The organism is Salinicoccus halitifaciens (assembly GCF_021026095.1).
Classification (GTDB): domain Bacteria; phylum Bacillota; class Bacilli; order Staphylococcales; family Salinicoccaceae; genus Lacicoccus; species Lacicoccus halitifaciens.
The window spans coordinates 240,168-297,838 of the sequence record NZ_JAJNCU010000008.1 but is presented as its reverse complement, the minus strand read 5'-3'; the positions used below and the strand labels follow the sequence as shown (position 1 = coordinate 297,838).

The 57,671-nt window shown below is 49.6% G+C and carries 57 protein-coding genes and 1 riboswitch (1 of these 58 only partly in view); of the genes, 43 read left to right on the top strand and 14 right to left on the bottom strand.

Annotated features, from left to right (window positions below; all coding sequences use genetic code 11):
• Positions 1-34: 34 nt before the first annotated feature.
• Positions 35-916 (bottom strand): SDR family oxidoreductase, encoded by an 882-nt coding sequence (locus LPW40_RS12985; RefSeq protein WP_230822670.1) that lies wholly within the window; start codon positions 914-916, stop codon positions 35-37.
• 109 nt (positions 917-1,025) lie between these two features.
• On the opposite strand from LPW40_RS12985, the gene LPW40_RS12980 reads away from it, so the two are divergent.
• Both LPW40_RS12980 and LPW40_RS12975 read left to right on the top strand, forming a co-directional pair.
• Entirely contained in the window at positions 1,026-1,889 is an 864-nt protein-coding gene (locus LPW40_RS12980) for a LysR family transcriptional regulator (protein WP_230822669.1), read from the top strand.
• 95 nt (positions 1,890-1,984) lie between these two features.
• Complete coding sequence (locus LPW40_RS12975) at positions 1,985-2,470, top strand: DUF456 domain-containing protein (RefSeq protein WP_230822668.1); 486 nt, start codon at positions 1,985-1,987, stop codon at positions 2,468-2,470.
• 43 nt (positions 2,471-2,513) lie between these two features.
• Here the strand turns inward: LPW40_RS12975 and LPW40_RS12970 are convergent, their stop codons facing one another.
• Genes LPW40_RS12970 through LPW40_RS12955 form a run of 4 tightly spaced genes read right to left on the bottom strand, consistent with a single transcriptional unit; the run spans position 2,514 to position 6,455 of the window.
• Positions 2,514-3,608 carry an ABC transporter ATP-binding protein gene (locus LPW40_RS12970; RefSeq protein WP_230822667.1) on the bottom strand — a complete coding sequence of 365 codons (1,095 nt, stop codon included), beginning with the start codon at positions 3,606-3,608 and terminating at the stop codon, positions 2,514-2,516.
• Positions 3,586-4,599 carry an ABC transporter ATP-binding protein gene (locus LPW40_RS12965; RefSeq protein WP_230822666.1) on the bottom strand — a complete coding sequence of 338 codons (1,014 nt, stop codon included), beginning with the start codon at positions 4,597-4,599 and terminating at the stop codon, positions 3,586-3,588. Before LPW40_RS12965 ends, LPW40_RS12970 begins: the two co-directional genes overlap by 23 nt.
• A 16-nt stretch (positions 4,600-4,615) precedes the next feature.
• Entirely contained in the window at positions 4,616-5,536 is a 921-nt protein-coding gene (locus LPW40_RS12960; RefSeq protein WP_230822665.1) for an ABC transporter permease, read from the bottom strand.
• A 10-nt stretch (positions 5,537-5,546) separates the two neighbouring features.
• The gene (locus LPW40_RS12955) at positions 5,547-6,455 is read right to left on the bottom strand and encodes an ABC transporter permease (protein ID WP_230822664.1); all 909 of its coding nucleotides are present in this window, start codon (positions 6,453-6,455) and stop codon (positions 5,547-5,549) included.
• Between the two features lie 269 nt (positions 6,456-6,724).
• Here LPW40_RS12955 and LPW40_RS12950 point away from each other — a divergent pair, with 269 nt between their 5' ends.
• Complete coding sequence (locus tag LPW40_RS12950; protein ID WP_230822663.1) at positions 6,725-8,404, top strand: glutathione ABC transporter substrate-binding protein; 1,680 nt, start codon at positions 6,725-6,727, stop codon at positions 8,402-8,404.
• 52 nt (positions 8,405-8,456) lie between these two features.
• Here the strand turns inward: LPW40_RS12950 and LPW40_RS12945 are convergent, their stop codons facing one another.
• On the bottom strand, positions 8,457-9,587 hold the full coding sequence (locus tag LPW40_RS12945; RefSeq protein ID WP_230822662.1) for an alcohol dehydrogenase catalytic domain-containing protein: 1,131 nt from the start codon (positions 9,585-9,587) through the stop codon (positions 8,457-8,459).
• 178 nt (positions 9,588-9,765) lie between these two features.
• Here LPW40_RS12945 and LPW40_RS12940 point away from each other — a divergent pair, with 178 nt between their 5' ends.
• The 6 genes from LPW40_RS12940 to LPW40_RS12915 all read left to right on the top strand — a co-directional run bounded on the left by LPW40_RS12940 (position 9,766) and on the right by LPW40_RS12915 (position 16,492).
• On the top strand, positions 9,766-11,445 hold the full coding sequence (locus tag LPW40_RS12940) for a glutathione ABC transporter substrate-binding protein (RefSeq protein WP_230822661.1): 1,680 nt from the start codon (positions 9,766-9,768) through the stop codon (positions 11,443-11,445).
• Positions 11,446-11,566: 121 nt separating this feature from the next.
• The gene (locus LPW40_RS12935) at positions 11,567-13,258 is read left to right on the top strand and encodes a glutathione ABC transporter substrate-binding protein (RefSeq protein WP_230822660.1); all 1,692 of its coding nucleotides are present in this window, start codon (positions 11,567-11,569) and stop codon (positions 13,256-13,258) included.
• 155 nt (positions 13,259-13,413) lie between these two features.
• Complete coding sequence (locus LPW40_RS12930; protein ID WP_230822659.1) at positions 13,414-15,144, top strand: glutathione ABC transporter substrate-binding protein; 1,731 nt, start codon at positions 13,414-13,416, stop codon at positions 15,142-15,144.
• A 139-nt stretch (positions 15,145-15,283) separates the two neighbouring features.
• Positions 15,284-15,523 carry a hypothetical protein gene (locus LPW40_RS12925; protein WP_230822658.1) on the top strand — a complete coding sequence of 80 codons (240 nt, stop codon included), beginning with the start codon at positions 15,284-15,286 and terminating at the stop codon, positions 15,521-15,523.
• A gap of 28 nt (positions 15,524-15,551) precedes the next feature.
• Positions 15,552-15,893, top strand: coding sequence for a hypothetical protein (locus tag LPW40_RS12920; protein ID WP_230822657.1), 342 nt, complete (start codon positions 15,552-15,554; stop codon positions 15,891-15,893).
• A gap of 35 nt (positions 15,894-15,928) precedes the next feature.
• Complete coding sequence (locus tag LPW40_RS12915) at positions 15,929-16,492, top strand: GNAT family N-acetyltransferase (protein ID WP_230822656.1); 564 nt, start codon at positions 15,929-15,931, stop codon at positions 16,490-16,492.
• On the opposite strand, the gene LPW40_RS12910 is transcribed toward LPW40_RS12915, so the two are convergent.
• Positions 16,487-17,077: an LOG family protein gene (locus LPW40_RS12910; RefSeq protein ID WP_230822720.1), complete on the bottom strand. Its 591-nt coding sequence runs from the start codon at positions 17,075-17,077 to the stop codon at positions 16,487-16,489. The genes LPW40_RS12915 and LPW40_RS12910 overlap by 6 nt on opposite strands.
• 36 nt (positions 17,078-17,113) lie before the next feature.
• Complete coding sequence (locus LPW40_RS12905) at positions 17,114-18,127, bottom strand: hypothetical protein (RefSeq protein WP_230822655.1); 1,014 nt, start codon at positions 18,125-18,127, stop codon at positions 17,114-17,116.
• A 133-nt stretch (positions 18,128-18,260) separates the two neighbouring features.
• Here LPW40_RS12905 and LPW40_RS12900 point away from each other — a divergent pair, with 133 nt between their 5' ends.
• Positions 18,261-18,965 carry a DUF542 domain-containing protein gene (locus tag LPW40_RS12900; RefSeq protein WP_230822654.1) on the top strand — a complete coding sequence of 235 codons (705 nt, stop codon included), beginning with the start codon at positions 18,261-18,263 and terminating at the stop codon, positions 18,963-18,965.
• 52 nt (positions 18,966-19,017) lie between these two features.
• On the opposite strand, the gene pnpS is transcribed toward LPW40_RS12900, so the two are convergent.
• On the bottom strand, positions 19,018-20,793 hold the full coding sequence (gene pnpS / locus LPW40_RS12895; RefSeq protein WP_230822653.1) for a two-component system histidine kinase PnpS: 1,776 nt from the start codon (positions 20,791-20,793) through the stop codon (positions 19,018-19,020).
• On the bottom strand, positions 20,790-21,485 hold the full coding sequence (locus LPW40_RS12890) for a response regulator transcription factor (protein ID WP_230822652.1): 696 nt from the start codon (positions 21,483-21,485) through the stop codon (positions 20,790-20,792). The genes pnpS and LPW40_RS12890 overlap by 4 nt, the downstream gene beginning before the upstream one ends.
• Positions 21,486-21,680: 195 nt before the next feature.
• On the opposite strand from LPW40_RS12890, the gene LPW40_RS12885 reads away from it, so the two are divergent.
• The 11 genes from LPW40_RS12885 (at position 21,681) to LPW40_RS12835 (ending at position 33,646) form a co-directional block, all read left to right on the top strand.
• Positions 21,681-25,352: a nitrate reductase subunit alpha gene (locus tag LPW40_RS12885; RefSeq protein WP_230822651.1), complete on the top strand. Its 3,672-nt coding sequence runs from the start codon at positions 21,681-21,683 to the stop codon at positions 25,350-25,352.
• Complete coding sequence (gene narH, locus LPW40_RS12880; RefSeq protein WP_230822650.1) at positions 25,342-26,895, top strand: nitrate reductase subunit beta; 1,554 nt, start codon at positions 25,342-25,344, stop codon at positions 26,893-26,895. Before LPW40_RS12885 ends, narH begins: the two co-directional genes overlap by 11 nt.
• Positions 26,888-27,466, top strand: coding sequence for a nitrate reductase molybdenum cofactor assembly chaperone (gene narJ / locus LPW40_RS12875; RefSeq protein WP_230822649.1), 579 nt, complete (start codon positions 26,888-26,890; stop codon positions 27,464-27,466). Before narH ends, narJ begins: the two co-directional genes overlap by 8 nt.
• Positions 27,459-28,136: a respiratory nitrate reductase subunit gamma gene (gene narI, locus LPW40_RS12870; RefSeq protein ID WP_230822648.1), complete on the top strand. Its 678-nt coding sequence runs from the start codon at positions 27,459-27,461 to the stop codon at positions 28,134-28,136. The genes narJ and narI overlap by 8 nt, the downstream gene beginning before the upstream one ends.
• Positions 28,137-28,161: 25 nt before the next feature.
• Complete coding sequence (locus LPW40_RS12865) at positions 28,162-28,626, top strand: GAF domain-containing protein (protein ID WP_230822647.1); 465 nt, start codon at positions 28,162-28,164, stop codon at positions 28,624-28,626.
• Positions 28,613-29,656, top strand: coding sequence for a sensor histidine kinase (locus tag LPW40_RS12860; RefSeq protein ID WP_230822646.1), 1,044 nt, complete (start codon positions 28,613-28,615; stop codon positions 29,654-29,656). The genes LPW40_RS12865 and LPW40_RS12860 overlap by 14 nt, the downstream gene beginning before the upstream one ends.
• Complete coding sequence (locus LPW40_RS12855) at positions 29,653-30,303, top strand: response regulator (protein ID WP_230822645.1); 651 nt, start codon at positions 29,653-29,655, stop codon at positions 30,301-30,303. The genes LPW40_RS12860 and LPW40_RS12855 overlap by 4 nt, the downstream gene beginning before the upstream one ends.
• Positions 30,304-30,320: 17 nt before the next feature.
• Positions 30,321-30,851: a hemerythrin domain-containing protein gene (locus tag LPW40_RS12850; RefSeq protein ID WP_230822644.1), complete on the top strand. Its 531-nt coding sequence runs from the start codon at positions 30,321-30,323 to the stop codon at positions 30,849-30,851.
• 91 nt (positions 30,852-30,942) lie between these two features.
• Positions 30,943-32,112: a nitrate/nitrite transporter gene (locus LPW40_RS12845; RefSeq protein ID WP_230822643.1), complete on the top strand. Its 1,170-nt coding sequence runs from the start codon at positions 30,943-30,945 to the stop codon at positions 32,110-32,112.
• A gap of 12 nt (positions 32,113-32,124) precedes the next feature.
• Complete coding sequence (locus tag LPW40_RS12840; RefSeq protein WP_230822642.1) at positions 32,125-33,129, top strand: ThiF family adenylyltransferase; 1,005 nt, start codon at positions 32,125-32,127, stop codon at positions 33,127-33,129.
• Positions 33,130-33,139: 10 nt separating this feature from the next.
• The gene (locus LPW40_RS12835; protein WP_230822641.1) at positions 33,140-33,646 is read left to right on the top strand and encodes a MogA/MoaB family molybdenum cofactor biosynthesis protein; all 507 of its coding nucleotides are present in this window, start codon (positions 33,140-33,142) and stop codon (positions 33,644-33,646) included.
• Between the two features lie 219 nt (positions 33,647-33,865).
• On the opposite strand, the gene moaC is transcribed toward LPW40_RS12835, so the two are convergent.
• Positions 33,866-34,345 carry a cyclic pyranopterin monophosphate synthase MoaC gene (gene moaC / locus LPW40_RS12830; protein ID WP_230822640.1) on the bottom strand — a complete coding sequence of 160 codons (480 nt, stop codon included), beginning with the start codon at positions 34,343-34,345 and terminating at the stop codon, positions 33,866-33,868.
• Between the two features lie 64 nt (positions 34,346-34,409).
• Here moaC and LPW40_RS12825 point away from each other — a divergent pair, with 64 nt between their 5' ends.
• The 9 genes from LPW40_RS12825 (at position 34,410) to LPW40_RS12785 (ending at position 42,499) form a co-directional block, all read left to right on the top strand.
• Complete coding sequence (locus LPW40_RS12825; RefSeq protein ID WP_230822639.1) at positions 34,410-35,669, top strand: molybdopterin molybdotransferase MoeA; 1,260 nt, start codon at positions 34,410-34,412, stop codon at positions 35,667-35,669.
• Positions 35,670-36,125, top strand: coding sequence for a molybdopterin-guanine dinucleotide biosynthesis protein B (mobB, locus tag LPW40_RS12820; protein ID WP_230822638.1), 456 nt, complete (start codon positions 35,670-35,672; stop codon positions 36,123-36,125).
• The gene (locus LPW40_RS12815; RefSeq protein ID WP_230822637.1) at positions 36,122-36,571 is read left to right on the top strand and encodes a molybdenum cofactor biosynthesis protein MoaE; all 450 of its coding nucleotides are present in this window, start codon (positions 36,122-36,124) and stop codon (positions 36,569-36,571) included. The genes mobB and LPW40_RS12815 overlap by 4 nt, the downstream gene beginning before the upstream one ends.
• Positions 36,568-36,801 carry a MoaD/ThiS family protein gene (locus tag LPW40_RS12810; RefSeq protein WP_230822636.1) on the top strand — a complete coding sequence of 78 codons (234 nt, stop codon included), beginning with the start codon at positions 36,568-36,570 and terminating at the stop codon, positions 36,799-36,801. Before LPW40_RS12815 ends, LPW40_RS12810 begins: the two co-directional genes overlap by 4 nt.
• A complete protein-coding gene (gene mobA / locus LPW40_RS12805; protein ID WP_230822635.1) occupies positions 36,801-37,373 on the top strand; it encodes a molybdenum cofactor guanylyltransferase in 573 nt (190 codons plus the stop codon). The genes LPW40_RS12810 and mobA overlap by 1 nt, the downstream gene beginning before the upstream one ends.
• An 11-nt stretch (positions 37,374-37,384) precedes the next feature.
• Positions 37,385-38,416, top strand: a complete 1,032-nt coding sequence (gene moaA, locus LPW40_RS12800; RefSeq protein WP_230822634.1) for a GTP 3',8-cyclase MoaA — start codon at positions 37,385-37,387, stop codon at positions 38,414-38,416.
• A 61-nt stretch (positions 38,417-38,477) separates the two neighbouring features.
• A complete protein-coding gene (locus LPW40_RS12795; protein WP_230822633.1) occupies positions 38,478-40,043 on the top strand; it encodes an ATP-binding cassette domain-containing protein in 1,566 nt (521 codons plus the stop codon).
• On the top strand, positions 40,043-41,599 hold the full coding sequence (locus tag LPW40_RS12790) for an amino acid ABC transporter ATP-binding/permease protein (protein ID WP_230822632.1): 1,557 nt from the start codon (positions 40,043-40,045) through the stop codon (positions 41,597-41,599). Before LPW40_RS12795 ends, LPW40_RS12790 begins: the two co-directional genes overlap by 1 nt.
• Before the next feature lie 48 nt (positions 41,600-41,647).
• Positions 41,648-42,499 carry a DegV family protein gene (locus LPW40_RS12785; protein ID WP_230822631.1) on the top strand — a complete coding sequence of 284 codons (852 nt, stop codon included), beginning with the start codon at positions 41,648-41,650 and terminating at the stop codon, positions 42,497-42,499.
• A 19-nt stretch (positions 42,500-42,518) separates the two neighbouring features.
• Here the strand turns inward: LPW40_RS12785 and LPW40_RS12780 are convergent, their stop codons facing one another.
• Positions 42,519-42,965, bottom strand: a complete 447-nt coding sequence (locus LPW40_RS12780) for a MarR family winged helix-turn-helix transcriptional regulator (protein WP_230822630.1) — start codon at positions 42,963-42,965, stop codon at positions 42,519-42,521.
• 320 nt (positions 42,966-43,285) lie between these two features.
• Here LPW40_RS12780 and LPW40_RS12775 point away from each other — a divergent pair, with 320 nt between their 5' ends.
• From LPW40_RS12775 to LPW40_RS12765, 3 genes are all read left to right on the top strand, one after another.
• Positions 43,286-44,626, top strand: coding sequence for a hemolysin family protein (locus tag LPW40_RS12775; protein ID WP_230822629.1), 1,341 nt, complete (start codon positions 43,286-43,288; stop codon positions 44,624-44,626).
• 140 nt (positions 44,627-44,766) lie between these two features.
• Positions 44,767-45,054, top strand: coding sequence for a hypothetical protein (locus LPW40_RS12770; RefSeq protein WP_230822628.1), 288 nt, complete (start codon positions 44,767-44,769; stop codon positions 45,052-45,054).
• A gap of 11 nt (positions 45,055-45,065) precedes the next feature.
• Positions 45,066-45,368, top strand: a complete 303-nt coding sequence (locus LPW40_RS12765) for a hypothetical protein (protein WP_230822627.1) — start codon at positions 45,066-45,068, stop codon at positions 45,366-45,368.
• A gap of 41 nt (positions 45,369-45,409) precedes the next feature.
• On the opposite strand, the gene LPW40_RS12760 is transcribed toward LPW40_RS12765, so the two are convergent.
• Positions 45,410-45,691 (bottom strand): GlsB/YeaQ/YmgE family stress response membrane protein, encoded by a 282-nt coding sequence (locus LPW40_RS12760; RefSeq protein WP_097042313.1) that lies wholly within the window; start codon positions 45,689-45,691, stop codon positions 45,410-45,412.
• A gap of 208 nt (positions 45,692-45,899) precedes the next feature.
• On the opposite strand from LPW40_RS12760, the gene LPW40_RS12755 reads away from it, so the two are divergent.
• The 6 genes from LPW40_RS12755 (at position 45,900) to recQ (ending at position 51,553) form a co-directional block, all read left to right on the top strand.
• Entirely contained in the window at positions 45,900-46,466 is a 567-nt protein-coding gene (locus LPW40_RS12755; protein ID WP_230822626.1) for an anthranilate synthase component II, read from the top strand.
• A 2-nt stretch (positions 46,467-46,468) separates the two neighbouring features.
• On the top strand, positions 46,469-48,169 hold the full coding sequence (gene pabB / locus LPW40_RS12750) for an aminodeoxychorismate synthase component I (protein WP_230822625.1): 1,701 nt from the start codon (positions 46,469-46,471) through the stop codon (positions 48,167-48,169).
• 4 nt (positions 48,170-48,173) lie between these two features.
• Positions 48,174-48,383 (top strand): hypothetical protein, encoded by a 210-nt coding sequence (locus tag LPW40_RS12745; RefSeq protein WP_230822624.1) that lies wholly within the window; start codon positions 48,174-48,176, stop codon positions 48,381-48,383.
• Between the two features lie 17 nt (positions 48,384-48,400).
• Complete coding sequence (locus tag LPW40_RS12740) at positions 48,401-48,658, top strand: hypothetical protein (protein ID WP_230822623.1); 258 nt, start codon at positions 48,401-48,403, stop codon at positions 48,656-48,658.
• Complete coding sequence (locus LPW40_RS12735) at positions 48,655-49,596, top strand: 5-oxoprolinase subunit C family protein (protein WP_230822622.1); 942 nt, start codon at positions 48,655-48,657, stop codon at positions 49,594-49,596. Before LPW40_RS12740 ends, LPW40_RS12735 begins: the two co-directional genes overlap by 4 nt.
• A gap of 136 nt (positions 49,597-49,732) precedes the next feature.
• Positions 49,733-51,553 carry a DNA helicase RecQ gene (recQ, locus tag LPW40_RS12730; RefSeq protein ID WP_230822621.1) on the top strand — a complete coding sequence of 607 codons (1,821 nt, stop codon included), beginning with the start codon at positions 49,733-49,735 and terminating at the stop codon, positions 51,551-51,553.
• Positions 51,554-51,617: 64 nt separating this feature from the next.
• On the opposite strand, the gene LPW40_RS12725 is transcribed toward recQ, so the two are convergent.
• Positions 51,618-52,475 (bottom strand): DMT family transporter, encoded by an 858-nt coding sequence (locus LPW40_RS12725; protein WP_230822620.1) that lies wholly within the window; start codon positions 52,473-52,475, stop codon positions 51,618-51,620.
• A 382-nt stretch (positions 52,476-52,857) separates the two neighbouring features.
• Between LPW40_RS12725 and nrdI the strand changes: the two genes are divergently transcribed.
• The 4 genes from nrdI to ribD all read left to right on the top strand — a co-directional run.
• Entirely contained in the window at positions 52,858-53,265 is a 408-nt protein-coding gene (gene nrdI, locus LPW40_RS12720; RefSeq protein WP_230822719.1) for a class Ib ribonucleoside-diphosphate reductase assembly flavoprotein NrdI, read from the top strand.
• Positions 53,228-55,333, top strand: a complete 2,106-nt coding sequence (gene nrdE / locus LPW40_RS12715) for a class 1b ribonucleoside-diphosphate reductase subunit alpha (RefSeq protein WP_230822619.1) — start codon at positions 53,228-53,230, stop codon at positions 55,331-55,333. Before nrdI ends, nrdE begins: the two co-directional genes overlap by 38 nt.
• Positions 55,334-55,353: 20 nt before the next feature.
• Positions 55,354-56,322 carry a class 1b ribonucleoside-diphosphate reductase subunit beta gene (nrdF, locus tag LPW40_RS12710; protein WP_230822618.1) on the top strand — a complete coding sequence of 323 codons (969 nt, stop codon included), beginning with the start codon at positions 55,354-55,356 and terminating at the stop codon, positions 56,320-56,322.
• A gap of 312 nt (positions 56,323-56,634) precedes the next feature.
• Positions 56,635-56,767: riboswitch (FMN riboswitch) on the top strand.
• Between the two features lie 127 nt (positions 56,768-56,894).
• On the top strand, positions 56,895-57,671 hold the 5' portion of the coding sequence (gene ribD / locus LPW40_RS12705; RefSeq protein ID WP_230822617.1) for a bifunctional diaminohydroxyphosphoribosylaminopyrimidine deaminase/5-amino-6-(5-phosphoribosylamino)uracil reductase RibD. 261 nt of this gene lie beyond the right edge of the window; the window shows 777 of its 1,038 coding nt (coding positions 1-777); it begins with the start codon at positions 56,895-56,897; the stop codon falls past the right edge of the window.

Here is a 57,671-nt window from a genome sequence, read left to right as displayed (position 1 = left end):
AGGGCAGCCCGCGGGCTGCCCCTGGAGGTTATATTTAACTTGCCGTGAAGTCGCCGCCGTTCACATGGAGCACTTCACCTGTCATATAGCTTGAATCCTGCGCTGCAAGGAAGACGTATGACGGTCCGAGCTCAGCCGGCTGGCCACGCCTTTCCATCGGTGTATCCTCACCGTGCTGATCCACATGTTCAGCGTCGAATGTGGCAGGAATGAGCGGGGTATAGATCGGCCCCGGTGCCACTGCGTTCACGCGTATCTTCTGCGGTGCGAGGTTTTGGGCGAGCGACCTTGTGAATGAAGTGATTGCGCCTTTCGTCGATGAGTAGTCGATGAAGATCGGGGAGCCTTTATATGCCGTGACGCTCGTGGAGTTGATGATCGAATCCCCTTCCTCCAGGTGAGGGAAGACTTCCTGCGTGAGCAGGATCATGCTGATGATGTTGGTTTCAAAAGTTTCCCGCAGATTATCTTCGGTGATATCGAGGAAATCTTTTTTCGGATATTGCACACCGGCATTATTCACAAGGATGTTGATGGTACCAAGAGTGGAGACGACATCATTTACCGTCTCTTTCCTGAAATCTGCATCATTGATATTCCCGCTGTACAGCAGGCACTTGACGTTCTCCTTTTCAGCGAGCATCTTTACATACTGCGCATCTTCTTCTTCCTCTTCAAGATATAACAGTGCGATGTCCGCCCCTTCTTTTGCGAAGTGGACGGCGACCGAGCGGCCGATCCCAGAATCCCCGCCAGTGATCAATGCCACTTTGCCTTCCAGCTTTCCACTGCCTTTATAATCATCGGCGATGATGACGGGTTTCGGGTCCATGTCCTTTTCTATGCCGGGCTGCCCGTCCTGTGTATAACCTTCGACCTGCTCATTGACTGCTTCGTATTTCTTTTCATTATTCATAAAATACCTCCTCAATCAAATGTAGATTACATATACCCGATTCCTTAAGAGTTACTCGAAGAGGCAAACTATGATAAGATTTTCTTATATAGGAAGAAAAGGTGATTAAATGAAAGTGGATGATTATAAATTACTCGTCACTCTGTATGAAGCTAAAACGTTGAGGCAGGCCGCCGAAAGGCTGTTCATCTCCCAGCCGGCGGTCAGCCAGAGGCTGAAATCGATCGAAGAGGAGTGGGGCGTGGAGATCTTCATCCGGACGAAGCGGGAATTGTTCGTCACAGGACCGGGGGAGCGGATCATCCGCCATGCCCAGAAGGTCGTGGAAAATGAAAACATGCTGAAGGAGTACCTCGTGGCCCATGAAGGGGCGGTGGAAGGCAATTTGAACCTCGGCGTCTCATCATTGATCGGCAGCACGATCCTTGCAGGTGTCCTGAGGGAATATACACGGCTGTACGCCGGGGTGAACATCAACATCCAGGTCGGCTCATCCCCGCAGATCATCAATGATGCAAAAGATTACCATATATCGATCACCCGGGGCAGGCAGGTGCTCAACAAGGAAAATAAACTGCTCTTTACAGACAGGCATTACCTCGTCACACCGAAAAGCCTCGTCGGCCAGGACAACCCGCCGGTAATCGAGTTCTTTTCGGAGCCGGTCTATATCAGGATGATCGAGAAGTATTTTGAAACGCGGTTCAACCGGAGGTATGAACCCCAGTTCAGTGTCGACCAGATCGCGACATGCCGGGCTTTATTGTTCGAAGGTGTGGGTGTCACGGTGCTGCCTGAAATCGTCGTCAAAGACTTTGATAAGGAACAGTTCAAAATCGAGGAAGTGATCGTCGATGAAGAACCGATCACACGGGATACGTACATTTCATTCGATAAGAATGTGATGGAACTGCCGCAGGTGGAAGCATTCATAAAAGTCGTGAAGAGCTATATCAAAAATTTTGAAATGTAGCACCGGGGAGTTCCGCTTGCAAAGCTTTCCCGGATATTGTTAGGATGAAGTGATGCTGATGGTACGCAAACTCATATTCAAGAAGGAGTCGTTTGATGGAGATTTTATGGTGGATACTGGTCATAGTCAGTTTTATCCTCGGATTCGTCGGTGTCATTGCACCGGTCATCCCTTCAGTGGTGGTGTTCTGGGTCGGGTTTTTGATTTATCACTTCCTGATAAACAGTGAGACACTGACCTGGATGTTCTGGCTGGTCGCGGCAGTTTTGACCGCGCTTGTGTTTGTCAGTGATTTGGTCGCGAACAGCTATTTCGTCAAGAAGTACGGAGGTTCGAAGAAGAGCGAGGCCGCAGCGATCATCGGGGTCATCGTCGGTATGTTCATCTACCCGCCGTTCGGCGTCATATTCGTCCCGTTCGTATTTGTCCTGGCGCTTGAATTCATATCAACAAAGGACATCAATGCAGCCTTCAGGGCGGCAGTCGGTTCGCTGCTTGCTTTTTTTGCGAGTTCGGCATTCAACTTCGTGATCTATGTACTTCTGATCATCTGGTTCCTGCTGGATGCATTCGTATTCTAAATGAAAAATCGCACTTGGCTCATGGGAGCCAAGTGCGATTTTTTTAACGTTGATTCAATTCTTCTTTAGTTTCAGCGATATCCTGGCCTTCTTCGTCGAGCACTTTGCGTACATTCTTCATCTCATGGGTCGGCTTGTGTCTGCCTTCCTGGATATCGATTGCATAATGGCATGCAACGTCATGCTGTCCTGCATATGTTTCATCCTTGTGTTCAAGGACCGGTATTTCCGTTCTGCACTTATCTGTTGCGAACGGGCACCTTGTATGGAATCGGCAGCCTGACGGCGGATCGATCGGTGACGGTACGTCCCCGCGGAGGAAGATGCGTTCGCTCTTATTCTTCGGATCCGGTACAGGGATTGCCGAAAGCAGCGCCTTTGTATAAGGGTGCTGCGGGTTGTCGAAGATGCTCTTCGTATCCCCCATCTCGACGATTTTACCGAGATACATGACGATGATCCTGTCCGAGATGTGCCTTACGACACCGAGGTCGTGAGCGATGAACAGGTACGTGAGCCCCATTTCACGCTGCAGCCTCTGCAGCAGGTTCAATACCTGCGCCTGGATTGATACGTCCAGGGCACTGACCGCCTCGTCTGCGATGATCAGCTTCGGATTCACTGCAAGCGCACGGGCGATGCCGATACGCTGGCGCTGGCCGCCTGAGAATTCATGCGGGAACCGGTCGATCTGGTGCTTTTGAAGGCCGACGGTTTCCATGATTTCGAGTGCACGCTGCTCCCTTTCCTTGGGTTCTCCGATGTTTTGTATCGTCATCGCTTCTATCAAAGTCATTTTCACGGTTTTCCTCGGGTTGAGTGATGCATACGGATCCTGGAAGATGATCTGCATATCACTGCGCATCTTGCGCATTTCCGATTTGCTCAAGGCAAGGACATCCGTGCCCTGGAAGGTGACTTTGCCTTCAGTCGGCTCATCAAGGCGGAGTATCGCCCGGCCGGTAGTCGATTTCCCGCAGCCGGATTCGCCGACGACGGAGACCGTCTCGCCTTCATTGATATGGAAGCTGATGTCATCCACCGCCTTGACATGGTTGACCGTGCGTCCGAGGAAACCGCCCTTTATCGGGAAGTACTGCTTCAGACCTTCAACTTCAAGAAGAGTGTTCTTTGTCATATACGTTTACCTCCTCTCCATCCCATTCATCAGTGTAGATCCAGCATCTGACATCGTTGCCGTCCTCCTGTGTTTCGAGGTCCGGCAGTGTTGCGCAGATGTCGCTGGCAAACGGGCATCTTGGTGCAAAGCGGCAGCCTGACGGCATTTCATCGGGCGCCGGAACGTTGCCTTTGATCGGGATCAGTTCATCCTGATCGATATCATGGCGCGGCAGTGAGTTCAGCAGGCCGACAGTATAAGGGTGGCGCGGATTTTCGAATAGAGACTCGACATCCGCGAATTCAACGACCTTTCCGCAGTACATGACCGCAACGTAGTCACATGTCTCAGCAACGACGCCGAGGTCATGGGTGATCATTACGACACTCATGCCGATTTCCTCCTGAAGCTCTTTGATCAGTTCAAGGATCTGTGCCTGTATGGTCACATCAAGTGCCGTCGTCGGCTCATCGGCGATGAGCAGTTCAGGCTTACAGGCGAGGGCTATGGCAATCATCACACGCTGCCTCATCCCGCCGGAAAGTTCGTAAGGATATTGGTCTACACGTTTATCCGGGGAAGGGATGCCGACAAGTTCAAGCATCTCGATAGAACGTTTCGTGCCTTCCTTCTTGCCGAGGCCCTGATGTATTTTGAATGACTCCCGAAGCTGCTGCCCGACTGTATATACCGGATTCAGGGAAGTCATCGGTTCCTGGAAGATCATGGAGATTTCATTACCCCTGATCTGCCTCATTCGCGATTCTTTGGCTGTGGTGAGTTCCTCACCTTTAAAGCTGATGCTGCCACCCACAATCTTACCCGGATCTTCTATCAACTTCAAAATCGACAGTGCGGTGATACTTTTACCTGAACCGGACTCTCCGACAATGCCGAGCGTTTTTCCCTTCGGCACGTTAAAGGTGACACCGTCAACTGCTTTTATCTCATTTCCTTCAACGAAGAAGGAAGTTTTTAAATCATTTACATCAAGTATGTTATCTGACATTTTTGTCACTCCCTACCTAGTTTAGGTCCACACGCTTGTTCAGCATTCTGTAAGAAATATCAACCAGCAGGTTGACGAAGACGAAAGTGACGGCAATCACAAGAACAGCACCCTGCACTACAGGGAAGTCCCTCTGCAGGATTGAATCGATGATCAGTCTGCCGAGGCCGTTGATTGCGAATACACTCTCTGTCAGCACTGAACCGGCAAGCAAGTAGCCGAATTGCAGACCGACAACGGTCACGACCGGAATTAAAGCATTCTTAAGTGCGTGACGGAAAATTACCACACGTTCCTTCACACCTTTGGCACGTGCAGTACGTATATAATCCTGATTGATGACATCCAGCATCGAACTCCGTGTCATACGTGCAATGATTGCTGCACCGGCTGTACCGAGTGCAATGACAGGTAGGACGATCTGATCAAGATTTCCCCAGCCGGTCGGTGCAAACCAGCCGAGTTCGATTGAAAACCACTGGATCAGCATGAGGCCGAGCCAGAAGTTCGGCATTGAAAGGCCGAACAGAGTGACGATCATAAGTGCAACATCAGAAAAAGAATAACGTCTGACGGCTGAGACGATACCGGCAAGCAGACCTAAGACAAGGCTGAAGATTGTCGAGTAGATTGATAATTCCAAAGTGATGAAGAACCTTGCCTGGATATGGTTCATCACCGGGATGTTATCTCTGATTGATGTACCAAAATCAAGCTGCAAAGCATTCGTCAGGAAGTTCCAATATTGTACATACAGTGGATCATTCAATCCTAAACGCTGTTCAATCGCCCTTACGGTTGCTTCAGGCGCACTTTCACCTGCCATGATGACTGCCGGGTTACCTGGAGTGAGGTGCATCAGACTGAACACAAGTATCGAAACCCCAAGCAGAACAGGGATAAGCTGCAAAATACGTCTAATAATAAATGTTGTCATGATTTACCTCCTAATTTTTCTGTTTAGGATCAATTGCATCTCTCAATCCATCTCCAAATAAGTTGAAGGCCAGTACTACAATCACAATCATCATACCCGGGAAGAAAGTGATATGGCCTGCCTGATACATGTAGTTACGTCCATCGTTCAACATTGCACCCCATTCAGGTGTCGGTGGCTGTACACCAAGCCCAAGGAATGAAAGTCCTGCTGCAGAAAGAATTGCAGAAGCGATGAACAGTGTCGTGTTGACGATGATCGGCGACATGATGTTCGGCAGGATGTGCTGGAATATGATTTTGCCGTCCCTTGCACCGAGTGCACGTATTGCATCGACATACTCAAGTTTTTTCGTGGTCAGGGTGGAACCACGGACGATACGGGCGAACTGCGGCAATGAACCGATTGCGATGGCAATGGTGACGTTGATCGTGCTGCCACCGAGGACAGAAACGATTGCAAGCGCAAGCAGTATGCCCGGGAATGCAAGCAGTACATCCATTACACGCATGATGATGGTATCCAACCATCCACCGTAGTAACCTGCGATGATCCCGAGAGGTACACCGACAATTGCCCCCATGAACGTAGCTGCAAAGCCCACACCGAGTGTTATGTACATACCATGAAGTATACGGAAGAAGATATCCCTGCCGAGATGATCCGTCCCAAACCAGTGTGCAGCTGAAGGACCCTCCAGTTTTTCCGTCAGACTCGTGGCATTCGAATTGACACCGAGTAAATTGTAGTTGGCATCTATTGCACCGAAAATCGATACAAGTAATAAAAACGCCAGTACATAAAAACCGATCAGGGCTGACTTATTCTTTCTAAGCCGTTTGAAAAACTCTTTAAAACTTTTGATACGCGGGTTTACGGGCTTAGTATCCCGAACCCTCTCTTTAGAAGCGACCGCCATTCAAGAGACCCCCTTATCATAGAAATTTAGGAATAGTGTGAAAACTATACTTATAATATAGCTATTAAATAATAATACATTTTCGAATGCATAATAGCAACGTTAAATAAGGAGAATTAAATCACAAAGTGCCTTGGAATAACTTAAAATGTAACTAATAATGTACTAATAAAACAAGAAAAGGCGTTTACAATTTCTAATTCATAGTGTTACAATAGGAAATAATTCCTGGTAAAGGGATAGGAATTAAAAATTGAGGAGGTTTTTAGATGAAATACATAATGAAATTCACATTGCTTATGGGACTTGTCATGGTCCTTTCAGCATGCAGCGATGACAGTGAGGTCGCGAAGGAAGGTGCAGGCAAAGCAGAAGCGGGTGAGGCTGAAGCAGGCGGGGACCTGGTCATATCCACAGGCAATGACATCGTGTCCCTCGATCCGCATGCCAGCAATGAATTGTATTCGGACCAGGTGAGGAACACGATTTACGAAGGTCTTGTCACTCAGGACGAAAACTTTGAGATTGAACCGCTGCTCGCTGAAGATTGGGAGCAGGTGGACGATCTGACATGGCAATTCGAACTGCGGGAAGGTGTGCCTTTCCATGACGGCAGCGAATTCAATGCCGAAGTCGTCAAAGCGAACCTCGACAGGCTGACCGATCCCGCTGTGGCTTCTCCAAGGCTGAGCCTTTTCGAAATGATCTCGGAAGTTGAGGTTCTCGATGAATACACGGTGGAAATCACAACGGAGTATCCGTTTGCGCCGCTGCTCAATCATCTGACGCATGACGGCGGCGGTATGATCAGTAAAGAGGTCATAGATGAAGACTACAGACAGGCGATTGAAAATTCAGGCGCCGGATATTCAGTTGAGGAATATTACGCACTGCGCGAAGACGGCGGGGAAGGGTTTGAAGAAGCGGCTGATGAGATCTCCGAAGAACTCGGTTCCGTGGTGGACCAAAACCCTGTCGGCACGAACTATGCGAAGTTCGAGTCGAGGACACCGGGGGAAAGCATTGTACTTGCGAAAAACGAAGACTACTGGCAGGGGCCGATGCACCTGGATACCATCACTTTCAAGATTGTTGCTGAAACAGGTGCAAGGATGGCCGAACTTGAAACGGGCACGTCACATGTGATATTCGGCTATGATTCAAGCAATGTCGAAAGGATAGAAAACCACCCGGAAACGGAAGCTTACAATAATTCGAGTGTGGCTATCAATTTCATCGGGTTCAACACCCAAAAGGAACCGCTCGACGATGTGCGGGTCAGGCAGGCCATCTCGCACGCGGTGGACAGGGATGAAATCATGGCGGGTATATACAATGATATGGGCAGAGTGCCTGACGGCCCGCTGATTGAAGGCATGGCCGGACACACGGCAGACAACGCGGAATTCGAATACGATCTGGAGGAAGCACAAAGGCTGATGGAAGAGGCGGGCCATGAAGATGGCTTCGAACTCAGCATCATCACCAACGATGCACCGGAAAGGGTGGACACGGCGATCTACCTGCAGGAAGCACTCGCTCACCTCAATATCAATGCGACTGTGGAGCAGATTGAATGGGGGACTTATCTCGAAGAGGCCTCCTCCGGAGAGCACGACATATTCCTTCTGGGATGGCCGAACTTCACAGGGGATCCCGACCAGGCACTCTGGCCGCTGTTCCATTCGAGCATGCACGGTGCCGGAGGCAACCGTACATTTTATGACAACCCGGAACTTGATGCGCTGCTTGAAGCGGGACGTGCGGAAAGTGATGAAGAAGCGCGTGCCGAAATATACGAAGAAGCACAGGCAATACTTGTGGAAGACGCACCGGCGATCTACTTCAACGAGAGCATCAGCATGAATGCATACAGAAGTGAAGTGGAAGGCCTGTATATAGACGATTTCATCAAACCTGATTTCCGCAATGTGACATTGACGGAATGATGATAAAACCCGTGCCGGGAGTCCCGGCACGGGTTTTATCTTTCTGTTTAAATTATGGTTTCATGACGACTTTGATGCAGCCGTCGTCATGATTGTTGAAGATGTTATACATTTTTTCCGCTTTCTTGAGCGGCACGTTATGGGTGATGATGTCAGTCGGGTCGATCTTCCCTTCCTTCACCATTTCATAGAGCTCCGGCATATAATGGATGACCGGTGCCTGCCCGGCTTTGACAGTTATATTACGTGAGAAGATGCGGTGCAGCGGATAACCTGTTCCCGGTGCGCCGTATATTCCCGTCAGCTGGATGGTGCCGAACTTCTTCACCATCCTTGCCGCCAGAATGATTGGATCGATGGTGCCGATCTGGCCGCCAAGTGTTTTGATGCGGTCTTTAGTGGTGATCTCGCCGTCCATGCCGACACAGTCGATGACCACTTCGGCGCCGCCTTTTGTAATTTCATGGACATAGTCGCCGATATTGCTGATTTCCTTATAGTTGTATGCTTCAACGTTGTTCGTGCGTCTCGCATGATCGAGCCTCACCTGGTTATGGTCGATGGCAATCACGCGGCTCGCACCTTTCATCCATGCAAACTTCTGGGTCATCAGGCCGATTGGGCCGGATCCGAGGACAACGACCGTGTCGCCCTCTTTAACGCCGCTGTGGTCCACGCTCCAGTAAGCTGTCGGCATGACGTCCGACAGGAACAGGAGGCTCTCATCTTCAAGCTCGCTGTCTTCCGGAACGAGGAATGAAGTGAAGTCCGCATAAGGGACGCGCAAATACTCCGCCTGTCCGCCGGGATAGTCGCCGAACACTTCCCCAAATCCGAAGTATGCTCCTGTGTCGAGATGCGGATTGGAATTGTCGCACTGGCTCTCCATTTGGTTATTACAGAAATGGCAATCCCCGCATCCGATGTTGAAAGGGATGACAACGCGGTCCCCGACTTTCCTGTTCTTAACGCCCGGTCCCACTTCTTCTACGATACCCATGGGCTCGTGGCCGATGATGTAATCGTTAGTAATCGGCATGCTTTTACGGAACAGGTGCAGATCCGAACCGCATATTGCGGTGGAGGTGACCCGTATGATCATATCGGTGCCTTCCTGAATCTCAGGGGCCTTCATCTTCTTGACTTTGACTTTGTTTTTCCCTTGTACAGTTACAGCTTGCAATATAGACACATCCTTTACATGAGATTTTCATATTAAATTCCCTGAAAGGAGAAATATAAACATTACAGGGAGAGGGGAGTTCATTAGTTTTCAGACTTTTCTAGGATTTTTGGTGACTTTTGGATAGATTTTACATAATATAGAACTTAAAGGTTGATACTTGCAAAGGGGGATGAAAATGAAAGTTTTTAACCAGTCGCTTTTAATCATATCTTTAGTGGCTTTTCTCGCTGCCTGTACGGATGATGCCGGAGTGGAAGAGGCAGCAGATTCCGGCGGGGAGGCAGCAGAATCTGAAGGGGGGGACCTGACAGTCGCGGTGCCGAGTGATATTGTGTCGCTCGATCCGCACGGCAGTAACGATGATCCTTCCGAACAGCTGAGAGATGTAGTGTACGAAGGCCTGCTGACTCAGGATGAGAATCTGGAAATAACCGAAGCGCTCGCCGAAGAATGGGACCAGATTGATGATGTAACATGGGAATTCAAGTTGAGGGATGGCGTAAAGTTCCATGACGGCAGTGAGTTCAATGCTGAAGTCGTGGAAGCGAATATCGACCGGATCCAGGATCCTGCAGTCGCATCGCCGCGTGCATTTTTGCTCGAAATGATTGAAGAGGTTGAAATCATTGATGATTACACCATACGCCTGGTGACGGAAGAGCCGTTTGCACCGCTGCTCAGCAATCTGACGCATGGTGCCGGCAAAATGATCAGTAAAGATTTGATTGATGAGGATTATGAAAATGCATTGAGCGAAGTGGAATCAGATGTAACGCTTGAAGAATATTATGAGTTGCGTGAAGCGGGTGGGGATGAATTCACGGAAGTCGCCGATGCAATCAGCAGTGAGACAGGCGCAATGGTGGAAGCACATCCAATTGGCACCCACTATATGCAGTTTGAATCGAGGAACCCGGGTGAAAACACCGTGTTTACAAAGTATGAGGAATACTGGAACGAGCCTGCGAACCTGGACTCCGTAACATTCAAAGTCGTCACCGAAGTCGGATCCAGAATTGCTGAAATTGAAACCGGCGATTCGGATTTTGTGGTGAATGTCCAGTCGAACAATATCGACAGGATTGAAAACAATGACGAAGTCACACTTGAAAGACGGGACGCCCTGTCAGTCGATTACATCGGCTTCAACAACCAGGCTGAACCTTTCGATGACGTCCGCGTCCGCTGGGCATTGACCATGGCTTTCGACAGCGAGGCCGTCCTGTCCGGTGTTTATAATGGCTCCGGGCAGCCGGCGGTCGGTCCGATTCCGCCGGGTGTCCTTGGATACTCCGACAATATCGAGCGGCCGGATTATGATATGGAAGGCGCCCGTGAACTGCTTGCGGAAGCTGGATACGAAGATGGTTTCGAAACTACAATCATGGTCAATGAGGACAATCCTGAACGCATGGATGCCGCGGTCTTCTTCCAGGAATCCTTGGCAGACCTGAATATAGATCTCACAATCGAGCAGGTCGAGTGGGGCACTTTCCTTGATACGACCTCGGATGGTGAGCACGAAATGTTCATGCTTGGATGGGGCAATACAACGGGTGACCCGGATGACGGCATCATGCCGATGTTCCATTCCGACAATGTCGGTGCCTCAGGTAACCGTTCATTCTTCCAGGATGAGGAGATGGATGCACTGCTTGAGGAAGGCTCCCGGGAGACCGATGAGGCTGCCCGGCAGGAGATTTACGAAGAAGCGACAGAAAAGATAGTCCAGCACGCACCGGTTATCTTCGTCCGCCACGGGGAGTACCTGAACGCAGTCAGCAATGATGTGGAAGGTCTTGTCATAGATAATTACAACATCTTCGATTTCAGTGAGGCATCTTTAGACAATTAGAAACTTTGGAATTAAATGAGTTTACATTCGACGTAAGCTCATTTTATCTGAAAATTCATATTGATTGAATTCACAGAATGAAGTATCATGTTAATAACTTAGGGAAAAGAGGGGGATGGGAATGAAGAATTTTTGGAAATTATTTTTAGTCAGTATGATGGTGCTTGTACTTGCGGCATGTACTGATGACGACAGCGTCGATGAGGAAGCGGCGGAAGGGGATGCTTCTGATGACCAGACAGAAACAGCCGCCGGCGGCGATCTGACGATTGCGATTCCGAGTGATGCGGTCTCAATGGACCCGCACGGCAGCAACGATGTGCCGTCTGAACAGGTACGGGATGAAATATATGAAGGCCTGGTCACACAGGATGAAAACTTTGAAATCGTACCGCTGCTTGCTGAAGAGTGGGAAGAAGTAGATGAAACGACGATGGAGTTCACCTTGAAGGAAGGCGTGGTCTTCCATGACGGCAGCGAATTCAATGCGGAAGTCGTCAAGGCGAACTTCGACCGGCTGCTCGACCCTGCCGTGGCATCGCCGAGGGCTTTTCTTCTGGAAATGGTTGAAAACGTGAATGTAGTCGATGATTACACGGTCCAGCTGGAACTCGAGTATCCATATTCACCGCTTTTGAATAACTTATCACACGGTGCAGGCAAGCTGATCAGTAAAGATCTGATTGATGCAGACTATGAAAATGCGTTGTCCGAAGCGGGCGAGGATATGTCCGTTGAGGAATATTATGAACTCCGTGAAGAAGGCGGAGATGCGCATGAAGAAGTGGCAAACGCCATTGCAGGGGACGTCAGCACCCTGATAGAACAGGAGCCAGTCGGTACGAACTATATGCAGTTCGAATCCAGGAACCCGGGTGAAAATACTGTACTGACTAAATATGAAGACTACCGGGACGGTCCGGCGACGATAGACTCCGTCACTTATAAAGTGGTATCCGAGACAGGATCGCGCATTGCCGAACTTGAAACGGGATCGTCGGACTTCATTCTTGCAGTCCAGTCGAGCAATATCGACCGGGTGGAGAATAATGACGATGTGACGCTCGACCGCAATGAATCCGTATCAATCGACTATATCGGCTTCAATGTGGAGAGCGAGCCGCTTGATGATCCGCTCGTCCGTCAGGCAATTACACATGCATTCGACAAGGAAGCTGTGTTGTCCGGAGTGTACAATGATTCCGGCCAACCTGCCGTAGCACCGCTTGCGCCCGGCATATTGGGTCATTCCGAAGACCTGGAAGGACTGGAATATAATCCGGACAGGGCACAGGAACTGCTTGAAGAAGCAGGGCACGGGGACGGATTCGACATCAATCTGATGGTGAATGATGATAATCCTGAGCGTGTGGATATGGCTGTATTCCTTCAGGAATCGCTTGCCGACCTCAATATCAATGTCAATGTCGAGCAGGTTGAGTGGGGTGCATACCTCGATGCCACGGCAAACGGGGAACATGATATGTTCATACTCGGCTGGTCGAACTCGACAGGTGACCCGGACAACGGCATTTCACCGTTATTCCATTCAGATAATATGGGCGATACAGGAAACCGGTCCTTCTTCGCCAACGATGAGCTGGATGCACTGCTTGATGAAGGTGCACGAGTCACGGATGATGATGAACGCCAGCAGATCTATGAAGAGGCACAGCAGATACTGGTCGATGAAGCGCCGGCAATTTTCGTCCGCCATGGTGAAAACCTGAATGCCTACCATAACAGTGTAGAAGGTATTTATATTGACAGTTACAACATCTTTGACTTCAGAGAAGTTACACTTAATGAATAATACTATTTCAAAGGAGGAATTTTCCTCCTTTTTTTGTTTGCGCTTTATCATAATTGTAAGATATTTCAAAAGCTTCGTTGAAATTAAAAAAGAGTTAAGGTATATTAAAAAAAGGTCAGGAATTTCATTTAATTTTAATAATAGGAGGTAAATGTATGAAGAATTTCAGATTATTGCTGATGATGGCAATGGTTGCAGTCCTTTCCGTAGTACTGGTCGCCTGTGCGGATGACAGTGATGTCGATCCTGCAGCGGAGAACGGAGATGACGCGGCAACCGAGAACGGGGAAAACACTGAAGACGCTTCAGGTGAAGCATCCGGCGGTGGAGACCTTGTCATTTCGGAAGCATCGGATATCGTAAGTCTCGATCCACACGGAAACAACGATGTTCCTTCAAGTAACGTGCGTAACAACATCTATGAGTCACTTACATACTTGGATGAGAACATGGAAGTCCAGCCGCGACTGGCAACAGAATGGACAGAAGTGGATGATACGACATGGGAGTTCACTTTGAAAGAAGGCGTGACTTTCCATGACGGAACAGAGTTTAATGCAGAAGTGGTGGAAGCGAACCTGGAACGCTTACTCGACCCGGCGGTCGCATCCCCGCGTATGTTCTTATATGAAATGGTGACCGGGGTGGACGTAGTCGATGACTACACGGTCCATATCAACCTGGAATACCCGTTTGCACCGATCCTTGCACACCTTGCACATGATGCAGGCGGCATGATCAGCAAAGAAGTAATTGATGCTGACTACGAAGCTGCGCTGTCTGAAGCGGGTGAAGAGATGTCGGTTGAAGAGTATTACGAACTCCGTGAAGAAGGCGGAGAGTCACATGAGGAAGTTGCAGATGCAATCACTGACGAAGTCGGCAACCATATTGCCGACAACCCTGTAGGCACAGGTCCATTTGAATTTGAATCACGTGCTGCAGGTGAGAATGTTGTGCTTGCGAACTATGGAGATTACCACGACGATGAAAATGCGGCACAGCTTGATACAGTGACGTTCAAAGTCGTACCGGAAACAGGTGCACGTCTTGCTGAAATCGAGACAGGTGCAAGCCATGTTGCGGGCGGCGCAGAACCGACGAATATCGACCGCATCGAATCCCATGATTCGACTGAAGTCGATTTGACACCGTCACTCGGGTTGTCATATGTCGGCTTCAACGTTGAACAGGAGCCATTGGATGATCCACTGGTGCGTCAGGCGATCTCATATGCCATCGACCGTGAAGCAATCATCGAAGGTATCTATGAAGGTGTCGGAACACCTGCAGAAGGACCGCTTGCCCCGGGCGTTTTCGGGTACGATGACAGTGTCGAAGGTATCACTTACGACCTTGAACGTGCACAGGAACTGATGGCGGAAGCAGGTCATGAAGATGGATTTGATATTGAAATCCTCACGAATGATCAGCCGCAGCGTGTAGATACTGCTGTCTATATGCAGGAAGCTCTTGCAGAACTCAATATCAATGTCTCTGTACAGCAGCTTGAGTGGGGTGCGTATCTGGAAACTACAGCGAACGGTGACCATGATATGTTCGTGCTCGGCTGGTCGACGGTGACTGGTGATGCAGATTACGGCATGTATCCACTGTTGCATTCAACAATGCACGGTGACCCGGGCAACCGTTCATTCCTGTCAAACGACAATGTGGATGAACTGCTTGAAGCGGGACGTTCAGAGACTGACCCTGAAGCCCGTCAGGAAATATACAGCGAACTTCAGGAAGAGCTCGTGGATATTGCACCGATGATCTACATCCACCATCAGGACTTTGTCACAGGAATCAACTCGAACGTTGAGAACTTTGAGATCGATGCGCTTGGCATCTATCAGCTCAGGGATACAACTGTTTCAGAATAATGAAAAAGAGGTATAGGTGATGTCGAAGGCATCACCTATATTTTTGTTTGCATAAAGAATAATTCCGTCAAAAATGCTATAATGACAGCATTGGTAAAAAGGGGAGTCTGTATTGAAGAGAACAGCTTTGGCAATCGTTATGACGGTATTTTTAGCAGCATGCAGCAATGAGCCGACACAGGCGGAAAAAGATCTGGAAAAAGTGAATGAGGATATCGGTGAACTTCAGAGCGAGATACAACAGGTGCGGAGTGAAAATGAAGCGGTTGAAAGTGATATCACGAACAAGGAAAGAGAACTTGAAGAGGTGCTCTCGGGTGATTCGGATGACAGCGATGAGGATGAAGAAGAATCCGACACAGCACCGGAAGATGAATAGACTGTTAATCTGAAAGGAGAATGACGATATGCATGAGAAAAAATTTTCATTGATAGAAGGCGAAACTTTCACGATTGATCAGCTTGGCAAAGAGATAGAAGAGATCACCGGATCGAAAGTGACTGATCTTACAGGCATCAAAAGCAGGGTTGTGGCCCAGAAACCGAGTCCCGAACAGGATTTCGAGACATTCACCATAAAATTCAATTTGGAAGATCTGCCTGATTTTGTTGATGTCGTCGCCACGACGGAGAAAAAAGAAAATGTTGAGGATTACGATTTCGATAAAGAGGAATTGAAAGTCCGCCTCGTCAGCTATATCAGGCAGGAAGCGCCCAAGGGCAATGAAAGCGAGCATGTCAGCGGGTGACCTTAAGATAAGAATGGACATAATAGAGGGTTGATATGAAATATATTAAAACGAAGCGGCTGATTTTAAGGGATTGGAAAGAGAGTGATATACCGGGGTTCATTGCGTTGAATATGGACGAGGATGTCCGCCGTTATTTTCCGAATACCGCCACTCCGGAAGAGTCCAGGGAATTCATACTGAACGCTCAGCGCGACATCGATGCGAGGGGTTTCGGTTTGTTTGCTGTGGAGCGCAGGGACACAAAAGAGTTCATCGGATTTACCGGCATTCAGGTGTGGGAAGAAGACGGCCCTTTGCGGCTGCATTTTCTGCCCTCTATTGAGATTGGCTGGCGCCTGGCGAAACGGCACTGGAACCAGGGGTTTGCGACGGAAGCAGCGAGGGCGGTAGTGAAGTTTGCAGAGCGCAATACGGATATCAAGGAAATTTATGCGTATACTGCGGGCATCAATTACCCATCAATCAACATCATGCTGAAACTGGGAATGAAAAAAGTATACACTTTTGAGCATCCATCAATCATCGACGGCCATTCGCTCAAGACCCATGTCGTTTATAAGATGGACATAAAAAAGAGGCATCGCTTCAAATTATGAGCGATGCCCTTTTTGCAGGTCTTTATATGTTCTTACGGGCAGGGGCCTGAAGTTCTCGAATTGGGCGACGAGGGACTCCAGATCTTCACCGATGAACAGCTGATTCATGTATCTTTCCTCCAGGAATTCTTCGGAAATCATCTTATTGAACATGGCCATCAGATCATCAAAATAATTGTTCGTGTTGATGAGGCCGAGAGGTTTTTGATGGAGGCCGATCTGTCCCCATGTATACATCTCAAAAAACTCTTCCAATGTACCTGCACCACCCGGAAGTGTGATGGTGGCATCGCCGAGTTCGTCCATCCTGGCTTTCCTCTCATGCATCGACTGCACCACTTCCAATGTCTGGACCTTCTCGTGAGCGAGCTCACGCTCCACCAGAAAGCGGGGTATGACCCCGATCACTTTGCCGCCGGCATCAACCGTACCATTTGCAACAGCCCCCATCATTCCTGCAGAACCTCCGCCGTAAACCAGTTCATAGCCGGCTTCGGCGATATCTTTTCCGAGCTTGTACGCGGCTTCTTCGAACTCAGGCAGCCTGCCTGATGTCGCGCCGCAAAATACAGTTATTCTTTTTATCTCCACTGTGCTTCACCCGCAATCCAATCTGTTAGTTTAAAATCTGTTCTTCTTTTTATTGAGCTTTTTTTCAAGCTTTCGCTGTTTCCTGCTTTTGCCCGCACTGTTTCTTATGCCTGTTTTACGGCCGCCGGCGGTATAATGATCTTCGGCTGCTGCACGATGCTGGCCGAACAGTGAATCTTCACTGATGGTTGATCCGGTCTTTCCTTTGGAGTCTTTTCCGTCATAGCTGACCGTCGGATCCAGTTTTTCATGGTGTCTCTTGAACAGTTCGCCGGGATTGAAATCATTGATGTTTTCTTCGTGATCTTTCACTTTGTCGAAATATAACTGCTGTACATCGGTCGTCATGTCATTCTCCTCATGTATTGATTGGCCAGTTGCCTTACTGTCCATTCTATCATCTTTTTCGTCAGCCGTGTCCTGAATATCGATTTGCAGACGTTTTTCATCTTCTTCCGTCAAAGAGACCCGGCTCATTGATGCATCTCCATCATATGCCTTGGCGATGTCCTGCTTCTCCCGGTGCGTTTCCGCTGCCGTCTCTTCCTGCGTATCCATGTCCGACTTCCCGGCAATCAGTCCGGAGCTCACAGTCATGCCGGCGATTTTATCATCATTCGACATCTCATTACCGGACTGCATGATTTTAGGTACGATGGTATCCTTTGTGAAATTTCCCTGCAGCCTTTTCTTTCGGTGTTTCTCCTTGTCTTTTTCAAATTGTACAAGAAGTTTGTCCTCTTTTTTGACGCTCTGCTGATAGGATTTTATGTCTTTTTGATAGGCACGTTCCTGCTTCTTGTCGCTGATTTTGCTTCCGACGGTGTCCGCAGCGGATTTGCCCGTATGGTAAATGGTCGTGCTCGTGTCTTTGACCGACTGATACACACCTTCACCCTTGTCTTTGACATTATGGTAGGCAGTGCTTGAAAAGCGTCCGAGTTTCTCCATTTCAGGATGTTCCTTTATACGGTTCCTTTCGGTGAACAGCGGCACTAATATGATTGGAAGAACATTGAGCAGTGTTTTAATATTCTTATTCATGAGTGGACCTCCATGGCTTTTTATTAATAATTATATAATACCCTCAGTCAACTTTCACTAAACTGTATATAATAGGTTTCAAATTTATATATATGGCAATAATACTAGTAACCAGACAAGGAGGCGCCTTTTTATGAAGACAATCACACCCGATATGACTTTAAAGGAAATTGTGAAGGAAGTACCGCGCTCCGGAGATATATTCCGGGAATTAAGGGTGGACTTCGTTAATTACGGTGATAAGACATTGGCGGATACTGCAGTGGAAAAAGGATTGGATGAAGAAAATCTGCTGTATGAGATCAATGAAATGGAACCGCTCAATGAAGACGGCATAGACATCAAGTATATGGACGAGCAAAGCATTTTAAAATATATACAGAGAAAATACCATGAAGATTTGAAGGATGAGCTGCCGGTACTTGAAGAATATATGGAAAAAGCGGTCAAACAGCATAAAAAAGAGCGGCCTGAACTCACAGAAGCCGAGGCGCTCTTTAAAAGGATGAAAAACGATATCCTTGAGCATGTCGAAAAGGAGGAGCGGACGGCCTTCAAGATGCTGGAGAATTATCTGGAGAATCCAAATCCCCACCTTCTTGAGGCACTCAAGCCTTATTTGACCAGCCTGAAGGGGGAACATGAATCCCTGGCCCAGTATTTCTACGAAATGCGGGCACTGACGAATGACTACACGCCCGATGCCGGTGCGACCGGTGAACTGAGACTGGTCCTCCAACGGCTGGAAAAGCTGGAAAAGGACACATTCAACCATCTGTTCCTTGAAGGCGATCTTCTGTTCGATGCTGTATCGGAGCAGCGGAGTTCAGCGCTTTAAAATCATAAGACCCCTGCACGTGACATTTTCACGTGCAGGGGTCTTTTTCTTTTCATTGCAGTATCGGGAAGATCACGGTGAATGTCGTGCCCTCGCCTTCCACACTGTCGAGCTCTATCTTTCCTTTGTGCGATTCGACAAGGTGCTTCACTATCGCAAGTCCGAGACCGGTGCCGCCGGAGTTTCTGGAGCGTGCCTTGTCCACCCTGTAGAACCGTTCGAACACCCTTGGAATGTATTCTTCGGGTATGCCGATTCCCGTATCACTGACTGAAACCCTGACATTGGAAGAAGTGATTTCAATCGAAACCCGGATGCTGCCGCCTTCCCCCGTGTAAGTGATCGCGTTCGCAATCAGATTCAGCAGGATCTGGTTCAGGCGGTCCGGGTCCCCTTCGATGATCACAGACTCCGTCGAAGGCGGAAGAGTGACTTCAAGGTTCTTTTCCGAAATGGCCTTCGTCATCGTATTGGTGATCGTATGGATCAGCCTCACGAGGTCGACATCCTGGATATTCAGTGGCGAGACTTTGTTCTCGATGCGCGACAGATGGAGCAGGTCGCGGATGAGCCGGTCAATGCGTTCACTTTCATCATAGATGATCTGAAGGAAGGATCGTCTTGTCTCTTCATCTGTGACTTCGCCGCTGAGCAGTGTCTCCGAAAACCCTTTGACGGAAGTGATCGGCGTCTTGAGTTCGTGTGATACGTTCGCAACGAAGTCACTCCTCATATTTTCGAGACGCTTGATGTCTGTGATGTCATGGAGCACGATGATGACGCCCCTCTGCTTCCAGCCATTGCCGTAGTACGGCCCGAAATGTGCATCGAAGACTTTCTTGGTCATTTCACCTGCGGTGATTTCTTTTTGAATCTTTTCATTTTCCTCAAAAACGGTGGCGATGCCTTCACGCAGCCCGAGGTTGTCTTCCACATCCCTGTAGTCGCGCCCGACGATGTACTGGTTGTGCTGGCCGAGGAATTTTTCCATGGCAGAGTTGATCATCAATATTCTGCCTTCCTGGTTGATGAGCATGACCCCGCTCACCATGTTGGAAAGTATGGTGGATAATTGCTGCTCATTTTCATGGAGGGCGCGCATCTGATTCTGCAGATTCGTCGCGAGGTCATTGACCGAAGCCGCGAGTTCGCCGATCTCCCCGGACACTTTGGTATGGACGCGGCTGCTGTAATCCTTGCCGCTCAGCCGCTTCGTGACACCGATGATATCACTGACGGGCCTGGTGATGCTCCGTGCAAGTATGCTTGCCGCAACCGCTGCAATCACCAGGATGATGCTGAGGAATACAGCAAGTCCGCGCCAGAATACGACCATCGTATCCTCAATGTTGTGGAGCGGGTATGACGTTCTGATGATGCCGTTGATTACACCTTCAGCGTTATAGATCGGGCTTGCGACATACATCATCTCGGTCCCTTCGGTTTCACTGAACCGTATGGACTCCCCGAACTCCGCATCATCTTCCAGAACTTCCTGCACTTCCGGCCGGTCACCGTGGTTTTCCATCGTCCCAGGCGCATTCTCTGAATCCGCAAGCACTTCACCATCGGTGCCTATGACCGTAAAACGCATGCTGACGGGCTCCCTGAACAGGGCTATTCTTTCCTGCAGGTCTTCCGAGCCGCCTTCAAGGTCACTCGTCTCGATGAGCTGGGCCACCAGCTGCGCATTTTCATAAAGGTGTTCACCCGTCATCTGCTTAAAAGCATTTTCACTGACGCTGGCGACGAAGAACCATAAAAAGACCAGCAGGGTGAACGTCAGTAAAGAGAAGGATACCGTGATCCGGAACCACAACCGATTCATTCAGCAGGTCCTTCCAGCTTGTAGCCGAACCCGCGGATCGTTCTGATGTAGACCGGTTTTTTCGTGTCCTCCTCGATTTTTTCCCTGAGGTGGCTGATATGTACATCGACGATCCGTGTATCACCGTCATACTGGAAATCCCATACGCCATTCAGCAGCTGATCCCTGCTGAGTACTTTGCCCCTGTGGTTTGCGAGGTAGAGGAGCAGTTCAAATTCTTTCGGCGTCAGGACGAGCTGACGGTCCTTGAAATAAACATCATAACGGTCGAGGTGGATCTCCAGATCGCCGATTTTCAGGATCTGCTCCGACTGTTCCGCATCTTCGCTCTGCGAGCGCCTGAGGATGGCCTTCACCCTGGCCACGACTTCACGCGGACTGAAAGGCTTAGTGAGGTAGTCATCCGCACCGAGCTCAAGCCCGAGTATCTTATCGAATTCATCATCCTTTGCCGTCAGCATGAGGATGGGCAGGTTCACCTTCTCCTGGCGCAGCGTCTTGCATACATCCATGCCGTCCATGCCGGGGAGCATCAGATCCAGCACCATGAGGTCCGGTTTTTCATTCAGGGCCATGTCAAGCCCGGTCCGGCCGTCCTCTGCAGTTAAGACGTTGTAACCCGCCTGTTCCAGATTAAATTTAAGTAAAGTCACGATGGATGGTTCATCATCGACAACAAGAATTGTGCGCATATCAGCGGCTCCTTTCAAATTTGTGCATCCATATAACGCTTATATTTTACCACATCGGGACCTCCGTTCGGCATTCTTTACATTTCCTTAACAATCTAAGCCGTAAATGATTAGGACTTTCCCTAATGTTATTTCAGGCAATAAAAACAGATAATGTAAGTATCTTGAGAGAATTGTATTTGGAGGAGAGCGCTAATGGACAAACTCTTTGGTCTTCATTTCTTTAAACCGACTGAAAAGTTTAACGGCAACTGGTCGATATTGGAAGAGAAAAGCCGGGAATGGGAAAAAATGTACCGTCAGAGATGGAGTCACGACAAAGTGGTCAGGACGACCCACGGCGTGAACTGCACAGGCTCATGTTCGTGGAAAGTATTTGTGAAGAATGGAATCATCACATGGGAAAATCAGCAGACGGACTATCCATCATGCGGGCCCGACATGCCCGAATACGAGCCGAGAGGGTGTCCGCGCGGTGCCTCATTCTCATGGTACGAATACAGCCCGATGCGCATCAAGTTCCCTTATATGCGGGGGAAGCTGTGGCGGCTGTGGCAGGATGCACTGAAGGAGCTGGAAGACCCGGTGGCAGCCTGGGGAAGCATCGTCGAGGATCCTGAAAAAGCGAAGTCATACAAGCAGGCACGCGGCATGGGCGGTCATGTCCGGGTGAACTGGCGTGATGTGACACAGTTGATCGCAGCCCAGCTGATCTACACGATCAAAAAATACGGGCCGGACAGGATTGCCGGATTCACGCCCATTCCTGCGATGAGCATGCTGAGTTACGCAGCAGGCTCAAGGTTCATCACCCTGCTTGGCGGCGAGATGCTCAGTTTTTACGACTGGTATGCGGATCTGCCGAACGCCTCCCCGCAAATATGGGGGGATCAGACGGATGTACCCGAATCGGCGGACTGGTACAACTCGAACTACCTGATGATGTGGGGTTCGAACGTTCCGCTGACTCGTACGCCGGATGCCCACTTCATGACTGAAGTGAGATACAAGGGTACAAAAATCGTCTCCGTCGCTCCGGACTATGCTGAAAACGTCAAGTTCGCCGATAACTGGCTTGCCCCGAATCCGGGGACGGACGCAGCACTCGCACAGGCGATGACACATGTCATACTGGATGAATTTTATTATCAGAGGCAGGAACCGATGTTCATCGATTATGCGAAGCGGTTCACCGATCTGCCGTTCATGATTTTGCTGGATGATTTCAAGGATACGCTGAAAGCCGGACGTTTCCTGAGGGAGAGCGACCTCGGCATGGACAGTTCAAATGCCGATTGGAAGCCCGTCATACTCGATGAGAACACCGGAGACCTCGCGGCACCAAACGGCACGGTGGGTCAGAGATGGGAAGAAGGCAAGAAATGGAACCTGGAATTGAGGCGCGAAGACGGCACCGAAATCGACCCGGCAATGTCGGTCGAGAAATTCGGCGGCGAGGAGATCAACATTGAATTCCCGTACTTTGACAATGCAGGGAACAGTACATTCACCCGTCCGATCATGGCGAAGAAAGTGACACTTGCCGACGGCACGGAAAGGTATGCCGCGACGATCTATGACCTGATGCTTTCACAGTACGGAGTGAAACGTTTCGGTTCGGAACATGAAGCGAAAGGGTATGACGATGCTGATTCCGTCTACACACCTGCATGGCAGGAAAAAGTGACATCCGTGAAACAGTCCGTAGTCGTGCAGATCGCCCGGGAGTTTGCACAGAATGCGGTGGATACCGACGGCCGCTCGATGATCATCATGGGCGCAGGCATCAACCACTGGTTCAACTCCGACACGATTTACAGGTCGATACTGAACCTCGTGATGCTGTGCGGCTGTGTCGGCAAAAACGGCGGAGGCTGGGCACATTATGTGGGTCAGGAGAAAGTCCGTCCGTACGAAGGCTGGGGGCATGTCGCCTTCGCCAAGGACTGGCAGGCACCGCCGCGCCAGCAGAATGCGACGAGCTGGTTCTATTTTGCAACGGAGCAGTGGAAGTACGAGGAAGCAGGTGCAGATACGCTTCAGTCACCGACTGCCGACGAGATAGACTACAAACATCCGGCCGACTACAATGTCCTTGCAGCAAGGCTCGGCTGGCTGCCGTCATACCCGCAGTTCAACAAGAGCAGCCTGGCATTTTATGAAGAGGCGAAAGAAAAGGGCGATGACTCTGACGAAGCGGTGATCGATCTTGCGGTGGAACAGCTCAAAAATAAGGAGACGAAATTTGCAGTTGAAGATCCTTCAGCAAAGGAAAACCATCCCAAAACCCTTTTCGTCTGGCGTTCGAACCTTATATCGTCATCTGCAAAAGGGCAGGAATATTTCATGAAGCATCTGCTCGGCACAAAGAGCGGGCTGCTCGCTTCACCAAATGAAGATTTCAAGCCCGAGGAGATTGAATGGGGCGAGGAAGCGGAAGGGAAGCTGGACCTGATGGTCGCCATTGATTTCCGGATGACGGCGACGCCGATTTATGCGGATATCGTATTGCCCGCAGCGACATGGTATGAAAAGCACGACATATCAAGTACAGACATGCATCCGTTCATCCACCCGTTCAACCCGGCTGTCGATCCGCTGTGGGAATCGAAATCGGACTGGAACATATTCCGGGACCTGGCGAAAGGCTTTACTGAAATGGCCAAAACGCAGCTGCCGGAAACTTATAAGGACCTGGTCACATCCCCGCTCGCACATGATACGAACCAGGAGATGGCGCAGCCCCTCGGGCTGGTCAAGGATTGGTCGAAAGGTGAAATAGAGGCGATTCCGGGCAAGACGATGCCGGCATTCAAGATCGTCGAAAGGGATTATACGCAGGTGTATGACAAGTTCATCACTGCAGGTCCCGGCTTCAGGAACAAGATCGGCGCCCACGGCGTGTCATTCGATGTGACGGAGCAGCATGAGGAACTCAAGTCGATGAACGGCGTCTATACCGACGGCACGATCAAGGATGGGCTGCCGAGGATGGATACGGCAAGACGGGCTGCGGATGTCGTGCTGCACGTGTCATCATGCGCCAACGGTGAAGTGTCGCAGAAATCCTATGAGGACCTTGAAAATCAGACCGGGCAGGTGCTCCGGGACATCTCAAGTGCCCGGGAAAATGAAAAGATCACGTTCAACAATATCACGGCACAGCCGAGGGAAGTCATCCCGACAGCCGTATTCCCGGGTTCGAACAAGCAGGGCCGGCGTTACAATCCATTTACGACGAACGTTGAAAGGAATGTACCGTTCAGGACTTTGACAGGCCGCCAGTCCTTCTATATCGACCACGATATGTTCCTGCAGTTCGGTGAAGGCCTGCCGGTCTACAAGCCGACACTGCCGCCGATGGTGTTCGGCTCGAAGGACAAGAAGATCAAGGGCGGCGTGGACTCGCTGGTCCTCAGATATCTGACCCCGCACGGCAAATGGAATATCCATTCGACATACCAGGATAACCTGCATATGCTCACACTCTTCAGGGGCGGGCCGACGGTATGGCTGTCCAACGAGGATGCAGAAGAGCATGATATCGCCGATAACGAATGGCTGGAAGTATACAACAGAAATGGTGTTGTGGCAGCGAGGGCTGTCGTTTCACATAGAATGCCGAAAGGCACGATGTTCATGTATCACGCACAGGATAAGCATATCGAAGTGCCCGGCTCTGAAATTACGGATACGCGCGGCGGAAGCCACAACGCTCCGACACGGATTCATATGAAGCCGACCCAGATGGTCGGGGGTTACGCCCAGATCAGTTACGGTTTCAACTATTATGGTCCGATCGGCAACCAGAGGGATGTTTACGTCGCGGTAAGAAAAATGAAGGAGGTCAATTGGCTTGAAGATTAAAGCGCAGATTGCAATGGTGATGAACTTGGACAAATGTATCGGTTGCCATACGTGCAGTGTGACATGTAAAAGCACTTGGACGAATAGACCGGGTGCAGAGTACATGTGGTTCAACAACGTGGAAACGAAGCCCGGCATCGGCTACCCGAAACGCTGGGAGGACCAGGAGCACTATAAGGGCGGCTGGAAGCTGAGAAACGGCCGTCTGGAATTGAAGAGTGGAACAAAGTTATCCAAAATCGCACTGGGTAAGATCTTCTACAACCCGGATATGCCGGAAATGAAGGAATACTACGAACCGTGGACGTACAACTACCAGGATCTGATCACAAAAGAAGAGAGCGAACACAGCCCTGTGGCGACGGCACATTCCGTCATCTCAGGCGAGAAGATGGACCTTGAATGGGGACCGAACTGGGAAGACGACCTGGCAGGCGGCCATATCACAGGCCCGCAGGATCCGAACATCCAGCAGATCGAAGAAGAGATCAAATTCAACTTTGAAAAGACCTTCATGATGTATCTGCCGAGGCTCTGCGAACACTGCCTGAATCCGAGCTGTGTGGCGAGCTGCCCGTCGGGTGCAATGTACAAACGGGATGAGGACGGCATCGTGCTGGTAGACCAGGAGGCATGCCGCGGCTGGAGATACTGCATGACAGGCTGTCCTTACAAGAAAGTCTACTTCAACTGGAAAACGAATAAGGCGGAAAAATGCACATTCTGCTTCCCGCGCGTGGAGGCGGGCCTGCCGACCGTGTGTTCAGAAACGTGCACCGGCAGAATGCGTTACCTCGGTGTGCTGCTGTATGACGCCGACCGTGTCCTTGAAGCGGCTGCCACTGAAAATGAAAAAGATCTCTACGAAGCACAGCTTGACCTGTTCCTTGACCCGAACGATCCTGAAGTGATCGCCCAGGCGGAACGGGACGGCATTTCCAGCGACTGGATCGAAGCGGCGCAGGACTCGCCGGTCTATAAACTGGCAGTTGAATACAAGCTTGCATTCCCGCTCCATCCTGAATACCGGACGATGCCGATGGTGTGGTACTGCCCGCCGCTCAGTCCTATCATGAACTACTTCGAAGGAAAGGATTCCATCAAGAATCCGGATGCGATTTTCCCGGCAATCGAGGAGATGAGGATCCCGCTGCAGTATCTTGCGAATATGCTGACTGCCGGCGATGTCGAGCCGGTCAAGGGGGCACTGCAGAAGATGGCGATGATGCGCCAGTATATGAGGGCCATCTCAAGCGGCAAGGATTTCGACGAGTCGAGGCTCGAGCGCGTCGGCATGAGCGCAAATGAAACGAAGATGATGTACCGGCTGCTCGCAATCGCCAAATATGAAGACCGCTTCGTCATCCCGACTTCCCACAGGGAGCAGTATACAGATCCTTACAGGGCGCAGGGCTCGACGGGCTACGGCTTTGGCGGGGATGATTGTGACGGTTGCGGCCCGGTGATGGCTGCAACGACCAGCAATCAGACGGGCAAAGAGATTTACGAACAGAACTTCTATGGGGGAATCTGGCGTGATTAATCTGGATGAATTACACAAATATAAGAAGTCATTCGGGTTCTTCTCGAACCAGCTGACTTTCCCGACCAAAATTGATTTTCACCCAAGGGAGTTTGATGGGGCGTTTGATGCGTCCCATCCGGCTTACCCCTACATCAGACAGTACTGGGATGACATGCATGACATCAGCCTCGATGACATCCAGCAGGTCTACACCCAGACATTCGATTTTGACAGGGACACCAATCTGTATATGACTTATTTCAAATTTGAAGACCAGAAAGAACGCGGCCAGATGCTGGCCAAACTGAAGGTATTATATGAAATGTTCGGTCTGAAGATGCCCGACAACGAGCTGAGCGACTACCTGCCTCTCATGCTCGAATTCCTTTATGCCGCAGAATGGCGTGGGGATGAGCGCGCGGAGGAAAGTCTGACTTTGTTGATCATGGTCCTGGAAGACGGTACATATCATATGATCCAGGCTCTGGAACGTAATAAAAGCCCATACTTCAACCTGATCAAAGGGCTGCGGGAGACGTTCAAGGCATGTGTAGATGAGTCGATGAAAGAGGGCGAACAAAATGCTTGATCAATTTCTGTGGGTGATATTCCCTTACTTGTGTGTGGCGATTTTTATCGTCGGACATATTTGGCGTTACAGGATAGACCAATTCGGCTGGACGGCGAAATCGAGTGAATTCATTGAAAAGAAACAGTTGATGGTGGGGAGCATACTGTTCCATTTTGCAGTGATACCGGTGTTTATTGGCCATATCGTGGGGCTGTTCATCCCGGCCCATTGGATGAGTGCAATCGGGGTGAATGAGCACATCTACCATCTCGGGGCGGTGTATGTCGGTGGATTTTTCGGAGTGGTGATGTTTATCGGCATGTTCCTGCTGACGTTCCGGAGAATCAATAACAAATCAGTGCGGAAATTGAGTTCAGTTTCAGATATGGTGGTCAACTTCCTGCTGCTGTTCATAACTTTCATAGGTATTTATGCTACACTGGTCACAAATAATATCGTGACCGATTTCGATTACCGTCAGTCGATTTCAGTATGGGTCAGGGGGCTTGTGACATTCTCCCCGGATGCCTCGCTGATGACGGACGTCCCGCTTACTTTCCAGATACATGTACTTTCCGCCTTCCTGATCTTTGCGCTGTGGCCGGCAACACGGCTTGTGCATGCGTGGAGCCTGCCGTTCAACTATGTCGGAAGGAGTTATATAGTATACCGGAGACATAAGCAGTAAAGAGATCGGGATTGGTGGGGGTTCTATGAATCAATCAGTCAAAGGGGCATTACAAAGATTACAGAAGAAACATGGTTTCGCAATCGTCGCATTGACCGGCATAATCAATAACCGGGGGAATTCCACATTCAAGTGGAAGTATGTACTCGGAAGTGACAGCCAGCGGTGGAAAAGGATGGAACTCAGAAAAGGTACGGGACTGCCGGGGGTCGTACTGAAAACCGGCAAGTCGCTCGTCGTCCAGGATGTTTCCAAAATTTATAATCCGGAGGAGCTTTTCCGCTTCCCGATCCTTTATTTTGAAAATATCCAGGGCTTCGTTGCGATACCGATCTGGAATAATGACGAAGTCGTCATGGGGCTTGTAGTCCTGGGGGACAGGGCGCCTAGGCACATCAGTGAAGAAGACTATGAGGCCATCAAGGCGGATGTTGAAAAAGATTTGCGAATAGAACTTTTAAAAGAGTTGATGCTGTATGAAAACACATGATCTGACGTCGCTCCTCGAGGCGATGTTCCACCATTCGAAAGAGATGATCCTTTTCGTCGACCGGCACGGTGAAATCGTCCATATGAACGCAGAAGCTGAAAAAACATTGGACTTAAGTGACTATGACCGCAATCAGTTCGTCAACATTTGCGGCCATTGCGTGGGTATGGCGGCCGGCGGCGATCCAGACTGCACGACCTGTTTTTTGATGAGCAAAGAAAAATTGACCTTCCAGGTGTATATGCGCACGCGTTACGGAAAGAAAGTCACATATATCGCCAATTTCCAGCAGATCGATCCGAAAAACAATATCAGCGTCTTCACTTTGAATCCGCTTTCAGAACTGATGAGGCAGCAGGAGTTCGAGCATCAGAAATTGCTGACACAGCGGATCATCCAGGCACAGGAAAATGAGCGCAAGCGGATTTCGAGGGACCTCCATGACGGGGTCACACAGGAACTTCTGAATGTGCTGCTCGAGATGAGGCTGTTCAAGTATACCCAGGACCGGGAGGCACTGGATGAAAAGATCAAGGACTCCGAGGAGATGCTCAGTCATCTGCTGGACTACGTCAGGAACATCTCCGTTGAGCTGCGGCCTGCAAGCCTGGATGATCTGGGGGTGGAAGCTGCTTTGAAGACCCACTTCAAATGGCTTCAGAAGCAGTACGGTATACTGGTCGATTTCAGCACCAACCTGAACAAGAAAAGGTACCGTCCGGAGATTGAAACAGTCATCTACCGCATCGTCCAGGAAGCGGCATTCAATGCCGTCAAATATTCCGGAAGTGATGAAATCACGGTGAGCCTGAAGGAAGTCCGCTCCCGTGACGGCATTGAAATACATTTTGAAATCGAGGATGAAGGTGCTGGTTTCCTGATGGGGGCCGAACCCAAAGGTTCCGGGCTCGGCCTCTTCGGCATGCATGAGCGGATCAGCAGCGTGGACGGTGAACTGGACATAGACAGTGAGCCGGGCAGGGGCACCAGAGTCGAAGGATACATTCCTGTTGAGGAGAGGATCGTATGAAACTTGTAATAGCAGATGATCATGCCGTGGTGAGGACGGGGTTCACCATGCTCCTGAATTATCAGGAAGACATGGAAGTGATCGGGACGGCAGCTGACGGCAGACAGGCATTCGAAAAAGTCAAAGAACTTTCCCCGGATGTCCTCCTGCTGGATTTAAGCATGCCGCCGGGTGAATCCGGATTGTTTGCAGCAAGCAAGATACATGATGTATTCCCGGAAGTGAAAATACTGATCCTCACGATGTATGACGACGAGGAGTATATCACGCATACATTCAAAAGCGGTGCGCTCGGATATATTTTGAAGAACTCGCCGGACGATGAACTGATCAGAGCCATCAGGGCCGTCGCAAAAGGTGAGCGTTACATCGACCCGGTCCTCATGAACGAATCATTCGAGAAATTCCTCGCCACTGATGAAATACCGGAGCATGACAGGGAACCGTTCAACATATTGACGCAGCGGGAGCTCGAGATACTTCCACTCGTCGCCAAAGGGTACGGCAATAAAGATATCGCTGAAATGCTGTTCATTTCGGTCAAAACCGTCGAAGCGCACAAATCGAGGATCATGGATAAGCTGGACCTGGGTTCCAGGCCGGAACTCGTGGAATATGCGGTGAAGAAAAAACTGTTCGATATTTGATGTTAGGTGATGAGATTATGCAGGCAAATGAATTCAAATACAAAATAAAGGCACTCCGTATATTGGAAAATGAACACCATTACATCCGCCATCTGATGAATGAATGGTTCCAGTTCGTATTGAAATTCGAAAATGGAGATGTGTACAGCCGCCTGGAAGGCATGATGGCCATAAAAGAAATCCGGGAGAAATTGAAGGCATTCCGCGCACCTTTGAAAAAGCATCAGGTAAAAGAGGAGAAATATTTCTTCCCGATGCTCGGAGTCTACATCGGCTATGAACAGGGGCCGATCCTGTCGATCGAGGAGGAGCATGCAGAAATCGATGCTTACATCGACCACTTCCTGCACCATTCCGAACAGGTGTCGACAGAGATGGATATCGGCACGATGCATGACATGGTGAAGGATGCGATGGAGGCATACGAAGTTTTAATGGTACATATGGTCAAGGAAGAAGCGGTGCTGTTTGATATGGCTGAAAAGATGCTTAAGAAAATAGATGAAGAAGTGCTGCTCGAGCAGGTCAATACTCTGATAGTGGACTGAACGACATTTAGGGATTTCCCTCTTACAACGTTGCATGGGACGATTTATAATGAATATGTAAATAAAATCACAAACTAGTGAGGTTGATTGCATGTCAGAAACCATGGGGAAAAAACAGTTATTACTTCAGACATTCAGCTTGTTGGTCGGGTTCATGGTATGGACGCTGCTTGCACCGTTATTTCCGGAAATCGTGAAGGACATACCGGAAGCTGCCGCGCATCAGGCATTGATCGTCGCCCTGCCGACCATCCTCGGTTCAATACTCAGGATTCCTTTCAGCATCATGACGAACAAGATCGGGGCGAGAATTGTATTTTTGGCGAGTTTCATATTCCTGATCATCCCGGTGTTTTATTTGAGCCTGGCCACAACGACCACCGACCTGATCATCGCCGCCGTATTTTTAGGGATCGGGGGTGCGACATTCAGCATCGGGGTCACCGCACTGCCGAAGTATTACGATAAGAACAAGCACGGCTTCGTCAACGGCGTCTACGGCATGGGGAACATCGGGACCGCAGTGACGAGTTTCGGTGCCCCTGTGCTCGCGGGCATGCTCGGCGGCTGGCAGGCGGCTGTACAGACTTACCTCATCGTGCTCGCATTGTTTGCGCTTCTGCAGTTCTTCCTCGGGGACAGGAGTGAAAAGAAAGTCAACCTGCCCCTCGGCAGGCAGTTCAAGGAAGCGATGTCGGACTACCGTTTCTATTTCCTGAACTATTGGTACTTCATCACTTTCGGCGTATTCGTTGCATTCGGCATCTTCCTGCCGAACTTCCTTGTCACCTTTTTCGACTTATCCACAGCGGATGCAGGTTTCAGGACGGCAGGATTCATCGTGATCGCAACACTCCTCAGACCTGTCGGCGGACTGCTCGGGGATAAATTCAACCCGATCACGATGGTCATAGTGACCTTCATCGGCCTGACATTCTCAGGGCTGCTCCTGTCATTCACTTACGAAAGCCTGATCATGTTCACGGTCGGCTGTTTATTGACCTCGGTGTTCGCAGGTATCGGCAACGGCCTCGTTTTCAAGTTCGTCCCGATGTACTTCTCGGGCCAGGCGGGCATCGCAAATGGATTCGTCGCGATGATGGGCGGACTCGGCGGATTCTTCCCGCCGCTCGTCATGCAGTCGACATTCGAAGCGACGGGCACATATATGCTCGCATTCCACCTTTTGACGGGGGCCTGTGTGCTTGCTTTGTTTACAATGTTGTATTTGCGTAGTAAAGTTAAGGCAAATGTTATTTAGAGAGTGAAGATGATGAATCGATATTCAAGACAGACTTTATTCAATAAAATAGGCAGTGAAGGTCAGCGCCTCATCCAGTCCCGTACGGTACTCATCGTCGGGACGGGGGCGCTTGGTTCGCTTTCAAGCGAAATGCTCGCACGGGCCGGCGTGAAGAAACTCATACTGGTGGACCGGGACTATGTGGAACTGTCGAACCTGCAGAGGCAGACGCTCTTCACCGAAGATGATGCCAACAGTAAGATCCCGAAAGTGATCGCGGGGGCGGAACGGCTGAAGGATATCCGCAGCGATATCGAAATCGACACACATATCGCCCATGCGGATGCACTGCTGCTGGAATCCCTTGCGGGGGAAGCGGACCTGATACTGGACGGCACGGATAACTTCGATACGCGCATGCTCATCAATGATGTGGCCTTCAAGACCGGCACGCCGTGGGTGTATGCCGCGTGTGTCGAAGCCTCATACTCGAGCTGCGGCTTTGTGCCGGGTGTGACGCCGTGCTACAGATGTCTGGTTCCGGTGCTGCCGACGACCACCCTGACATGCGATACCGTGGGTGTCATTTCCCCGGCGGTCCATATGGCGGTGGCAGAGCAGGTGACGACGGCGTTCAAGATCATGACTGACCAGTTCAGCGCCCCGTTCTATATGCGCATGGGCAACGTGTGGGATATGGACCATATGAAATTCAGGATCGACGGCATGAAGGAAGAAGCGTGTGCAACGTGCGGAACGCATGAATATCCGGAACTTGCAGTCAGTGATGTGTCAAACATGTCGATGCGCCTGTGCGGCCGGGATACGGTCCAGTACATCGATGAACGCCTGACGCAGGATATCGTCGTCGGGGCATTGAATGACCGGAACATACCGATGCATGAAACACCTTATTTCGTGGAATTCAGATATGATGACTACCGTATCGTCAGTTTCAACAACGGGCGTTTATTGATCCATGGTGCAGACCAGACCAATAAAGCCCGGACGATCGTGAATCAATTATTCGGATAGGAGAGTTGACATGAGCATAGTGGAGAGGATTGACCGTGATATCAATGTCGCAGTGATCACCGTGAGTGATACAAGGACGGTGGAGACCGACAAAGGCGGCAGGCTTGTACAGGAGTACCTGGCGGAGATCAATACAGTGGTGAAGGAAGAACATTATACAATCGTCAAGGACGACGAAGCTTCAATCAAAGAGGCGGTGTCCGGCATGCTCGAAGCCGGCGTGGACGCCGTCATCACGACGGGCGGCACCGGCATTGCGGCCAGGGACGTGACGATCGAGGCGGTGCGGACATTCTTCGATAAGGAAATCGAAGGGTTCGGGGAGATTTTCCGGATGCTGAGCTATACGGAAGACATCGGCTCGAGAAGCATTTTATCGAGGGCCGTCGCCGGCACGCACGGCAGCCAGGTCATCATCTCGATGCCCGGTTCGAGCGGTGCGGTGAAGCTCGCGATGGAAAAACTCGTCGTGCCTGAGCTTAACCACCTCGTGTTTGAAGTGACGAAGGAAAACTGATTGGAGAATTCCGTCTGCATCCGTGTGGGCGGATTTTTTTATGGGTTGGTGTGGGTGAGGGGCTGCTTACTCAGCATCGAAATTCCTCGTGAGTGAGCAGCGGGACTAAAAGTCTGCTCATTCAGCATTGAAATCTGTCGTGCCTGAGCAGCCGGCACAAAAAACTGCTCACTCATCATATTTTTCAATGACGAATGAGCAGCCTATCATACAATACCTTTATTCCGCCACATAGTCCCCGGATTTGCCGCCGGACTTCGAGACGAGCTTCGTCTCATGGATGATCATACCCTTATCGAGTGCCTTGCACATGTCATAGACTGTGAGGGCGGCGGCGCTTGCCGCCGTCAGGGCTTCCATTTCGACGCCGGTCTGGCCTTTGGTCTTCACTTCCGTGACTATGTTCAGGAAGTACCCTTCCTCAGTGTCCCAGCTGAATGAAATATCCACTCCGGATAATGACAAAGGGTGGCACATCGGGATGATCTGGTGTGTATTTTTTGCGGCCATGATGCCCGCGACCTGGGCGACGGAAAGCACATCGCCCTTTTTGATCTGGCCTTCCGTGATCGCTGTGTAGATCTCTTCGGTCACTTCGACCGAACACTCTGCTTTTGCGATCCTGACCGACACTTCCTTATTTGAGACGTCGACCATTTTGGCGCGTCCTTCTTCGTTAAAATGAGTAAATTCTGCCATTCCAACCATCCTTTCTAGTACAATAGAGTATAACAGAAAAAGTTTTTGGAAAGTAGGAGAGCCAATGTCTTTAAATAGAAAACCAATACCCGTAAACGATGCAGTGGCATTAGTTTTGGAGAATATAACGCTGATGGATACAGAAACTGTTTCATACCTTGATGCGCATGACCGGATCCTTGCCAATGACCTGGTCGCGACACATGACGTACCCCTGTTCACAAAATCCGCGATGGACGGTTTTGCCATCCGGGCGCGTGATTCCGAAGGGGCGAGCGGGAACAACCGCATCCCTTTCAAAGTGGTCGAAGAGGTGCCGGCAGGGTCCACAAGTGATTATGAGCTGCAGCCGAACGAGGCGTTCCGCATCATGACCGGTGCCGAAATTCCGGAGAGTGCGGATACGGTGATCATGTTCGAGCAGGCGAAGGAGACGGAGGACGGCTTCACAGTACGTAAAACTTTCACGCCGGGCGACAACATCGCGATGCAGGGCGAGGAGTCGAAAAAAGATGACGTCATCCTTGAAAAAGGTGCCCTGATCAACCCGGGGACGGTCGCTGTCCTTGCCACATTCGGCTACAGCGAGGTCGAAGTGTTCAAAAAGCCAGAAGTCGGCGTGTTATCAACCGGCAGTGAGCTTCTTGATGTCAATGAACCCCTCGTTCGTGGTAAAATAAGGAACTCGAACTCACCGATGATCCTCGCCCAGCTGAAGCGTGCAGGCATCGAAGGGAAGAGATATCATCTGCAGAGTGACGATCTGGATACGCTCTATGCAAACATCAAGGATATGCTAGAGGAAGTGGACATCATCATCACGACGGGCGGCGTTTCCGTCGGCGATTACGACCTGCTCCCTAAAATCTACGACAAGCTCGGCGCCGAAGTGCTCTTCAACAAAGTCGCCATGCGGCCGGGCAGCGTGACCACGGTGAGCAGGCTGGGTGACAAGATGCTGTTCGGCCTGAGCGGCAACCCTTCGGCCTGCTATTCCGGGTTTGAATTGTTCGTCCGCCCGGCAATCCAGGCGATGATGTCTTCAGAGAAAGTCTATGCGCCGTTCATCGATGCGGAACTGGATGAGGATTTCACAAAACCGAACCCGTTCACCCGCTTCATACGGGCGGAGATCCACTATGTGGACGGCAAGGTCTATGCGAAGCCATCCGGCTTCAACAAGTCGAATGCCGTGACATCGATTGCGAAAAGCAACGGCGTCATCGTCCTTCCGGGCGGCACGCGCGGCTTTGAAAAGGGCGACGCCGTCAAGGTCATGATGACGGATGTGACGTCAGGTTCGGATAATTTCGGGGTGAAGTAGATGAAGATACTGCAGGTCACCGGCTTTAAAAACAGCGGCAAGACGACTACGGTCAACCGCATGGTCGAATATTTGAAGTCACAGGGCCGCACCGTTGCGGTGATCAAGCACCATCACCGCGACGAAGTGCATGACGCGGACACCGATACGGGGAAGTTCATCAGAAGCGGAGCGGACGTCACGGTGCTCAACACACCGGGCACCGTGATGACGGTTGAGAATAAAGCCCCGGACCTCCACGCACAGATTGAACGCTTATCGGGCCGGGTGGAGTTTATTTTGATAGAGGGTTATAAAAACGAGGATTATCCAAAGGTATTCATGAAATATTCCTTTAAGGATGGTCACACAAAGTTAACTAATATCGGTCTTCGGAATGTGTTAAAAACGTTTGATATACGTTATGATGAGGAGTATATCATGACTTGGTTCAAAGAATGGAGTAAGGATGAATGAAACAGTTTGAAGTAGTGGAGACACCACTCGAACCCACGGCTTACCACAAGTTCGTCTTAAACGAAAAGCAAGGTGCAATATGTACATTCACCGGACACGTCAGGGAATGGACGAAAGGCACCCAAACCATATATCTGGAATATGAAGCATATGTTCCTATGGCTGAAAAGATGCTCGCCCAGATCGGGGATGAGATCTCCGAGCGCTGGCCGGGTGTACTCACTTCCATCGGTCACCGCATCGGCAGGCTCGACATCTCCGATATCGCGGTGGTCATCGCAACAAGTTCGCCGCACAGGGCGGACAGTTACAGGGCAAACGAGTATGCAGTCGAACGCCTGAAGGAAATCGTTCCAATTTGGAAAAAAGAAATATGGTCTGATGGTGAGGAGTGGATCGGGGATTCACGCCACTATCATTCCAGTATAAAGGAGAATGAATCATGAGAGTGATGCTTTTTGCCGGGCTGAAAGAAAAGGCGGGCAACCAGGTGATCGAGCTGGAAACGGACGGCTCGATGAAAGTATCGGATCTTAAAGAGCGCATTTACGCAGATTATCCGTCACTTGAAGGTGAAGTGTTCCAGGTGGCGAGCAACGAAGCATTCGTCAAGGACGATCATACTTTGACGAGTGGTGACACGATCGCACTGATCCCGCCTGTGAGCGGCGGCTGATGAAGACGGTCGGCATCGTCCTGGCCGGGGGGAAGTCCACCCGGTTCGGTGAACAAAAGAGTTTATATGAATTCGACGGCAGGAAGATGTACGAGCATGTCCATGACCGGCTCGAAGCGTCAGGACTGTGCGATGAAATCATCGTCAGCACGAATAAGACGCTCGAGCCGCATATCGACGGCCGGACGATTGTCGATGATGAAGAATACGAAGACCATGGGCCGCTCGGCGGGATCTACGCGGTCAGGAAATCATTTCCTGAAGACAGGCTCCTGGTCGTATCATGCGATACACCCTTCGTATCGTCCGAATGGCTGAAAGCCCTCCACGAGAGGGCGGCGGCCGAGCCGGACCGCATCATCATTTCAGCGGAAGGCGACAAGCTGCATCCGACGATCGGCATCTATCAGGGTCCAGGGCTCGAAAGGGACCTGGAACACCAGCTGCAGTCGAAAAGATTGAGCTTCAAGGCATTTTTCGGGAATCAGGATGTGAGTGTACTGGACATCCGGGAGACCGGGGAAGATCCGGACATATTCAGGAATATAAATTACAAAACAGATATAGAATAAGGAGGGATGCTATGACTCAGCAAATTACAGACAAATTCGGAAGGCCGATCAGGGACCTCCGGATTTCTGTCACGGACAGATGTAATTTCAGATGTCGCTACTGCATGCCCAAGGAAATTTTCGGGGATGACTTTGAGTTCATGAAAAGGGACCAGCTGTTGTCCTTTGAAGAACTTGAGAGGATCGCCACGATCTATGCAGGAATGGGCGTAAAGAAACTGCGCATCACCGGCGGTGAACCATTGCTCAGGAAAGACCTGCATGAGCTGATCGCATCACTTAATGCGATTGAAGGCATTGAAGATATCGGACTGACGACAAACGGCCTGCTGCTTAAAAAACACGGACAGAAATTATATGATGCCGGGCTGCGCAGGCTGAACATCAGCCTCGACGCTTTAGATGACGAACTGTTCGGCCAGATCAACGACCGGGGCATCGGTACATCGAGAATACTGGAACAGATCAAATATGCGCAGTCCATCGGATTCGAGATCAAGATCAACATGGTGGTCCAGAAAGGTCTGAACGACCACGAAATCGTACCGATGACGCGGTACTTCAAAGATCTTGACGGCATCACACTCCGTTTCATCGAGTTCATGGACGTCGGCAATGACAACGGCTGGAACTTCGAGAAAGTGATCACCAAAAAAGAGATAATGGAGATGCTTGAAGCTGAAGGGGAGTTCGATCTTGAGCCGCTCAACCCGCAGTATTACGGTGAAGTGGCCAAAGTCTACCGCCATAAGGATGCGGAATCCTATATAGGATTCATCACGAGTGTATCTGAAAGTTTCTGCTCGACATGCACACGTGCAAGATTATCATCGGACGGCAAGTTCTACGGCTGTCTGTTCGCAGTCGACGGTTTCGACATCAAGACGCTGATGCGCCAGGGCATCGATGATGATGAGCTGACGGATATACTCACAGGAGTATGGAATGAGCGTGACGACCGCTATTCCGAGATCAGGACCGAAATCACAGAAGAGAGCAGAAATGCACGCAAGAAGATCAATATGAGTTATATAGGTGGATAGGAGAGAAACGTGAAGGGCACCTTCACGTTTTTTTCAAATTTTTTATTGGGAAGCGTTATAGATGAAGTTGGAATACCCTAGGAAATGGTTGATTTCATTTGCGGTCATATCTTTGATGATCGTCATATTTTATATTCTTTTCGGACATCATCTTTCATTGATCTTGTCCGATTTCATCGTCGGTGACCAGGTGCTGCCGATGGAGCATCTCATCTGGATGCTTGTATTTTTTGCAGCGTTCGTCTCAATGCGGGCCATCTATAAGTATGTCACGGCATACGTGGCGAATTCACGCATGGCATCGCTCGGCGACCGCCTGCTTCAGCGGGTGGACGATACGACGAATAAAAAGTCGGAATCCTTTTTGAACGCACTCTTCATCCATATGGAGAAGTACCGTCCATTTGAGAGTGTCTTCATCCCGACGATCGTGAATACGATGGTGAAACTTGTTGTCATCATCATCGCTTTGTTCTTCGTCCATATGAACGCCGCCATCATACTGCTTTTGACGGCACCTTTCGTGCCGCTTTATTACGTGCTGGTCGGCCTTCAGACAAGAGATGAGGCCTACAGGCAGGCCTCCCAGTTCGATGATATGGGCACATTGTTTTTGAATCTGGTGCGGGGAAAGGATACGGTGCGCAACACCGGTTCAGAAGGCACGGTCAGTGCAAAGCTTGATGAGAATAATGAAGATTTCGTCTCCCAGACGATGAAGATCCTGAAATTCGCATTCCAGTCCTCATTGATGCTCGAGTTCATCACGATACTCGGCATCGGCCTCGTGGCGCTTGAACTGGGACTTCAGATCATCTTTTTTGAGAACATAACATTTTACGCGGCCTTCTTCACGCTGCTGCTTGCACCGGAATTCTACAATGCACTGAAGGTGCTCGGGGTGGAATTCCATAATGGCCAGCTGGCAAGGGGCCACAAGGATAAGATCAACGAGTGGCTCAAGCAGCCGGGCCAGGCACCGGAATACAGGACGCAGGCGGACGACGGGGCTGCAGTGGCGCTCCATGACGTGGAAATCGGCTTTCCGGACAATACAATGATCAGGGACGTCAATATCGGATTTGAACCGAATACGATCAACGCCATCACCGGACCTTCCGGCGGGGGCAAGACGACACTGCTCCGGTCGATCGTCGGCCTGATGCCGCCGCTTGCAGGCGAGGTCAGGGTGGCCTCGTATGATATCGGCTATATTTCAGATGATATTTATTTCAATGACAGCACCCTGTATGAGTATCTGTCGGACGGGACCGCCTCTGAAGATGCGGTGTTGGGGATACTGGAAGACCTGAAGCTTGCGGGAAGCGTCTCGAAGCTGAAGGAAGGCATCCATACGCCGATCATCAACAACAACGTGCCGTTTTCAGGCGGGGAGATCGTACGATTGAAAATCGCGAGGGTGCTTTTGAAGCGGCCCCGGATCATCGTGATGGATGAACCGACGGAGTTTCTCGATGCGGAGACTGAAAGCCTGATACTCAAGTATCTGGAAGGGTTCAAGGCGTTTTCGACCATCATTGCGGTCGTTCACCGCAGGAGGCTGCTCGGCATCAGCGACACCCATCATCATCTCGAAAATGGACAGATCAGAAGAGGTGATATTTGATGAGCTATCTCAAAAATGAAAAAAAACATATCATCTACAGCATCATCCTCGGGGTGATCGGCAGCCTGATCGGCATTTCGATTTTTGCATTGAGCGGCTATATGATCAGCCTCAGCTTCTTTGAACCGCCGATATTCGTCATCCTGTTCATCATTGCCGTGATCAAACTGTTCGGCATGGCGAAGGGCGGACTGAAATATTTGGAGCGGCTCTTGTCGCACAATTCGACCTTCAAGCTGATTTCAAGGATGCGCTCGCGCTACTTCGAATCATCGCTGAACAGTGATGAGGATATGCACAGCGTCAGGTTCATCCAGACGTTGAGCAGATATTTCGAGGACATCGAGGATTATTACATCACGATCATCTATCCGTATATTATGGCGGCACTCGTGTCGATATTCGTCATCCTGTTAGCGGGTCTGATCGATGTGCAGATCGTGATCACGGCATTGGTGCTCTCACTCATCATGCTCATAGTATTCCCCCTCATATTCAGCATATGGCATGAAAAAATCGATGCGGATTACAGGACGCTCGATCAGAACGCATTCATGAAGACTTACCAGTTCATCCACGGTTTCCCCGACCTTTTCGTCGACAATAAGAATAAGGCGGTGCAGAGCGAAATTTCCAGGCAGCTGGATTCGATAAGGCACAATAAAAACAAGGACAGCCTGAAAGAGGCGGTCATCGAGCTCCTTACAGGGCTTGCGCAGATCGGCACCATCGTCCTGATCATCTTCCTCATGCAGAATGATGATGTATTCCTCATCCCTATGCTGATCCTGCTCGTCATCAGCTATTTTGAAGTGCTGACCCCGGTCGTCGAACCGGCGGGCCGCTTCTTCAACACGCACAGGAAAGTCGGCGAGATCGAACGTCCGGCGCCGGGTGCGGCTGATGGGAGGAAGATTTCGGACGAAAGCATCACACTTGAAAATGTTTCCTACAAATATCCTGCCGGTGCATATGAGGCGTTGTCCGATGTGGACATCACCGTGAATCCCGGCGAGAAGCATGCCATCATCGGCAGCAGCGGCTCGGGGAAGACGACCCTGCTCAATCAGATCATCGGACAGAAGGATATGGCCGTCATGCCGCAGCATCTTGATTTCTACAACGCGACCATACGGGATAACCTGACGATGTTCGGCCACTTCGAATCTTCCGATGAGGAGATGGAGCACCTGCTTGCCGAGTTTGAGCTTGAGCATTTCAAGCTGGATGATTTCATCTACTTCACCGGACAATTATCCGGCGGGGAGAAGAAAAGGCTGCATCTGATCCGTATGATCCTTGAAGATAAGGACTGGTGGGTGCTGGACGAGCCGTCGGCCAAACTGAACCGCGAGCTGCAGGAAAAAGTGTGGCGGAAGATTTTCGACACACCTACAGCGATCGTCAGCACACATGATTTGTCCCATCTGGACCGATTTGATGTCATCCATTTCATGGAGGCCGGCCGCATCATCGAAAGCGGCGGCTATGGTGAGCTCATGGCCCGCGGGGGCGCCACCGCTGAAGCGGTGAGGCGCTTTGCGGAATATTTGTAGGGGGCTTCGTGCCATGCTACAATTAACAGGATAAAAAGGAGGGTCACCATGAAAAAATATGCTATCGTAACGGACTCGGCAGCCGGGCTGGCGCAGTCCTTCATTGATGAACACGACATCAAAGTACTGCCGATGTCAGTGATCGTTGAAGGAATCGCCTACAAGGAAGGCCTGGACAAGTCCGTGGCTGAAATATATGAGTTACTGAAAGAGAGCGGTGAAGGCGCCAAGACGTCCCAGCCGACCATCGGTGAATTCATGGAAATCTTCAATGAGATCGAAGAAAATGATGAATATGATTCCATCATCTCAATCCATGCATCGAGTGAGCTGACCGGCACATACCAGAGTGCGCTCAGCGTCTCGGAGGAGATTGAAAAACCGGTCACGGTCATCGATTCCAAAATCGGCAGCTACCCGATGGGGCAGATGGTGGCCCGTGCTGTTGAAGGCCGCAGGAACGGTGAAAGCCTGGAAGAAGTTGAAGCGGAGATCAATGAAATCATCAGCAATTCACAGCTGTACCTGCTGCCGCACAGCTTTTCACAACTGAAGAAGAGCGGCCGGGTCTCGGCTTCCCAGTCGATGCTTGCCTCTTTGCTCAAAGTGCAGCTGCAGCTCAGGTTCGAAGACGGCAAAGTCGTGGTGGGCCATAAAGTGAGGACGAAGAAGAAAATGGTCTCCCATATGCTGCAGGTGCTGGAGGATCATATGAAGAGGGATGGACTCGAAACGCTTGCCATCGTCTATGCAGGGGGACGGTCGCTTGCAGATGAATGGGAGAAGACGGTCCGTGATGCTCTGCCGGACTTGAAGCTTGTCTTTGAGCCCCTCGTCACAGTGGCGGGCGTGCATGTGGGACACGGTACAATCGCCTTCGGACTGATCAAGGGCAGATAAAAAAACCACTCAGCATTAATCAATGCTGAGTGGTTTTTAATTTATTTAAATCCGAGTCAATCAGCTTCAGCGTATCCAGAAGATTCTGGATCTCATCTGCCTCGAGAGACAGATTATCGATGAAGATGGTGTGCCTCTTGCCGATCTTCTCCTCCAGTTCTTTCCCTGCCTCGGTTGCTGTGATATATACATGCCTCTGATCATAAATATCCTTCTCGCGTTTCACATAGCCCGCAGATTCGATGCGTTTGATCAAGGGGGATACTGTTGCGTTATCAAGCTGAAGCAGTTCCGCAATGGATTTCAAGTTGAGCTTCTCGTGCTGCCACAGAAGTGTCAGAACGAGATACTGTGTATATGTCAAATCAGTGTCATGCAGTACATGGTCGGAATAGAAGCGGTTCACCCGACGCTGGATATTGTACAGATTGAAGCAAAGTCTATCATCCAAATTTGAATTATCCATCATAACACCACCTTAATTTCCTCTGAAAAGCCTGCTATTCATATTATATGACAAAAGTATATGCGATTTCAATATAAGTTTATATACATATGAAAATCCATTGAAATATAAGTTCATCTTTAATAGTATTTACATCTGCATATGTGGTAAAATACTCTTAATTATTAACTTTTGGTGGAGGTGACCGCAATTGGGAAGGCAATTTTGAAAGCTGGCTTATTATTTACGCTGTTAAGTGATGATTATGTCCCTCACAATGACTCAATATTGCACAATCGCGGTCAAAAATTACCGGAGGTGAATCCCTTTTAGGGAACATTTTGGACATATCAACCTTATTAAATTTAGCTTTATTCGTATTATTAATATTACTGACAATGCTGTTTGTCGGTTCTGAATTCTCATTGGTGAAATCCAGGCAGTCGCGCCTGGATAATCTGATAGATGAAGGGAACAAGAAAGCTGCACTGGTCAAATCCATGACACAGAAGCTGGATTATTATCTGTCGGCCTGTCAGCTCGGCATCACCGTGACGGCACTTGGACTCGGGTGGATCGGTGAATCGACGTTTGAAGTGATCCTTCATCCGTTGTTCAATCTGATTGGAATACCTGAAGATTTAATGACGCCGTTTGTCGTGGCAGCAGCATTCGCGATCGTCACATTCATCCACGTCGTTGTCGGGGAACTCGCCCCTAAGACTGTGGCGATACAATATGCAGAAAAGATGGCCATGGCTTTCGCAAGGCCGATGTACTTCTTCGGCGTGATCATGAAGCCGCTCATCTGGTCCATGAATGGAACTTCGAGATTTTTACTCAGGCTCGTCGGTTTCAAGGATATGCCGACTGAGCAGGCGCACTCCGAGGAAGAGCTGAAGATCATCATGACGAACAGTTATCAGAGTGGTGAAATCAATCAGACGGAACTCGCTTATATGCAGAACATCTTTTCATTCGATGAAAGGCTCGCAAAAGATATCATGGTCCCGAGGACCCAGATGATTACACTGACGGAGCCCGTCGAGATTGATGATGTACTTGCTGCTGTGAAGGAACATAACTATACCAGATATCCGATTACGGATGACAGCGGGGATAAGGACCAGATCATCGGTTTCATCAATGTCCGTGAATTTTTGACGAACCATGTGTCGAACAGCAATCTGGAACCCGAAAACTATATACATGAAATTCCGCTCATCACCGAAGTGTCACGCATCAGTGATGCATTGATCAAAATGCAGCGCGAACGCGTGCACATCGCTTTGATCATCGATGAATACGGCGGCACCGCCGGGATGATCACGATGGAGGATATACTTGAAGAAATCGTCGGGGAAATCCGTGATGAATTCGATGATGATGAAGAACCCGACATCGTCAAGGTCGAGGACAACATCTACCATATCAACGGGCGTGTCCTGATCGACGATCTCCGTGACGACTTCGGAATCGAATTCGAGAACAGTGAGGACATCGATACGATCGGCGGATGGATGCAGAGCATCAATGCGGATATCGATGTTGATGATTACATCAATACCGAGAAAGATAAATGGATTGTACTGGAAGCCGACAATCATACAATCAAGCTGGTCGCGCTTATGAAAGGCTATAATGTTGCGCATAATGATGACCAGGAAGATGAAGATAAATAATGGCACACCCTGGAAACCGCTGAATCATATTCAGCGGTTTTTTCGTCCCGGCACCAATCTTCATCCCGCAGGCGGTCCTGTGCGTTTCATGATTATTTTTCGCAGGAATAATGGTAAAATCATAGATGAGGGGTGAGGCTATGGGATTTTTTGAATTCTTGATTGCAACTGTACCGGTCATACTTTTTTTCTCCATCCCGCTTTATGCGATCAAAAGGGGCTCGGATCAAAAGGATGAGAAGCTGAAGATCAAACAGCTGAGGGAAGAGAAGGAACTGGAAATGCTGAAGCAGGAAAATTACCTGCTTGAAAACAAACAGATGCGCCTTGAGCTCGATCAGATCAAGGAACAGCGGGCGCTGAAGGAAGAGAACAGGGTGAAAGAAGATAAGTGGCTGATCCGTGACAGTGAAGACAAAGAATTGTAGGTGTTTTGGACATGGGTTTTTTTGATGTCATCATGGGGCTCGTCGGTCTCGGCGGCCTCGGAATCGTCAGTCTGGCAGGTGTCGCTTTCTACGGCATAAGGAGAGACTATGACCAGGAAAAAGAGAAGCTGCAGCTGCAGAAGATGATGGAAGAGAGAAAGCTTGAAGAGATCAGGCAGGAGAACTATTTACTGGAAAATGAAGACATGCGGAAAGAGCTTGAAGAAATCAGGGCGGAGAGGCTTGCCGGCAGAGGCGGAGACGGCAGGAAGCGCTGGCTCATAGAAGAGACGAAGTCCGATAGGGATAAATAAAACCTGAGGCCAAAGGCGCTCAGGTTTTAGTCATCTTCAAATTATCTTCTTCTGTTGGCATCTTTTGCAGACTTATCTTTACTGAATGCTTTGAGTATCAAAGAAATCACAAGAATAAGAATGATGGCACCGATCAGTCCGCCGATGATGCTGACACCGCCGATTTCCGGTCCGATACCGAGTCCGAGTGCGTTACCGATGGAGGCACCAACCAGCCCGGCAATGATGTTGCCGATAATGCCGAAAGGAACATCCTTGCCTAAAATTGCTCCTGCAGCCCAGCCGATCAGTCCGCCGACTATTAGAGTTATAATCCAACCCATTTTGAAGTCCTCCTTAAAATAAATATGAAATACTTTATATTGATCTATCTAGAAATAAGATACCCCCTGAGATGAGTTTTAACCCTCATTGTTACATTTAAAATAATTCTGAAAATGGCCGGATGCCCTTTTCAAACGATAAAATCATTGAACATATGCTAAAATGTAGAAAAACAAAAGGACATACTGAAAAATTATGAAGATACTTATGATAGATAATTACGATTCATTCACATATAATCTCGTGCATTACATGGAATCCAATCCCTACGGTGTGGAGATCATGGTGAGGACCCCGGATCTCTTGCACGAAGTTTCACCGGGAGCGGACAACATCATCGGCATCATCATTTCACCTGGACCATCACATCCCGCCGACAGGCAGGATGTGATTGATTTTGTCTCGCGGCACTGGGGCCGGCTGCCGATATTCGGCATCTGTCTCGGGCACCAGATGCTGTGGCATATGGCCGGGGGCGAGGTCGTCCGCGGGGAACGTCCGGTCCACGGCCATACGTATGAGATTTCCCATACGGGCGAATTCATATTTGAAGATGTGGGCATGCCGCTCACCGTGACACGGTACCACTCACTGGTGTGTGCGGGGGAAAGCAGTGAATTCAAGGTCACCGCAAAATCCGATGACGGTGTGAACATGGCGATCCAGCATGTGAAGCATCCGATTTACGGGGTCCAGTATCACCCTGAGGCCATCCTCTCTTCGGATGGCAGGAAGCAGTTATTCAATTTTATCAAGATAGCATTGGAGGCCTGACAGTGCACGTACATTCGAAATTCAAAAGAAATTCAGAAGTCCGGGATTTGTACTTCATCGATCCTGTCCGGACGATGACCGAAAAGACACATCGTCTGGACGAGGCACTGGCGGCAGCCGAAGCTTACATGAACGACGGATATTATGTAATCAGTGCGGTGACGTACGAATCCTTCGCCCCTGAGGGGGAACAGTTCATCATCGGAGTGTTTGAAGATGAATGCGACCATGCGACGTTCATGGGCGCACGGGAGGCCGGGGCATATGAGATGACCGAGCCGGAGTTCACGCAATCCCGTGATGAGATCATTCAAAACATCGAGCAGGTCAGGGAATATATCCGCGACGGCCACACATACCAGGTCAACTATACAACCAGACTGAAAGGGAAGTTCCGCGGGGACGGGCACACTTTATTCGAAACGCTGATGTCTTCAAACAACGGGGACTACGCCATGTACATCGAATATGGGGACGAGCAGATCATCAGCTGCTCACCTGAGTTGTTCTTTGAGGTGGATGCAGACAGGACGATCAGGACCCGTCCCATGAAGGGGACGGCACCGCGGGGCCGAAGCCGGTCCGAGGATGAAGAGAACCGCATGTTCCTGAAAGAATCTAAGAAGGATATGGCGGAAAATGTGATGATCGTGGATCTGCTCAGGAATGACATTTCAAAGGTGGCTGCCAAAAACAGTGTCAGCGTGCCGGCACTTTTCACAATAGAAGAATATGCGACCGTCTTCCAGATGACGTCCACCGTCGAAGCGGAACTGAAGGAGGGCGCGGGCATCAACGATATAATGGCGGGTCTGTTCCCGTGCGGCTCGATCACCGGAGCGCCCAAAACGTCGACGATGAACATCATCAATGCCCTTGAGGCGACGGAAAGAAAATATTACTGCGGTACACTCGGCATAATGTATCCGGGCGGGGAAATGGTTTTCAATGTACCCATCAGGACACTTTACATCGACGGCGGAGAGTACGTATACGGTGCAGGCGGCGGCATCACATATGATTCCATACCGGCTTCGGAATATGATGAGATCGTTGCGAAGACGGCCTTTTTGAAAAATGCCCAGTTTGAACTGATCGAGTCGATGCGACTTGAAGACGGGGTTGTCGCGCGCATCGACACTCATGCAGCACGGCTCCGGTCATCAGCTGAAAATTTCAATTTCAAACCGGCGGACTTCACCGGCAAAGTCCGTCATTATGTGGAATCCCGCGTTCTGATGGACGGCCTGTATAAGCTCCGGGTGACGCAGGATCAGCACGGGGACCTGAAGATTTCCCATGCACCCATATCGGATGAAGGGGCTGCCCGCGCCCTGCTGCATCAGGAACCGATGTCCGGGGTACCGGAATTCATTGAGAATAAGACGACAGTGAGGTATCATTACAAAATACCGGACGATGATTTCAAGATCGTTTTATACTATAATGAAAAACGACAGCTGACAGAGTTCAATATAGGCAATCTCGTCATCCAGGAGGAAGGGGAGTACTTCACGCCATCTTTAAATACCGGTATTTTGAACGGTGTGATGAGGCGGACCCTGCTGGATGAGGGAAAGGTCACTGAGAAAGATTACATCGTGGATGACTTCATCGAGAAGTACGAAGCAGGCCGGATTTCCGTCCATATGATTAATAGTGTCCGTGGTTGGCTGAAGATCAGACTAACAATACAGAGGTGAAAAGATGTTAACTTTTTTGCTGATACTGCTGCTGATCGGTATCGTACTATTCACACATTTTGTCGTAACATATCTAATTGAAAATAACCTTAAGATGATTGGTGTACTGGTCGGCTTTGTCGGTCTGATCGCAGCGATGATGATCGTTTATTTCATCATGACCAATATCACCGGATTCGCAGCCGGGGAACTGGACTTTTTCTATAATAATTAATTTCTGGAGGGACGAAGATGTTTTTTGCCAATGGTGACCGTGCGGTTACATATCAGCAGAATGAAGTGATCGACGCGGCTGTGCTCGAACGTCTGAACAATGCATTCAATAAGACGGAACATGTATATCTGAACGAGATGATCACGACCGAGCATACATTGACTTTCATGTACGAACCCGTGACGATCATGGAAGCCCACAATACGATTGAACCTTGTGATATCGTGGTGGAGGAAGCACGCAATTTTCTAATTGAGAAGGGGTTTTTAAAGTGAGTTTAATCATTCAGGACAGCGGCCTGTTTTCAATCGTTCAAAGCTTGGATAAAAGACCTTCATCAAGAGGAAGCGAATATAACGGTGCATGTGACAGACTTGCACATCAGCTGGCGAACCAGCTTGTCGGAAACGCGGCGGACGACCTGACCATCGAGATGACGGTGAGGCCGGCAACTATCAAGTTCACAGAGCCGACGATCATTGCATTTTCAGGTGCGGAATTCGTCGGGCGCTGCAATGGCCAGCCGGTCCATCCGAACAGGATTTACTTTTTCGACCGCGGTGATGTTTTGGAATTCGTGGATACCCCGAGGGGCAACAGGATTTATCTGGCGGTGGCGGGCGGCATCGAAGCCGAGGGATCCAACATCCTGAAATCGGGGGATGAAGTGGTGATGCGCCGGGATTATACCGTCCGGCATGATGAACTGTTCAATATGCTCCGCAATAAGAATATGGTGAACTGGGGCGTGGACATCTATTCACTCGTTGAGATATACATCTCAGACTTGTTCCATCTCGTGAGGCGTCCGGACGTCAGCGATGAAGTGTATGAAATGCTGGAAAATGCGGAATTCACCGTCTCAAAAGAGAAGAACAGGGTATCGCTGCACCTGACGGGTAAGAAAATCACTCCGGCACCTTCGAACATCGTGCATCCCGGCATCAAAGGCGGGCTGTATCTGGCGGACGGCGCACCGATACTTGCACTGAATGACTTCAATCAGGCGACGACGGCTGAACATATCGGCACGATACCGTCGTATCATATGCATAAATTGTCGCAGAAGCGGGCGGGGTCCAGGCTGAAATTCAAAGTGATCGATTGTGGTGACGCACACGCGAATTTATATGCCCAGGACCTGTGGGTGAAGAGCCTTTTCAAAGCGATCGATTACAAATTATCAAAAGAACTGGTCAAGGAAAAAATGTAAAGCGGAACATCTGGAGTATTTCCAGATGTTTTTATTTTTTAAATGATGATTAATCCAACAAAAGAACCCGGAAATCATGTATAATGTATATCATTAATTATTGTGAAAATCAGGCTTTAAACGGTGGGATGAAGTTATGATAGAGATGACATTGAAAAAATACTTTGGATTCAAGACATTCAGGCCCAAACAGCGTCAGATCATCGAGGCTGTAAACAGTGGCGCGAACACCCTTGGCGTTTTACCGACCGGGTCGGGGAAATCACTGTGTTTCCAGGTGCCGGGCCTGCAGGCCGAAGGCGTGACCCTTGTCATATCGCCATTGATCTCCTTGATGAAGGATCAGGTCGGAAACCTTAAGCAGATGGGCATTCCTGCGGAATATTTGAATTCCACATTGAAGAAAAAAGATGAGGAACGCATCATGAGGGAGGGGCTCGAAGGCCGGTATAAATTTTTATACGTGGCGCCCGAACGCTTCAACAACGATGAGTTCCGCGAGTTTGTCGGAAAGCTGGACATACCGCTCGTCGCCTTTGACGAAGCGCACTGCATCTCCAAATGGGGTCATGATTTCAGGCCGAGCTACCAGGAGGTCATTCCGACGATCAATGCACTGATACCGGATGCGGCTTTCGTCGCCCTGACGGCGACGGCGACCGAAGAGGTGCAGGAGAATATACAGGAGCTTCTGGACATCTGTGATGAAAATGTGGTGCTTTCCAGCATCAAACGCGATAATCTGCATTTATCGGTGAACAAGACGTACCAGCGGGATCAGTTCATACTTTCCTACATCGAGGAACGCGGGGATGTTTCAGGCATCGTCTATGCGGCCACAAGGGCCGAAGTCGAAAAGATTTCAGCCTACCTGGCCGACCATGGTGTAAATAATGTGATCTACCACGGCGGCCTCGGCAAAAAGGAGCGGGATGTCAACCAGCATGCATTCCTGACCGGTGACGTCCCGGTCGTCGTCGCGACAAATGCTTTCGGCATGGGGATCGACAAGCCGGATATCCGCTTCATCATCCATCATAATCTGCCGGGCGACCTTGAGAGCTATTATCAGGAAATCGGCCGTGCCGGCCGTGATGGGAGGATCAGTGAATGCATCCTCCTCTCCAGTCAGCGTGATGTGAACCTGCACCAGTTCTTCATCGACCGATCAAACGGGTCCGAGCAGCATAAAGATCATATGCGCAGCAAACTGGATAAGATGATCCAGTACAACCGCACATCGAAATGCCTGATGAGCTTCATGGTGAAATATTTTGATGCGGATGAATATGTGACTTCATGCGGCCGCTGCGGGAACTGTCTGAGCACAGAACGCACCTACAATATGAAAGAGGAGGCGGCGGCGGTGCTGGAGCTGATCCGTCATACCGGACCCTCCCTGACAAAAGAACATATCATCCAGGTGCTGAGGGGGGAACGCAGCGAGGATGTCATTTCGGACGCTTTGGACCAGTCCCCTCATTTCGGCAGCATGTCCAGTTATCTGACCGGGGAGGTCCATCATATTCTGGATGAACTGATTCTGAGCGGGTACCTCCATCACGAAGACCAGCACCTCCGGCTGGTGGAGAAGAGCCGGGAAGTGCTGTCGGGTGAGGCCGATATCTATACCGTACCTTTCCGCAAGCAGCTCAAAGAGAAGGTGGAGATCTCCACCGCTTCCTCGCCCAATGAGAAATTGTATCAGAAGCTTGTCGGCAAAAGGGCGGCGCTCGCAAAAAAACGCGGGCTGGAGCCGGGCAGCATATTCACCGATGCGACATTAAAAGAATTTGCCAAAAAGATGCCCGTGTCCAAACAGGACATGATAAAGATCGACGGTGTCGGCAATTATAAGCTGAAGCACTACTGCCCGCACTTTTTGAAGATCATCAAACAGCACAAGGAAAAACAGGATGCCTACAAAATAGAGGGGAAAAAGGGAATCCCCACTTAAAAAATAAAAAAACGACGATCAATTCCAATGGATTGATCGTCATTTTAATGGATGCAGCCACCTCTCAGGCCTCTTTCGGCCTGCGGTTCTTCATATACATATAATAGCTTGCCCCGAATATGATGAAATAGCCGATGAAGGACAGGGCATCCGGCACCTCGCCCAATATGAAGATGCTGAGCAGGGCCGTGAAAATGATGGTCGAGTAGAAGAATATCGATATTTCCCTGGCCGGTGCGAAACTGTAGGCGATCGTCAGGCCGAACTGGCCGAACGCTGCAAATATGCCGGCAAGTATGAGCATGATCCACTGGTCGAAGGTCATCGGCTCATACTGGTAGATGAAAAACGGCAGCAGCGCCACTGTTGAGAATGCGGAGAAGTAAAATACGACCGTATAGAACCTCTCACGGCTGCCGAGCACCCTTAAGACCGTATATGCACCGGCAGCCATCAAAGCACCGAGCAGTCCGAGCAGCGCATAGATGGTATCACTCGACATTGAGGGCTTGATGATGAAGACGGCCCCGGCAAGGGCGATGATGATGGAGCTCATCTGGTATCTCCTTATGTATTCCTTGAGGAAGATCGCACACAGAAGGATCGTGAAAAACGGGCTCATCTTATTCAGGATCTCGGCATCACTCAGCACCATGCGGTCGATCACATAGAAATTCAAAAGCACACCGGCAAGTCCGAGGGTGGACCGGAGGAGCAGCAGCCCCTGGTTCTCCTTATGGCCGAAGAGTTTCTCCTTGTAATAGATGACGAAGGCAAGAGCAATCCCCATGGATATGAAATTTCTGAAGAACGTTTTCTGTACGGTCGGCAGGTCGCCGCTGTACTTGACGAAGAAGGCCATCAGGCTGAAGCCCAGCGATGATATAAGCAGCGCGATGATGCCTTTTGTAGTGTTGCTCATTGCAGATCAGAACTCCTTATTTTAAGTTTGCATTAAATTTCAATAAAAAAAGGGGAATTAAAAACCTTAAAAAAAATATTAAATATTTACTGATACAGTATATCATAGCCGCACCAGTGCTTAGCTGAATTCCGGGTGTAAATTACGCCATGAAACTTAATGAAATAAGGAAATTTTTCCATTGATAAATAAATTTCTTTATGGCAAGATAAAACTAACAAAACAATATATAGTGTGTGAAAATATTTTGGGGCACCATATATTGTGGTATACACTAATAATGTGATGTCTGGATAAAACATACAGACGGCTGAAGACATTCGAACGTATGTTCGTTTTCTTTGTTTTCAGGGTAGTATGATTGTGAAGGGGGATGGACGGTGTGATGATTGCATTCTATTCCATGACCGGTAACGTCAGACGGTTCATAAAAGGCTCAAATCTGGAAGCACAGTATGAATTATACGAGATTACTGAAGCAAACAAAAATGATAAGATTTCAGAACCCTTTGTACTGGTGACCAGCACTTACGGCTTCGGCGGCGTGCCGGACCCCGTTGAAAGTTTTCTTCAGGTGAACCATGCCGGTCTGCTGGCCGTGGCGTCTAGCGGCAACCGCAACTGGGGGAGCAATTTTGCCAAAGCGGGTGAGCATATCCGGGAACAGTACCGTGTGCCGCTGCTGATGAAATTTGAATTACACGGCTCGGAAAAAGACAGAGAATCATTTAAAGAGAAAGTAGGGAGTTTTAATGAAAGTATTGGACGAGAAGAAGTACAATCACATTGAACTTAATAATGAAGTGACGAAAAGGGATGAATCCGGATTTTACCAGCTCCATAAGGACCTGGAGGCACTGGAGGTCTTCATGGAGGAAGTGGAGGATAAGACGATTCATTTTGATACCGAACTCGAAAGGCTCCACTATTTGGTCGACAATGATTTTTATTATGATCTGTTCAAGGAGTATACCGAGGAGCAGGTCACCGAGATCGTGGACTATGCAAATTCACTGCCGTTCCAATTCAAGAGCTACATGGCGGCGAGCAAGTTCTTCAAAGACTACACATTGAAGACGAATGATAAGAAGCATTACCTGGAAGACTATAAGCAGCACGTCGTGATCGTCGCCCTGTATCTCTCCAAAGGCGATACGGACCAGGCGAAGCGTCTGATCAATTCGATGATTGAGCAGCGCTACCAGCCTGCGACACCGACCTTCCTGAATGCGGGCCGTGCGCGCCGCGGAGAGATGGTGTCATGCTTCCTCCTGGAGACGGATGACAGCCTGAATTCGATCAACTATATCGATTCGACTGCAAAACAGCTGTCGAAGATCGGCGGCGGTGTCGCGATCAACTTATCCAAACTGCGTGCACGCGGCGAGGCGATCAAAGGCATCGAAGGCGTGGCAAAAGGGGTGCTCCCGGTGGCCAAGGCGTTGGAGAACGGATTCGGTTACGCCGACCAGCTGGGCCAGCGTCCGGGCGCAGGTGCAGTTTACCTGAACATCTTCCATTACGACCTGCCTGAATTCCTCGACACCAAAAAAGTGAACGCGGATGAGGATCTTCGCCTTGCAACGATCTCGACAGGGCTCGTCATACCGTCCAAATTCTTCGAACTGGCCAAAAACAATGAGCCATTCTACCTGTTCGCACCGCACACGGTCGAAAGGGAGTACGGGGAAACTCTCGATGATATGGACATTGATGCAATGTACGATAAATTGGTTGCGAACGACAACGTCAAAAAGCGCAAGTTTGATGCGCGTGACATGCTGAACACGATTGCACAGACACAGCTCCAGTCGGGCTATCCTTACATCATGTTCAAAGATAATGCCAACAAGGTGCACCCGCTGAAAGAAATCGGCGACATCAAGATCAGCAACCTGTGTACAGAAATCTTCCAGCTGCAGGAGACTTCAACGATCAATGATTACGGCATCGAAGATGAAATCAGAAGGGATATTTCATGTAACCTCGGTTCACTGAACATCGCGAACGTCATGGATTCGAAGAAAATACGCGAATCCGTCCACGACGGCATCGAAGCGTTGACGGTCGTAAGCGACGACACTGAAATCGCAAATGCGCCGGGCGTCAAAAAAGCGAATGATGAACTGCATTCCGTCGGTCTCGGTGCGATGAACCTCCACGGTTACCTGACTAAAAATAAAATTGCCTATGAATCCGAAGAAGCAAAAGACTTTGCCAATGTCTTCTTCATGATGCTCAACTACCATTCACTTGAAAAATCGATGATGATCGCAACCGAGCGCGGCGAGACGTTCAAGGACTTTGAACTTTCGGATTATGCGACGGGCGAGTACTTCGAGAAATATGTGAATCATTCATATGAACCGAAAACGGACAAAGTGAAGCCTTTATTCGAGGGGATTCATGTCCCGACGCCGGAAGACTGGGCGGAACTGCGCGACCAGGTGAAGGAAAACGGTCTTTATCATGCTTACCGCCTGGCGATCGCGCCGACACAGAGCATCTCCTATGTACAGAACGCGACAAGTTCGGTCATGCCGATCGTGGACACGATCGAACGCAGGACGTACGGCAACTCGGAAACATTCTACCCGATGCCGTTCCTGTCGAAAGAGAACATGTGGTTCTACAAGAGTGCATTCAACGTGGATCAGATGAAACTGATCGACCTGATCGCAACGATCCAGGAACATATTGATCAGGGCATCAGTACAATCCTTTACGTAAACTCGGAAATTTCAACGCGCGAACTTTCGAGACTGTATATTTATGCACATCATAAAGGTCTCAAATCACTGTACTATACGAGAAACAAATTACTCAGCGTTGAAGAATGTACAAGCTGTTCAGTTTAATAGATGAAGGAGTCATATAAATGATAGCAGTAAACTGGAATAAAGAAGATGACATGACCAATGTATTCTGGCGCCAGAACATCTCACAAATGTGGGTGGAGTCCGAATTCAAAGTATCAAAAGACTTAAGTTCCTGGTCGGGGATGTCTGATGATGAAAAGGACACTTTCAAAAAGGTGCTTGCAGGCCTGACGGGTCTCGACACACATCAGGCGGATGACGGCATGCCGCTCATCCTGCTGCATACGGACGACCTGCGTAAAAAGGCGGTCTACTCATTCATGGGGATGATGGAGCAGGTCCATGCGAAATCATATTCGCATATCTTCTCCACCCTGATTTCTTCAAAGGAAACGAATGAACTGCTGGATGAATGGGTGCCGAACAATAAACATCTTGTGTATAAATCCGACAAGATCGTGAGCCGCTACCATAAGCTGTTCGACAGGAATGCATCCATCTATGATCAGTATATGGCACGTGTTGCATCGGTGTTCCTTGAATCATTCCTCTTCTATTCAGGCTTCTATTATCCGCTTTACCTGGCGGGGCAGGGACGCATGACGACAAGCGGTGAAGTCATCCGTAAAATTCTGCTTGACGAATCCATCCACGGCGTCTTCGTCGGACTGGATGCACAGAGCCTGAGGGGCGAGATGTCACAGGAGGAGCAGCAGCGTGCGGATACGGAAATGTATGAGATGCTGAAAGATCTTTACGCAAATGAAGCGGAGTATACTAAAGAACTTTATGACAAGATCGGCCTGACGGATGACGTCATGAACTATGTCACATACAACGCCAATAAAGCACTCGCAAACCTCGGTTTCGAACCTTACTATGAAGAAAAAGGATTCAACCCGATCATTGAAAACGCACTGGATACGACGACCAAGAACCACGACTTCTTCAGTGTAAAAGGCGACGGCTATGTGCTTGCATTGAACGTCGAGCCTTTGCAGGATGATGACTTCGTATTTGAAACTTAAAATATTTTAGAAGAGCCCCACGGGAAACTTGCCGGTTTCCGCGGGGCTTTTTTATATAGTGGCGGGAGGCGGCACCTTCAAAATTCGATTAAGTCGATGTGAAATCATGAAGATAATCGAAATCCGGTCCTGTAATCGATTAAGTTGGACTGAAAGTATAGAGATAATCGAAATCCGGTCTCCGAATCGATTAAGTCAGGCCGAAATCAGAAAGATAATCGAAATTTCCAGAATAGTAAAATATATTTGGCTCATTTGGTTGACAATTCCTATTATTCGTATATGATTAGGTTAGAGTTTTTCAACTGAATATAATTCTTTCGGGGCAGGGTGAAATTCCCAACCGGCGGTTAAAGCCCGCGACCTGTACGCAGTTTGATTGCGTATGGCTGATTCAGTGCAAATCTGAAGCCGACAGTTAGAGTCTGGATGGGAGAGAGAATGATGCAGACGTATTTTATACGATACGTTTAGTTTGTGTTGCTTTCATGCACCACATTATTTGGCATACAATTTTTAAGTCCTGATGAAGATTTTTTCATCGGGGCTTTTTTTATTTCAGGAGGGAAGACTTGGGCATTTACATGGAAAAAGCGATCGCAATGGCGAAAATTTCAGATGGCCAGACGCGCCGCAACCCGCCGGTCGGTGCGGTTATCGTAAAAGACGGCGTGGTGATCGGCGCAGGCAGCCATCTCGCGATGGGGACGGATCATGCGGAAGTGCGTGCAATCAAATCATGCATCACCGACCCTGAAGGCGCAGACATCTATGTCACGCTGGAGCCGTGTTCGCATCACGGCAGGACGCCGCCGTGCACGGATGCCATCAAAAAAGCCGGCATCAAAAGAGTGTTTTACGCAGTGCAGGATGAAAATCCAAAAGTCTCCGGCCACGAAGTGCTGGAGGCGGCCGGGATTTATGCAGAGCATCAGCCGCATTATGAAGCGGACGCACTTTACGAGACGTTCTTCACCCACCTGGCGGCCGGACGGCCGATGGTGACTTTGAAGGGTGCGATGAGTCTCGACGGCAAGATGGCACTTGATGACGGCACAAGCAAATGGATCACCGGCGGGTCCGCACGTGAAGATGTGCAGCATCTGCGTCATTCACATGACGCGATACTCATCGGCGGAGGCACACTGATGCGTGACGATCCGATGCTGACCGCAAGGATCGGGGGCGGGGGGAATCATCCGAGACCCGTCATCCTGCTCGGGGAACGGATGCTTACAGAGGGATTGAACCTGGAAAAGCATCCGGAGAAACCGGTCATCTTCACATCGAATGAGGAGAATCGTGAATTCGATAATGTTTACGATATTGAATACGGCGATTTTTCATAC

Coding starts and splice junctions, on each gene's coding strand:
- LPW40_RS12985 (WP_230822670.1), bottom strand. CDS start 916: ATGAATAATGAAAAGAAATACGAAGCAGTCAATGAGCAGGTCGAAGGT.
- LPW40_RS12980 (WP_230822669.1), top strand. CDS start 1,026: ATGAAAGTGGATGATTATAAATTACTCGTCACTCTGTATGAAGCTAAA.
- LPW40_RS12975 (WP_230822668.1), top strand. CDS start 1,985: ATGGAGATTTTATGGTGGATACTGGTCATAGTCAGTTTTATCCTCGGA.
- LPW40_RS12970 (WP_230822667.1), bottom strand. CDS start 3,608: ATGACAAAGAACACTCTTCTTGAAGTTGAAGGTCTGAAGCAGTACTTC.
- LPW40_RS12965 (WP_230822666.1), bottom strand. CDS start 4,599: ATGTCAGATAACATACTTGATGTAAATGATTTAAAAACTTCCTTCTTC.
- LPW40_RS12960 (WP_230822665.1), bottom strand. CDS start 5,536: ATGACAACATTTATTATTAGACGTATTTTGCAGCTTATCCCTGTTCTG.
- LPW40_RS12955 (WP_230822664.1), bottom strand. CDS start 6,455: ATGGCGGTCGCTTCTAAAGAGAGGGTTCGGGATACTAAGCCCGTAAAC.
- LPW40_RS12950 (WP_230822663.1), top strand. CDS start 6,725: ATGAAATACATAATGAAATTCACATTGCTTATGGGACTTGTCATGGTC.
- LPW40_RS12940 (WP_230822661.1), top strand. CDS start 9,766: ATGAAAGTTTTTAACCAGTCGCTTTTAATCATATCTTTAGTGGCTTTT.
- LPW40_RS12935 (WP_230822660.1), top strand. CDS start 11,567: ATGAAGAATTTTTGGAAATTATTTTTAGTCAGTATGATGGTGCTTGTA.
- LPW40_RS12930 (WP_230822659.1), top strand. CDS start 13,414: ATGAAGAATTTCAGATTATTGCTGATGATGGCAATGGTTGCAGTCCTT.
- LPW40_RS12925 (WP_230822658.1), top strand. CDS start 15,284: ATGACGGTATTTTTAGCAGCATGCAGCAATGAGCCGACACAGGCGGAA.
- LPW40_RS12920 (WP_230822657.1), top strand. CDS start 15,552: ATGCATGAGAAAAAATTTTCATTGATAGAAGGCGAAACTTTCACGATT.
- LPW40_RS12915 (WP_230822656.1), top strand. CDS start 15,929: ATGAAATATATTAAAACGAAGCGGCTGATTTTAAGGGATTGGAAAGAG.
- LPW40_RS12905 (WP_230822655.1), bottom strand. CDS start 18,127: ATGAATAAGAATATTAAAACACTGCTCAATGTTCTTCCAATCATATTA.
- LPW40_RS12900 (WP_230822654.1), top strand. CDS start 18,261: ATGAAGACAATCACACCCGATATGACTTTAAAGGAAATTGTGAAGGAA.
- pnpS (WP_230822653.1), bottom strand. CDS start 20,793: ATGAATCGGTTGTGGTTCCGGATCACGGTATCCTTCTCTTTACTGACG.
- LPW40_RS12890 (WP_230822652.1), bottom strand. CDS start 21,485: ATGCGCACAATTCTTGTTGTCGATGATGAACCATCCATCGTGACTTTA.
- LPW40_RS12885 (WP_230822651.1), top strand. CDS start 21,681: ATGGACAAACTCTTTGGTCTTCATTTCTTTAAACCGACTGAAAAGTTT.
- narI (WP_230822648.1), top strand. CDS start 27,459: ATGCTTGATCAATTTCTGTGGGTGATATTCCCTTACTTGTGTGTGGCG.
- LPW40_RS12865 (WP_230822647.1), top strand. CDS start 28,162: ATGAATCAATCAGTCAAAGGGGCATTACAAAGATTACAGAAGAAACAT.
- LPW40_RS12860 (WP_230822646.1), top strand. CDS start 28,613: ATGAAAACACATGATCTGACGTCGCTCCTCGAGGCGATGTTCCACCAT.
- LPW40_RS12855 (WP_230822645.1), top strand. CDS start 29,653: ATGAAACTTGTAATAGCAGATGATCATGCCGTGGTGAGGACGGGGTTC.
- LPW40_RS12850 (WP_230822644.1), top strand. CDS start 30,321: ATGCAGGCAAATGAATTCAAATACAAAATAAAGGCACTCCGTATATTG.
- LPW40_RS12845 (WP_230822643.1), top strand. CDS start 30,943: ATGTCAGAAACCATGGGGAAAAAACAGTTATTACTTCAGACATTCAGC.
- LPW40_RS12840 (WP_230822642.1), top strand. CDS start 32,125: ATGAATCGATATTCAAGACAGACTTTATTCAATAAAATAGGCAGTGAA.
- LPW40_RS12835 (WP_230822641.1), top strand. CDS start 33,140: ATGAGCATAGTGGAGAGGATTGACCGTGATATCAATGTCGCAGTGATC.
- moaC (WP_230822640.1), bottom strand. CDS start 34,345: ATGGCAGAATTTACTCATTTTAACGAAGAAGGACGCGCCAAAATGGTC.
- LPW40_RS12825 (WP_230822639.1), top strand. CDS start 34,410: ATGTCTTTAAATAGAAAACCAATACCCGTAAACGATGCAGTGGCATTA.
- mobB (WP_230822638.1), top strand. CDS start 35,670: ATGAAGATACTGCAGGTCACCGGCTTTAAAAACAGCGGCAAGACGACT.
- LPW40_RS12815 (WP_230822637.1), top strand. CDS start 36,122: ATGAAACAGTTTGAAGTAGTGGAGACACCACTCGAACCCACGGCTTAC.
- LPW40_RS12810 (WP_230822636.1), top strand. CDS start 36,568: ATGAGAGTGATGCTTTTTGCCGGGCTGAAAGAAAAGGCGGGCAACCAG.
- mobA (WP_230822635.1), top strand. CDS start 36,801: ATGAAGACGGTCGGCATCGTCCTGGCCGGGGGGAAGTCCACCCGGTTC.
- moaA (WP_230822634.1), top strand. CDS start 37,385: ATGACTCAGCAAATTACAGACAAATTCGGAAGGCCGATCAGGGACCTC.
- LPW40_RS12795 (WP_230822633.1), top strand. CDS start 38,478: ATGAAGTTGGAATACCCTAGGAAATGGTTGATTTCATTTGCGGTCATA.
- LPW40_RS12790 (WP_230822632.1), top strand. CDS start 40,043: ATGAGCTATCTCAAAAATGAAAAAAAACATATCATCTACAGCATCATC.
- LPW40_RS12785 (WP_230822631.1), top strand. CDS start 41,648: ATGAAAAAATATGCTATCGTAACGGACTCGGCAGCCGGGCTGGCGCAG.
- LPW40_RS12780 (WP_230822630.1), bottom strand. CDS start 42,965: ATGGATAATTCAAATTTGGATGATAGACTTTGCTTCAATCTGTACAAT.
- LPW40_RS12770 (WP_230822628.1), top strand. CDS start 44,767: ATGGGATTTTTTGAATTCTTGATTGCAACTGTACCGGTCATACTTTTT.
- LPW40_RS12765 (WP_230822627.1), top strand. CDS start 45,066: ATGGGTTTTTTTGATGTCATCATGGGGCTCGTCGGTCTCGGCGGCCTC.
- LPW40_RS12760 (WP_097042313.1), bottom strand. CDS start 45,691: ATGGGTTGGATTATAACTCTAATAGTCGGCGGACTGATCGGCTGGGCT.
- LPW40_RS12755 (WP_230822626.1), top strand. CDS start 45,900: ATGATAGATAATTACGATTCATTCACATATAATCTCGTGCATTACATG.
- LPW40_RS12745 (WP_230822624.1), top strand. CDS start 48,174: ATGTTAACTTTTTTGCTGATACTGCTGCTGATCGGTATCGTACTATTC.
- LPW40_RS12740 (WP_230822623.1), top strand. CDS start 48,401: ATGTTTTTTGCCAATGGTGACCGTGCGGTTACATATCAGCAGAATGAA.
- recQ (WP_230822621.1), top strand. CDS start 49,733: ATGATAGAGATGACATTGAAAAAATACTTTGGATTCAAGACATTCAGG.
- LPW40_RS12725 (WP_230822620.1), bottom strand. CDS start 52,475: ATGAGCAACACTACAAAAGGCATCATCGCGCTGCTTATATCATCGCTG.
- nrdE (WP_230822619.1), top strand. CDS start 53,228: ATGAAAGTATTGGACGAGAAGAAGTACAATCACATTGAACTTAATAAT.
- nrdF (WP_230822618.1), top strand. CDS start 55,354: ATGATAGCAGTAAACTGGAATAAAGAAGATGACATGACCAATGTATTC.